Annotated in this window: 57 protein-coding genes (2 of these 57 running past the window's edge); 26 read left to right on the forward strand and 31 right to left on the reverse strand. The window is 57.7% G+C overall.

Annotation, left to right across the window (positions count from 1 at the left end):
* Positions 1-234, reverse strand: partial view of a xanthine dehydrogenase family protein molybdopterin-binding subunit gene (locus AC2FJC_RS18015; protein ID WP_496740537.1) — the 5' portion only. Its footprint begins 2,058 nt before the window's first position; 234 of the gene's 2,292 nt are visible here — the first part of the coding sequence; its start codon is at positions 232-234; its stop codon lies off the left edge, out of view.
* A gap of 108 nt (positions 235-342) precedes the next feature.
* Here AC2FJC_RS18015 and AC2FJC_RS18020 point away from each other — a divergent pair, with 108 nt between their 5' ends.
* The 4 genes from AC2FJC_RS18020 (at position 343) to AC2FJC_RS18035 (ending at position 5,565) form a co-directional block, all read left to right on the forward strand.
* Positions 343-660: a hypothetical protein gene (locus AC2FJC_RS18020; protein ID WP_496740539.1), complete on the forward strand. Its 318-nt coding sequence runs from the start codon at positions 343-345 to the stop codon at positions 658-660.
* 77 nt (positions 661-737) lie between these two features.
* Positions 738-3,893 (forward strand): valine--tRNA ligase, encoded by a 3,156-nt coding sequence (locus AC2FJC_RS18025; protein ID WP_496740541.1) that lies wholly within the window; start codon positions 738-740, stop codon positions 3,891-3,893.
* A 137-nt stretch (positions 3,894-4,030) separates the two neighbouring features.
* Complete coding sequence (locus AC2FJC_RS18030; protein WP_496740543.1) at positions 4,031-5,194, forward strand: benzoate/H(+) symporter BenE family transporter; 1,164 nt, start codon at positions 4,031-4,033, stop codon at positions 5,192-5,194.
* Between the two features lie 38 nt (positions 5,195-5,232).
* The gene (locus AC2FJC_RS18035) at positions 5,233-5,565 is read left to right on the forward strand and encodes a DnaJ family domain-containing protein (RefSeq protein ID WP_496740626.1); all 333 of its coding nucleotides are present in this window, start codon (positions 5,233-5,235) and stop codon (positions 5,563-5,565) included.
* On the opposite strand, the gene AC2FJC_RS18040 is transcribed toward AC2FJC_RS18035, so the two are convergent.
* The 3 genes from AC2FJC_RS18040 to AC2FJC_RS18050 all read right to left on the reverse strand — a co-directional run bounded on the left by AC2FJC_RS18040 (position 5,562) and on the right by AC2FJC_RS18050 (position 7,848).
* The gene (locus AC2FJC_RS18040; protein ID WP_496740545.1) at positions 5,562-5,933 is read right to left on the reverse strand and encodes a VOC family protein; all 372 of its coding nucleotides are present in this window, start codon (positions 5,931-5,933) and stop codon (positions 5,562-5,564) included. The two genes, AC2FJC_RS18035 and AC2FJC_RS18040, sit on opposite strands and share 4 nt — an antisense overlap.
* Complete coding sequence (locus AC2FJC_RS18045) at positions 5,930-6,712, reverse strand: crotonase/enoyl-CoA hydratase family protein (RefSeq protein WP_496740547.1); 783 nt, start codon at positions 6,710-6,712, stop codon at positions 5,930-5,932. Before AC2FJC_RS18045 ends, AC2FJC_RS18040 begins: the two co-directional genes overlap by 4 nt.
* Positions 6,713-6,777: 65 nt before the next feature.
* A complete protein-coding gene (locus AC2FJC_RS18050) occupies positions 6,778-7,848 on the reverse strand; it encodes an SMP-30/gluconolactonase/LRE family protein (protein ID WP_496740549.1) in 1,071 nt (356 codons plus the stop codon).
* Positions 7,849-7,943: 95 nt separating this feature from the next.
* Between AC2FJC_RS18050 and AC2FJC_RS18055 the strand changes: the two genes are divergently transcribed.
* Positions 7,944-9,044 carry a pyridoxal phosphate-dependent aminotransferase gene (locus AC2FJC_RS18055; RefSeq protein ID WP_496740551.1) on the forward strand — a complete coding sequence of 367 codons (1,101 nt, stop codon included), beginning with the start codon at positions 7,944-7,946 and terminating at the stop codon, positions 9,042-9,044.
* Here the strand turns inward: AC2FJC_RS18055 and AC2FJC_RS18060 are convergent.
* The 6 genes from AC2FJC_RS18060 to AC2FJC_RS18085 form a co-directional block, all read right to left on the reverse strand.
* Positions 9,041-10,237, reverse strand: coding sequence for a pyridoxal-phosphate-dependent aminotransferase family protein (locus AC2FJC_RS18060; protein ID WP_496740553.1), 1,197 nt, complete (start codon positions 10,235-10,237; stop codon positions 9,041-9,043). The genes AC2FJC_RS18055 and AC2FJC_RS18060 overlap by 4 nt on opposite strands.
* A gap of 51 nt (positions 10,238-10,288) precedes the next feature.
* A complete protein-coding gene (locus AC2FJC_RS18065; protein ID WP_113790523.1) occupies positions 10,289-10,921 on the reverse strand; it encodes a bifunctional 4-hydroxy-2-oxoglutarate aldolase/2-dehydro-3-deoxy-phosphogluconate aldolase in 633 nt (210 codons plus the stop codon).
* Between the two features lie 3 nt (positions 10,922-10,924).
* On the reverse strand, positions 10,925-12,730 hold the full coding sequence (gene edd / locus AC2FJC_RS18070) for a phosphogluconate dehydratase (RefSeq protein WP_496740555.1): 1,806 nt from the start codon (positions 12,728-12,730) through the stop codon (positions 10,925-10,927).
* A 2-nt stretch (positions 12,731-12,732) separates the two neighbouring features.
* Entirely contained in the window at positions 12,733-14,178 is a 1,446-nt protein-coding gene (gene zwf / locus AC2FJC_RS18075) for a glucose-6-phosphate dehydrogenase (RefSeq protein ID WP_496740557.1), read from the reverse strand.
* 117 nt (positions 14,179-14,295) lie between these two features.
* Positions 14,296-16,539: a phosphoenolpyruvate--protein phosphotransferase gene (gene ptsP, locus AC2FJC_RS18080; protein WP_496740559.1), complete on the reverse strand. Its 2,244-nt coding sequence runs from the start codon at positions 16,537-16,539 to the stop codon at positions 14,296-14,298.
* 46 nt (positions 16,540-16,585) lie between these two features.
* Entirely contained in the window at positions 16,586-17,824 is a 1,239-nt protein-coding gene (locus AC2FJC_RS18085) for an aspartate kinase (RefSeq protein ID WP_058272246.1), read from the reverse strand.
* 165 nt (positions 17,825-17,989) lie between these two features.
* On the opposite strand from AC2FJC_RS18085, the gene AC2FJC_RS18090 reads away from it, so the two are divergent.
* A complete protein-coding gene (locus AC2FJC_RS18090) occupies positions 17,990-18,343 on the forward strand; it encodes a hypothetical protein (protein ID WP_058272247.1) in 354 nt (117 codons plus the stop codon).
* Here AC2FJC_RS18090 and AC2FJC_RS18095 read toward each other — a convergent pair.
* The 5 genes from AC2FJC_RS18095 to AC2FJC_RS18115 form a co-directional block, all read right to left on the reverse strand.
* Complete coding sequence (locus tag AC2FJC_RS18095) at positions 18,337-18,975, reverse strand: SDR family NAD(P)-dependent oxidoreductase (RefSeq protein ID WP_496740561.1); 639 nt, start codon at positions 18,973-18,975, stop codon at positions 18,337-18,339. The genes AC2FJC_RS18090 and AC2FJC_RS18095 overlap by 7 nt on opposite strands.
* A gap of 3 nt (positions 18,976-18,978) precedes the next feature.
* Complete coding sequence (locus tag AC2FJC_RS18100; protein ID WP_108861745.1) at positions 18,979-19,422, reverse strand: DUF1178 family protein; 444 nt, start codon at positions 19,420-19,422, stop codon at positions 18,979-18,981.
* A gap of 71 nt (positions 19,423-19,493) precedes the next feature.
* Positions 19,494-19,958: an NUDIX hydrolase gene (locus AC2FJC_RS18105; RefSeq protein WP_496740563.1), complete on the reverse strand. Its 465-nt coding sequence runs from the start codon at positions 19,956-19,958 to the stop codon at positions 19,494-19,496.
* A gap of 124 nt (positions 19,959-20,082) precedes the next feature.
* Complete coding sequence (locus AC2FJC_RS18110) at positions 20,083-20,826, reverse strand: EcsC family protein (RefSeq protein ID WP_058272251.1); 744 nt, start codon at positions 20,824-20,826, stop codon at positions 20,083-20,085.
* A gap of 52 nt (positions 20,827-20,878) precedes the next feature.
* Complete coding sequence (locus AC2FJC_RS18115) at positions 20,879-21,373, reverse strand: GNAT family N-acetyltransferase (protein WP_496740565.1); 495 nt, start codon at positions 21,371-21,373, stop codon at positions 20,879-20,881.
* Between the two features lie 71 nt (positions 21,374-21,444).
* Here AC2FJC_RS18115 and AC2FJC_RS18120 point away from each other — a divergent pair, with 71 nt between their 5' ends.
* Positions 21,445-22,050: a flavin reductase family protein gene (locus tag AC2FJC_RS18120; protein ID WP_496740567.1), complete on the forward strand. Its 606-nt coding sequence runs from the start codon at positions 21,445-21,447 to the stop codon at positions 22,048-22,050.
* Positions 22,050-22,691 carry a CatB-related O-acetyltransferase gene (locus tag AC2FJC_RS18125; RefSeq protein WP_496740569.1) on the forward strand — a complete coding sequence of 214 codons (642 nt, stop codon included), beginning with the start codon at positions 22,050-22,052 and terminating at the stop codon, positions 22,689-22,691. The genes AC2FJC_RS18120 and AC2FJC_RS18125 overlap by 1 nt, the downstream gene beginning before the upstream one ends.
* 29 nt (positions 22,692-22,720) lie before the next feature.
* Here AC2FJC_RS18125 and AC2FJC_RS18130 read toward each other — a convergent pair whose 3' ends face one another.
* On the reverse strand, positions 22,721-24,355 hold the full coding sequence (locus AC2FJC_RS18130; protein ID WP_472724206.1) for a SulP family inorganic anion transporter: 1,635 nt from the start codon (positions 24,353-24,355) through the stop codon (positions 22,721-22,723).
* Between the two features lie 200 nt (positions 24,356-24,555).
* Between AC2FJC_RS18130 and AC2FJC_RS18135 the strand changes: the two genes are divergently transcribed.
* Entirely contained in the window at positions 24,556-25,428 is an 873-nt protein-coding gene (locus AC2FJC_RS18135; RefSeq protein WP_282120020.1) for an S-methyl-5'-thioadenosine phosphorylase, read from the forward strand.
* Between the two features lie 9 nt (positions 25,429-25,437).
* On the opposite strand, the gene AC2FJC_RS18140 is transcribed toward AC2FJC_RS18135, so the two are convergent.
* Positions 25,438-26,304, reverse strand: coding sequence for an alpha/beta hydrolase (locus AC2FJC_RS18140; RefSeq protein ID WP_496740571.1), 867 nt, complete (start codon positions 26,302-26,304; stop codon positions 25,438-25,440).
* A gap of 212 nt (positions 26,305-26,516) precedes the next feature.
* On the opposite strand from AC2FJC_RS18140, the gene AC2FJC_RS18145 reads away from it, so the two are divergent.
* Positions 26,517-27,533, forward strand: coding sequence for a DUF418 domain-containing protein (locus AC2FJC_RS18145; protein WP_496740573.1), 1,017 nt, complete (start codon positions 26,517-26,519; stop codon positions 27,531-27,533).
* Between the two features lie 52 nt (positions 27,534-27,585).
* Positions 27,586-28,215 (forward strand): LysE family translocator, encoded by a 630-nt coding sequence (locus AC2FJC_RS18150; RefSeq protein ID WP_282169121.1) that lies wholly within the window; start codon positions 27,586-27,588, stop codon positions 28,213-28,215.
* A 4-nt stretch (positions 28,216-28,219) separates the two neighbouring features.
* Here the strand turns inward: AC2FJC_RS18150 and AC2FJC_RS18155 are convergent, their stop codons facing one another.
* Positions 28,220-28,402, reverse strand: coding sequence for a hypothetical protein (locus AC2FJC_RS18155; RefSeq protein ID WP_496740575.1), 183 nt, complete (start codon positions 28,400-28,402; stop codon positions 28,220-28,222).
* A gap of 299 nt (positions 28,403-28,701) precedes the next feature.
* Between AC2FJC_RS18155 and AC2FJC_RS18160 the strand changes: the two genes are divergently transcribed.
* Both AC2FJC_RS18160 and AC2FJC_RS18165 read left to right on the forward strand, forming a co-directional pair.
* Complete coding sequence (locus AC2FJC_RS18160; protein WP_058272309.1) at positions 28,702-29,241, forward strand: adenine phosphoribosyltransferase; 540 nt, start codon at positions 28,702-28,704, stop codon at positions 29,239-29,241.
* A gap of 170 nt (positions 29,242-29,411) precedes the next feature.
* Complete coding sequence (locus tag AC2FJC_RS18165) at positions 29,412-29,894, forward strand: fasciclin domain-containing protein (protein WP_496740577.1); 483 nt, start codon at positions 29,412-29,414, stop codon at positions 29,892-29,894.
* 34 nt (positions 29,895-29,928) lie between these two features.
* Here AC2FJC_RS18165 and AC2FJC_RS18170 read toward each other — a convergent pair whose 3' ends face one another.
* From AC2FJC_RS18170 to coxB, 12 genes are all read right to left on the reverse strand, one after another.
* Positions 29,929-31,344 carry an FAD-binding oxidoreductase gene (locus AC2FJC_RS18170; RefSeq protein ID WP_496740579.1) on the reverse strand — a complete coding sequence of 472 codons (1,416 nt, stop codon included), beginning with the start codon at positions 31,342-31,344 and terminating at the stop codon, positions 29,929-29,931.
* A 38-nt stretch (positions 31,345-31,382) separates the two neighbouring features.
* Positions 31,383-32,201, reverse strand: a complete 819-nt coding sequence (locus AC2FJC_RS18175; protein ID WP_496740581.1) for an MBL fold metallo-hydrolase — start codon at positions 32,199-32,201, stop codon at positions 31,383-31,385.
* An 88-nt stretch (positions 32,202-32,289) separates the two neighbouring features.
* Positions 32,290-32,916 carry a hypothetical protein gene (locus tag AC2FJC_RS18180; protein WP_170561007.1) on the reverse strand — a complete coding sequence of 209 codons (627 nt, stop codon included), beginning with the start codon at positions 32,914-32,916 and terminating at the stop codon, positions 32,290-32,292.
* A 4-nt stretch (positions 32,917-32,920) separates the two neighbouring features.
* On the reverse strand, positions 32,921-33,505 hold the full coding sequence (locus AC2FJC_RS18185; protein ID WP_496707182.1) for a GNAT family N-acetyltransferase: 585 nt from the start codon (positions 33,503-33,505) through the stop codon (positions 32,921-32,923).
* The gene (locus tag AC2FJC_RS18190) at positions 33,505-34,767 is read right to left on the reverse strand and encodes a M16 family metallopeptidase (RefSeq protein WP_496740584.1); all 1,263 of its coding nucleotides are present in this window, start codon (positions 34,765-34,767) and stop codon (positions 33,505-33,507) included. Before AC2FJC_RS18190 ends, AC2FJC_RS18185 begins: the two co-directional genes overlap by 1 nt.
* Entirely contained in the window at positions 34,764-36,152 is a 1,389-nt protein-coding gene (gene thrC / locus AC2FJC_RS18195) for a threonine synthase (RefSeq protein ID WP_496740586.1), read from the reverse strand. Before thrC ends, AC2FJC_RS18190 begins: the two co-directional genes overlap by 4 nt.
* A complete protein-coding gene (locus AC2FJC_RS18200) occupies positions 36,149-36,826 on the reverse strand; it encodes an SURF1 family protein (protein WP_496740588.1) in 678 nt (225 codons plus the stop codon). Before AC2FJC_RS18200 ends, thrC begins: the two co-directional genes overlap by 4 nt.
* A gap of 170 nt (positions 36,827-36,996) precedes the next feature.
* Complete coding sequence (locus AC2FJC_RS18205) at positions 36,997-37,812, reverse strand: cytochrome c oxidase subunit 3 (RefSeq protein ID WP_058272267.1); 816 nt, start codon at positions 37,810-37,812, stop codon at positions 36,997-36,999.
* A 22-nt stretch (positions 37,813-37,834) separates the two neighbouring features.
* Positions 37,835-38,410, reverse strand: a complete 576-nt coding sequence (locus AC2FJC_RS18210; RefSeq protein ID WP_496740590.1) for a cytochrome c oxidase assembly protein — start codon at positions 38,408-38,410, stop codon at positions 37,835-37,837.
* Positions 38,410-38,571, reverse strand: coding sequence for a cytochrome c oxidase system small membrane protein (locus tag AC2FJC_RS18215; protein WP_170561014.1), 162 nt, complete (start codon positions 38,569-38,571; stop codon positions 38,410-38,412). The genes AC2FJC_RS18210 and AC2FJC_RS18215 overlap by 1 nt, the downstream gene beginning before the upstream one ends.
* Positions 38,568-39,524 (reverse strand): heme o synthase, encoded by a 957-nt coding sequence (gene cyoE / locus AC2FJC_RS18220; RefSeq protein ID WP_058272269.1) that lies wholly within the window; start codon positions 39,522-39,524, stop codon positions 38,568-38,570. Before cyoE ends, AC2FJC_RS18215 begins: the two co-directional genes overlap by 4 nt.
* A gap of 84 nt (positions 39,525-39,608) precedes the next feature.
* Complete coding sequence (gene coxB / locus AC2FJC_RS18225) at positions 39,609-40,520, reverse strand: cytochrome c oxidase subunit II (protein ID WP_496740592.1); 912 nt, start codon at positions 40,518-40,520, stop codon at positions 39,609-39,611.
* 176 nt (positions 40,521-40,696) lie between these two features.
* Between coxB and tldD the strand changes: the two genes are divergently transcribed.
* The 5 genes from tldD to AC2FJC_RS18250 all read left to right on the forward strand — a co-directional run bounded on the left by tldD (position 40,697) and on the right by AC2FJC_RS18250 (position 47,740).
* On the forward strand, positions 40,697-42,118 hold the full coding sequence (tldD, locus tag AC2FJC_RS18230) for a metalloprotease TldD (protein WP_496740594.1): 1,422 nt from the start codon (positions 40,697-40,699) through the stop codon (positions 42,116-42,118).
* Between the two features lie 240 nt (positions 42,119-42,358).
* The gene (dprA, locus tag AC2FJC_RS18235; protein ID WP_496740596.1) at positions 42,359-43,492 is read left to right on the forward strand and encodes a DNA-processing protein DprA; all 1,134 of its coding nucleotides are present in this window, start codon (positions 42,359-42,361) and stop codon (positions 43,490-43,492) included.
* Between the two features lie 174 nt (positions 43,493-43,666).
* Positions 43,667-46,306 (forward strand): type I DNA topoisomerase, encoded by a 2,640-nt coding sequence (gene topA, locus AC2FJC_RS18240; protein WP_496740598.1) that lies wholly within the window; start codon positions 43,667-43,669, stop codon positions 46,304-46,306.
* Between the two features lie 103 nt (positions 46,307-46,409).
* Positions 46,410-47,114, forward strand: a complete 705-nt coding sequence (locus AC2FJC_RS18245; RefSeq protein WP_496740600.1) for a CoA transferase subunit A — start codon at positions 46,410-46,412, stop codon at positions 47,112-47,114.
* The gene (locus tag AC2FJC_RS18250; RefSeq protein WP_058276937.1) at positions 47,114-47,740 is read left to right on the forward strand and encodes a CoA transferase subunit B; all 627 of its coding nucleotides are present in this window, start codon (positions 47,114-47,116) and stop codon (positions 47,738-47,740) included. The genes AC2FJC_RS18245 and AC2FJC_RS18250 overlap by 1 nt, the downstream gene beginning before the upstream one ends.
* A 43-nt stretch (positions 47,741-47,783) precedes the next feature.
* Here AC2FJC_RS18250 and AC2FJC_RS18255 read toward each other — a convergent pair whose 3' ends face one another.
* On the reverse strand, positions 47,784-48,644 hold the full coding sequence (locus AC2FJC_RS18255; RefSeq protein WP_496740602.1) for a lytic transglycosylase domain-containing protein: 861 nt from the start codon (positions 48,642-48,644) through the stop codon (positions 47,784-47,786).
* Between the two features lie 352 nt (positions 48,645-48,996).
* Between AC2FJC_RS18255 and AC2FJC_RS18260 the strand changes: the two genes are divergently transcribed.
* The 8 genes from AC2FJC_RS18260 to AC2FJC_RS18295 form a co-directional block, all read left to right on the forward strand.
* Positions 48,997-49,215 carry a Flp family type IVb pilin gene (locus AC2FJC_RS18260; protein WP_496725986.1) on the forward strand — a complete coding sequence of 73 codons (219 nt, stop codon included), beginning with the start codon at positions 48,997-48,999 and terminating at the stop codon, positions 49,213-49,215.
* 91 nt (positions 49,216-49,306) lie between these two features.
* Positions 49,307-49,522, forward strand: a complete 216-nt coding sequence (locus AC2FJC_RS18265) for a hypothetical protein (RefSeq protein WP_496725985.1) — start codon at positions 49,307-49,309, stop codon at positions 49,520-49,522.
* Positions 49,523-49,678: 156 nt separating this feature from the next.
* Entirely contained in the window at positions 49,679-50,554 is an 876-nt protein-coding gene (gene cpaB, locus AC2FJC_RS18270; RefSeq protein ID WP_496740604.1) for a Flp pilus assembly protein CpaB, read from the forward strand.
* Between the two features lie 191 nt (positions 50,555-50,745).
* Positions 50,746-52,152 carry a type II and III secretion system protein family protein gene (locus AC2FJC_RS18275; RefSeq protein WP_496725983.1) on the forward strand — a complete coding sequence of 469 codons (1,407 nt, stop codon included), beginning with the start codon at positions 50,746-50,748 and terminating at the stop codon, positions 52,150-52,152.
* Positions 52,153-52,169: 17 nt separating this feature from the next.
* A complete protein-coding gene (locus AC2FJC_RS18280; protein ID WP_496740606.1) occupies positions 52,170-52,793 on the forward strand; it encodes an OmpA family protein in 624 nt (207 codons plus the stop codon).
* 199 nt (positions 52,794-52,992) lie between these two features.
* Positions 52,993-54,228 (forward strand): CpaE/TadZ family protein, encoded by a 1,236-nt coding sequence (locus AC2FJC_RS18285; RefSeq protein WP_496725981.1) that lies wholly within the window; start codon positions 52,993-52,995, stop codon positions 54,226-54,228.
* A 24-nt stretch (positions 54,229-54,252) separates the two neighbouring features.
* On the forward strand, positions 54,253-55,698 hold the full coding sequence (locus AC2FJC_RS18290; protein WP_496740608.1) for a TadA family conjugal transfer-associated ATPase: 1,446 nt from the start codon (positions 54,253-54,255) through the stop codon (positions 55,696-55,698).
* Between the two features lie 12 nt (positions 55,699-55,710).
* Positions 55,711-56,555 carry the 5' portion of a type II secretion system F family protein gene (locus AC2FJC_RS18295; protein ID WP_496725979.1) on the forward strand. 124 nt of this gene lie beyond the right edge of the window, so only the first 845 of its 969 coding nucleotides appear in the window; it begins with the start codon at positions 55,711-55,713; its stop codon lies beyond the right edge, outside the window.

Consider the following 56,555-nt stretch of genomic DNA (forward strand, 5'->3'; position numbering starts at 1 on the left):
GTCGATCCCCGCCGCTGAAAGATCATCCAGCGTCATGACAAGGCGCACCCCTTCCGCCTCACGCGCGGCATCCAGATCCAGCGCCGTGATCCGACCATGGGCAACCGGGCTGCGAAAAAAGGCTGCGAACAGAGCATCTCCGGGTACATCATCGTCCATGTATCGTCCGTGCCCGGTCAGAAACCGCTGATCTTCTGTCCGTTTGACGGGCTGGCTTTTACCGAACTTTTCCATGCGATGATCCTCCTGCGTTGGCGACCGTAGCCCAGCCCAAGGGGATGTCCAGTCGAACAGGCAGCTTCCTCGTGTTTTGCCAGTCATTTTTCGGTTAACCTGCAGGCCATGACATGGGCACATGACAGCGTTTTTCCATTCACTGCCCTGCTGACCAGCGGCGGCGAAGCCACCCACGACGTATATGTCGGTGGCGACGCCCGCGCGGGCATGGCACGGAAGGGCCACGGCCTAGTCATGCGCTACGCCGATGACAAACTTGCCTCAGAAAGGCATATAGGCGCCCTGAAGGATGCTGTCGGTAATCATCTTGAGACGGTGGAATTTGACGGCAACGACCACTCATTGCTGACGCTGGATTTCCATGAACCGGCCTACCAGCGTGTTCAGGTCTACTTTCGCGCGCGCTTTGCCCGGGCTGAATAACATACAACCCTTCCCCTTCCCTTACGCATTCGCTATTGCAGGCGCTGACCCGAATTTGTTGACGCAGGACGCATCCTATGGCGATGGAAAAGACATTCAACGCGACCGAGGCCGAGGCCCGCATTTATGAGGCCTGGGAACAGGCCGGAGCCTTCAAGGCAGGCGCGAACAGATCGCGCGACGAAAGCTTTACCATCATGATCCCGCCGCCCAACGTGACGGGTGCGTTGCACGTGGGCCACGCCTTCAACAACACGCTGCAGGACATCCTGACACGCTGGCACCGGATGCGCGGCTTCGACACGCTGTGGCAGCCCGGTCAGGACCATGCCGGTATCGCCACGCAGATGCAGGTCGAAAAGATGTTGGCCGCCACCCAACAGCCCAGCCGAAACGAGCTGGGTCGCGAGGCTTTTCTGGACAAGGTCTGGGAATGGAAGGGCGAATACGGCGGCACGATCATCGAGCAGCTGAAACGTCTTGGCTCCTCCTGTGACTGGTCGCGCAACGCCTTCACCATGGCCGGTGCACCACGCGATCCGCGCACCGGGCATGAAAACTCGGCCAACTTCCACGACGCGGTCATCAAGGTCTTCGTCGACATGTATGAAAAGGGCCTGATCTATCGCGGCAAGCGTCTGGTCAACTGGGACCCACATTTCGAAACCGCGATCTCGGATCTGGAAGTCGAGAATATCGAAGTCACGGGTCACATGTGGCACTTCAAGTACCCTCTGGCTGGTGGTGAGACCTATACCTACGTCGAAAAGGACGAGGATGGGAACGTCATCCTCGAAGAGGAGCGCGATTACATCTCGATCGCCACGACCCGCCCCGAAACCATGCTTGGCGACGGCGCGGTGGCCGTTCATGCGTCGGATGAACGGTATGCACCAATCGTTGGGAAACTCTGCGAAATCCCGGTTGGTCCGAAAGAGCATCGCCGTCAGATTCCGATCATCACCGATGACTACCCCGATCCCAATTTCGGCTCGGGCGCGGTGAAGATCACAGGCGCGCATGACTTTAACGACAACATGGTCGCCAAGCGCGGCGGCATTCCGATGTACCGCCTGATGGATACCAAAGGCGCGATGCGGGCTGATGGTGCGCCCTACGCCGAAGAGGCTGGTAAAGCGCAGGAATATGCACGCGGGCGTGAGTTCACCGAGAACGAGATCGACGCGATTAACCTCGTTCCCGACCATCTACGAGGTCTCGACCGGTTCGAGGCGCGCGCGAAAGTGGTCGAAGAGATCAACGCTGACGGTCTGGCCGTGATGACCCGTGCGGATGATCCAGTTCTGGGCACCAAGCTGGGCGAAGATGACGACCCGTCTGCACTGGTGCCGCTGGTCGAGAGCAAGCCGATCATGCAGCCGTTTGGCGACCGATCCAAAGTGGTGATCGAGCCAATGTTCACCGATCAGTGGTTCGTGGATGCCGAAAAGATCGTCGGCCCCGCGCTGGATGCGGTTAAGGACGGCACGGTCAAGATCATCCCTGAGTCGGGCGAGAAGACCTATTACCACTGGCTGGAAAACATCGAGCCCTGGTGCATCTCGCGCCAGTTGTGGTGGGGGCACCAGATACCGGTTTGGTATGGTCTCGACCTGTCCGCAGAAGACTTCATCGATGACGAAGATGATGGTGACCTGGATCTGGTTGAACTGGGCCGGTTGCTGAATGAAGGTGGCATGCTGCACCGTGGCAATGTCATGGAATGCGCAACCAGCTTGGATGCAGTCACCGAGAAATTCATGGACGACAACGCCAACATTCCCAGCCCGCTGAGCCACGCAACTGTTGTTGAAGTTTCAGACAAACACGAGGCGATCCATCGGTTTGCTGAAAGTCTCGCTCAGTATGCGGTCGAACAAGACCCAACCAATCTGATCTATCCGGTCTGGCGCGACCCCGACGTCCTCGACACCTGGTTCTCCTCCGGCCTCTGGCCGATCGGCACGCTGGGATGGCCCGAACAGACCGAAGAGATGGAGCGCTATTTCCCGACTGATGTGCTCATCACCGGCGCAGATATCCTGTTCTTCTGGGTCGCCCGGATGATGATGATGCAACTGGCCGTGGTAAACGAGATACCGTTCCATACCGTCTACCTGCACCAGCTCGTTCGCGACGAGAAGGGCAAGAAGATGTCCAAGACCACCGGCAACGTCATCGACCCGCTGGAAATCGTCGACGAATTCGGCGCCGACGCGCTGCGCTTTACCAACGCTTCGATGGCGGCGATTGGCGGCGTGCTGAAACTGTCCCGCGAACGCATCACCGGCTACCGCAACTTCGGCACCAAACTGTGGAACGCCGTCCGCTTTGCCGAGATGAACGAGGTCTTCACCGACGTTGTGCCTCAACTGGATGTGGCCGACCTTAAGCCCAAAGCCGCCGTAAACCGCTGGATCATCGGCGAAACCGCCCGCGTGCGGGAAGAGGTCGACGCGGCGCTGGAAAGCTATCGTTTCAACGACGCGGCCAACGGGCTTTATGCCTTTGTCTGGGGTAAGGTTTGCGACTGGTACGTGGAGCTGTCCAAGCCACTGCTGCAAGGGGACGATGCCGAGGCGCAGGCCGAAACCCGCGCCACGATGCGTTGGGTTCTGGACCAATGCATGGTCCTGCTGCACCCGATCATGCCGTTCATCACCGAAGAGCTGTGGGGCTTGACCGGCGACCGCGCCAAAATGGCCGTCCACGCCGATTGGCCAACCTATTCTGCCGCCGACCTGATTGGCGCTGAAGCGGATCTTGAGATGAACTGGGTGATCTCGGTGATCGAAAACACCCGCTCGGCCCGTGCACAGATGCGCGTTCCAGCCGGCCTCTATGTGCCGATGCTGGTGACCGAGATCGACGCCAATGGCCAAGCCGCGTGGGACCGCAACGAGGCGCTAATTAAACGTCTGGCGCGGATCGACAGCCTGACCAAAGCGGATGAGCTGCCTAAAGGTACGATCTCGATTGCCGCCCCCGGCGCATCTTTCGGTCTACCGCTGGCGGATATCATCGATATCGGCGCGGAAAAGGAACGGCTGGAAAAAGCCAAGGGCAAGCTGGCCAAGGAATTGGGCGGTCTTCGCGGACGTCTGAACAACCCAAAATTCGTGGCTTCGGCCCCGGAAGAGGTTGTCGCGGAGGCCAAAGCCAACCTTGCCGCCCGCGAAGAAGAAGAGGCGAAACTGAATGAGGCCCTCGCCCGTTTGGCCGAAATCGCCTGATCTTCGTCTTTTCGCAAATACTCAAAATCTAACACCCGCCGCTCACCCGGCGGGTTTTTTTGTTCGCTGACGCATTTCACCTTGTTTCTATCCGCTTGCGATTGTTAGCAATCTCTGCAGACAACTCAGAGGAAGTCATGGCGCGCCCTTTCCCTCCTGTGCAGACAATTTCGACCGGGCTTGTGGTAGCGGTCGTAGGGTTTTTCAGCTCTTTCCCGATCGTGCTGCAGGGCCTTGTTTCAATGGGTGCTTCAGAAGCTGAGGCGGCATCCGGTTTGATGATGGCAGCAGTTGCAATGGGTGTGACGGCGATCGTGGTCAGCCTTTGGTACCGGCAGCCGATTAGCGTGGCATGGTCAACACCCGGTGCCGCCCTTCTGGCGGTTTCGGCGACCCCATTGGTCGGATTTTCTGATGCGGTTGGTGCATTTCTTTGCGCCGGAGCCCTGACGGTTGTTGCCGGAATGTGGCGTCCACTTGGACGGCTTGCGGCCGCAATCCCGACAACACTTGCACAGGCCATGCTGGGCGGGGTTTTGCTGCCCTTATGCATCATTCCGTTCAAGGCGGCAGTTGAGCTGCCCTGGCAAGCGCTGCCGGTCATTCTGACGTGGTTTATCGCCGGGCGGATCAATCGGTTGATCGCAGTTCCTGCCGCAGTGGTTGCCGCGGCAATCGTCGTTGTATTGAACGCCGGTGACGGTTCGGTCCGACCGGAGCATCTTGTCGCCGCCCCTGTCTGGACCATTCCGACATTCTCGATCGCATCGGCGATCGGGATTGGCATCCCCTTGTTCATCGTCACCATGGCTACGCAAAACATACCCGGCATCGCCGTCATGCGCAGCTTTGGGTATGCGCCAATTGCTGGCAAGTTGTTCTCAGCCGTCGGAGGAGCCAGTATTCTGTCTGCCCCCTTTGGCGCTCCGGCCACGTGCCTTGCCGCGATTACCGCTGCGATGTGTTCAAACGAAGACAGCTACCCGGACCCGAACCAGCGTTACTGGTCAGCGGTTATGGCAGGCCTGTTTTACTGCGTATTTGGCGTCTTTGCCGTGGCAATCACCGGGTTCGCGGCCCACGCGGACCCATTGCTCATGGGTACTCTGACCGGCATTGCCCTGATCGGTGTGATGGCAAATGCGACCTTTGCCGCATTAGAGGTTCCCGCCGAACGCGAAGCGGCGATTCTGACATTCGCCATCACCGCATCAGGAATCACCGTCTTCGGCCTGGGCGCTGCAGTCTGGGGTTTGGCCGCAGGTGGTATCGCCTATCTGGTTACCAACCGATCCAGATGACAGCTTCCCCCGCTGTGCTGGTCGGGTACTATGAACCTATGTTTGGATCACTCGGAAAACTGGTCGAACGCCAGATCAAAAAAGCGCAAGCCGAAGGTCAGCTAGAGGGGCTGGAGGGCGAAGGCCAGCCGCTGCCTGACCGTTCGTCCGAGGCTCAGACCGATCCGGCCGTCGCCGCCGGTCATCGGATCATGGCACAAGCAGGCGTTCTGCCCGAAGAGTTCAGCATCAAGAAAGAATTAGATGCCGCGCGTAAAACCTATGCGTCGCAGTCCAACGCTGACGTGCGTAAGGTGACTATGGCTAAGATCGCCGAGCTTGAGATGCGATACAATATGGCCCGTGATGCACGACGGGCTTTTATGCGTTAATTGCCGGGCGCAAATGCCCTGCTGGACACGGAAATCGAGTTTCCCGATGGATCCTTGGCATTTGCGAAACTGTAGCCGTCCGCCGAGTGGATCGGACCAAATTTCAGCCCCTGCTGCGCGGCTTGTCTGCAAAACTTGGCAACGTCCGCGACATCAAAAACAATTTTGACCGCTGCTTGCCCCTGCCAAGCGGCCTTGCTGGCCGGATGCAACAACAGGCGCAGCCCGTCCTCGTCCGGCACAAGCTCTACAATCCGGTCCCCTTCCAGTTGGCGGGCTGCATAACCAAAATGCGTCTCATAGAAATGTACCATCTTGTCGATGTCCTTGGCGTACAGGATCAATCGTGTGACAGGTGTCGAGATCATTTGAACTGTGGCTTGCGACCTTGCAAATTCGCCGCAATGACCTCCATCTGATCCGGCTTGCCGATCAGTTCCGCCTGCTCTGACGACTCTTCCAGCAGCACCTCTGTGCGGGGTTTGGCTTCCGCAACCTCGATCAGGCGCTTGGCCGCGCGGATGGCCGAAGGGCTTTGGCCCGCGATGTCCTCAGCCAAGGCCAATGCCTCGGTCAACGGGTCATCCGACAGCTTGGTAACCAGCCCCCAGTCCGCTGCCTGCGCGGCACCGATGGGGCGGGCCGAATAGGTCAACAGGCGTAAAACGTCCGACCGGGCCAGCTTTGGCAGCAGAACCATCCCGCCCATGTCGGGGATCAGACCCCACTTCATCTCCATCACGGCGAGTTTAGCCTCGGGATGTGCTATCCGGATGTCAGCGCCCAGCGCAAGTTGCAAACCGCCGCCATAAGCAACACCCTGAATGGCACAAATGACAGGAACGGGCACGCGTTGCCAAACCAGGGCAACTTCCTGCACCTCATTGGCGTCGTTGTGGCTGCGGGTCATCAACCATTCGGTCGGGTCCGTTTGCGCCATGCTCGCAAAGCTGGCCATGTCCAGACCCGCGCAAAAGCTTTTGCCTTCACCCGACAGCACCACCGCACGGGCATCCGAGGCAGCGACCTCCTGCCCCGCAGAAATGATGGCCTTTATCATCGCATCATCCAGCGCATTCATCTTGTCGCCGCGCGTCAGAGTTACGTGCGCGATGTGATTTTTGTATTCGACGGATACACGTGACATCTCAGGCCTCTCAATTCCGGTTAGGGGTACAATGCCCCGATGGATCAGGCAGTTCCACCTCAACGTTAGGGCAGATTTGACGCAGGCATGCGCCCGAACCAGGGCGAATCCAATGTCATGACGTAGAAATGTCCCCCAGCCACCTTGCCACCCGTGGTGATGCCCAACCGACCCCCGGGGTCTTGCAAGGTCTGCAGGATGTTCCCGTCGCCGTCAAACTGCACCATCATCCCGCGATGGGTCGGCGCAGGCCGCACCGTCGGCCCCAGTCGCCAGATCACCTTGCGCAGGAACGGGTATGGCATCAGTGCCTCGCTTGGCACGCGCGGGCTGGCAAAAGCCATCCAATAGGTGCCATCACCCTGTGCCTCGATGTTGTCGGGATAGCCTGGGAGATTGTCCATCAGGACCTCTTGCTGCCCGGCCTTCGGGCCGGTCAACCAAAGCTTGTGCACCCGGGCGCGCCCGGTTTCGGCGATCAGCAGAAAATCCTCACCCGGCGACAACGCGACGCCGTTCGTGTAGACAAAGCCTTCGGCCAGTTTCTCGGTCGTGCCATCGGGCGCGTGGCGGGCAACGTAACCTTTGTCCGATTGCTCCCAGATGGTCAGTACCGAAGTCGGTTTGGTCCCGCCCATCGTTTCGGGATCGAACCGATCGGACGAGTTTGAGAAATAGATCGTCCCGTCCTTCGCCACGTCCAATTGATTTGCATAGATCACCGGCGCGCCGTTTATCTCAGACACGACTGGCTGCAGCGTACCGGGGCCGGTCCAGCGCATGATGCCTCGGAAGCTGTCGGCGATGTAAAGCACCCCATCCGGACCGACCGTCAGGCCCAAGGGCCGACCGCCGAGGTCGTCAACTTTCACCGGGGCCTCGTCGTCTATTCGGTACAGAGCCCCGGACAAGCTGGTCGTGTACACGGACCCGTCGGGCATGATGGCAATGTCTTCGGGTCCTTTCTCACCGTCAGGCAACGAGATCAGCTCCAACTGGTCCAACGCATTGTTCTCCGCAAAGTCACCAGTGAAACCCGGTGCTTCGGGTGGGGTCCATGCCACCGGTTGAACCGGGACCGGCCAGAAAACCAGATAGGCGAGGCCGACAATCAACAGGCCCAAAACTATGCGCATGCGCGCTCCTCCCTTTAATCGTTACGCAAACAATGCGGAGCAGCATCCTGCAACGCAAGCTTGCCTGTCGTATGACCTTACGTTTATCTGCCCCCATGACAGAGCCACGCTATACCCCGCTTGCCCAATCCCTGCCTGCAACCGTGCCGTTTGTTGGCCCCGAAACGCAGGAACGCCAGCGTGGCGCGCCATTTGTGGCGCGGCTGGGCGCAAATGAAAGCGTGTTTGGACCTTCACCGCGCGCCATAGCGGCAATGGCAGAAACGGGGATCTGGATGTATGGCGATCCGGAAAACCACGATCTGCGCGTGGCATTGGCGGATCACCATGGAGTCGGGTCGGAAAACATCGTGGTTGGCGAAGGCATTGACGGACTGTTGTGTTACCTGGTGCGGCTACTGGTCGGATCCGGAGACGCGGTTGTCACCTCAGATGGGGCATACCCGACCTTCAACTACCATGTGGCAGGGTTCGGCGGAACGCTCCACAAAGTGCGGTATCGCGACGACCACGAGGACCCGGCGGCGCTGTTTGCCAAGGCACGTGAAGTGGATGCCACGCTGGTGTATCTGGCCAATCCTGACAACCCGATGGGTAGCTGGCATTCCGGAGCGGATATCGTGACGGCGCTAGGCGATCTGCCCAACGGGTGTTTGCTTGTATTGGACGAGGCCTATGTGGAATGTGCGCCTGATGGCACCGCCGCCCCTGTGGCAGCAGACGATCCGCGGGTGATCCGGATGCGAACATTTTCCAAGGTGTACGGCATGGCGGGCGCGCGGGTTGGCTATGCCATCGGCGCACCCGGCCTGATTTCAGCCTTCAACAAGGTGCGCAACCATTTCGGAATGAACCGAGCCGCGCAGGCCGGTGCGCTGGCCGCACTGAAGGATGCAGAGTGGCTAAATCATGTTCAGACCAAGATTACCGAAGCGCGTGACCGGATTGGCCATATTGCACGAGAGAATGGTTTAGCGCCCTTGCCCTCGGCCACCAACTTCGTTGCCATTGATTGCGGGAAGGATGGAGCCTTTGCCAAGGCGGTCCTGGACTCGCTGGTTGCGCAGGGCATTTTCGTGCGTATGCCCTTTGCCGCCCCGCAAAATCGCTGCATCCGCGTCAGCTGTGGCGAGGCAGCCGATCTGGATGCTTTTGCCACAGCATTGCCAAAAGCGCTTGCCGAGGCGCGGCGTTAGGTCTTCGACGCAAGCACCGCAGCTGCAGCTTCTAAGGCGCCTTTGCCGCGAGGGATATCCAGCGCGGCCATGGCTGTTTCCACACCGCCCAACGTAGCCATAACCATCTGGCCGTTGACGTAACCCATATGGCCAAGACGGAAGCATCCGTCCCAATCGTCCATCCCCAGACCAATGCCAAGGGTCAAGCCCAGTTGGCTTTCAGTGAACTTGCGCAATGGCGTGCCGCGTCCCTCGGTCAGTCGCAAGGCGGTGACAGCGTGGCTGCGATGTTGACGATCGGCAACATTTAGATGCAGCGCGCCACCTTGCGCCCAGGTTTCACATGCTTCCCAGATGGCCGTGGCTAGCCTCTCGTGCCGCGCCCAAACCTCCTCCATCCCCTCGGCATGGATCATGTCCAAGGCCGCGCGCAAACCGTAGAGGTGATGGGTTGGCGCGGTGCCATTAAAATACTGATAGAACAGCTCAGGGTTCGCCCGCGGCTGCCAGTCCCAATACCGCGAAACACGTGGCATCGCGGCGCGCTTGGCTTGTGCTTTGTCATTGAAAAACACAAACCCTGTTCCAGCGGGTGTCATCAGCCCCTTCTGACAGGCCGTAACTGTGACGTCGACGCCCCAGGTATCCATTTCGAACCGGTCACACCCCATCGAGGCAATGCAATCCGCCATCAAAAGCGCCGGGTGCCCCAGATCGTCCATCAAGGCGCGTAGTGCTGGAATGTCGTTCCGGATTGAGCTTGAGGTGTCTACATGAACGGCCAGAACCGCCTTGATCTTGTGGGCCTTGTCGCCACGCAACGCCTCGGCAATGCGGTCGAAGTCCCATGCCGAGGACGAGCCGAAGTCGATCAATTGAACCTTGGCGCCGATACCCTCGGCCATCTCGGCCCAGCCATGGGTAAATCGGCCAGATGCGGGGGCTAGAACCGTTTCACCGGGAGCGATGACGTTGGACAGCGCTGCCTCCCACGTCCCGTGGCCGTTAGAGATATAGATAGCAACGCTATGCTCGGTCCGCGCCACGCGGCACAGATCGCGGGTCAGCGCCGGCATCATCTCGATCAGCTCGCCTTCGTAGATATTCGGCGACGGGCGGTGCATGGCCTGCAAAACCGCATCCGGGATGACCGAAGGTCCTGGAATCGCCAGATACTCGCGCCCTTGCGCCAAGGAAATGGGGTCTGTCATGGGATCAACCTGTATGAATTGACGCCCACCCTAGCGCAGCTTTAAGCGGCGTCAATCCATCAGCTTGGAGGCCGCGCGCGCAAGGTTTTCGATACCGGCCCAATCCCCATCAATGACCATCTTTTTCGGCGCAACCCAGCTTCCGCCCGCGCAGACCACATTGGACAAGGACAGGTAATCCTTTGCATTTTCGGGGGACACGCCACCGGTCGGGCAAAACTTGATTTGCGGCAACGGTGCGCCAATCGCTTTCAACGCAGGTGCACCACCCGACGCCTCGGCCGGGAAGAACTTGAGCATGTCGTAGCCCTTTTCCAACAGACGCATCGCCTCACTGGCTGTGGCGGCGCCGGGCAACAAGGGCAGACCCTCGGCCTCGCAGGCCGCGATCAACTCGTCGGTGGCACCGGGCGAGACGCCAAATTGCGCGCCTGCTTCTTTCGCGGCGCGCACATCTTCTGGCGTGACCAAAGTTCCTGCACCGACGACGCCGCCCGGCACATCCGCCATCGCGCGGATCGCGTCTAGTGCAGCAGGGGTGCGCAGTGTAACCTCAAGCGCGGGAAGACCACCTGCGACAAGCGCCTCGGCCAGTGGGCGCGCCTGAGCCGCGTCATCGACGACAAGGACAGGAACAATGGGCGCAAGTGCGCAGATTTCACGCGTGCGTTGGGTTTTGGACATGGGTCAAACTCCGAAAATACTGGCGCCGGTGTCTGCTGATCCGACATTTTGGCGGAAGGTAGAGAAAAGGTCACGCCCCACGCCGTGTTGGTTGGCCGACAAATCAGCAGTGGCAGGGGCACGGTCCAGAACCCCGGGGGTCAGAATCTCCAACTCACCCTTCACCGCATCGACGCGCAAGATGTCGCCATCCTGCAGGTAAGCGATCGGCCCGCCATCCAGCGCCTCGGGGCAGACATGGATCGCCGCAGGGACTTTACCGGACGCGCCGGACATACGACCATCGGTTACAAGCGCCACCTTTTGCCCACGGCCCTGCAAGATCGACAGGATCGGTGTCAGCGAGTGAAGCTCGGGCATGCCATTTGCCTTGGGTCCCTGGAACCGGACAACAACGATGACGTCGCCAGTGAACTCTCCGGCCTTGAACGCGGCTTTCGCCTCATCCTGATCATGGAACACGCGTACAAGCGCTTCGACAACCTGATGTTCCGGGGCGACGGCCGAAACCTTCATCACGCCGGTGCCCAAATTGCCAGTCAGGCGCGACAACCCACCAGTGGGTTGGAATGGGTCTTTCGCCGGGCGGACGATTTTTTCGTTCAGGCTGTGGCCAGCCCCGTCTTCCCAAACCAACTCACCGTTCTTCAGCTTCGGTTCTTTGGCGTAATTCCGTAGACCCTGCCCCGCGACGGTTAGAGTGTCGGGGTGCAGAAGCCCATCTTCCAGTAGCGTTCCAATGCAGTACCCAAGACCACCCGCTGCGTGGAAGTGGTTCACGTCTGCCAGACCGTTCGGATAAACCCGCGCAACCAGAGGCACCACGGCGGAAATGTCAGAAAAATCCTGCCAATCCAGTACGATACCACCTGCGCGCGCCATTGCGATCAAATGGATCAGCAGGTTGGTCGACCCACCCGTGGCCATCAGACCCACGATGCCGTTCACAAACGCCCGCTCATCCAGTACCTGATAGACTGGTGTATAGTGGTTGCCCAGCGCACTCAGCGACAGGGCGCGGCGCGCGCCTTCCTCGGTCAGCGCATCCCGCAGAGGCGTGTTGGGATTCACAAAGCTGGAGCCCGGCAGGTGCAGGCCCATGAATTCCATCAACATCTGATTGGTGTTCGCGGTGCCATAAAAAGTACAAGTGCCCGGTCCGTGATACGCGGCCATTTCAGCGGCCATAAGCTCGTCACGGCCGATCTCTCCTGCGGCAAATTTCTGGCGAATCTTTGCTTTTTCATCGTTGGGCAAACCGCTGGTCATCGGTCCGGCTGGCAGGAACACAGCGGGCAGGTGGCCGAACGCCTGTGCGCCGATGATCAAACCGGGAACGATCTTGTCACAGACGCCCAGGAAAACGGCCGCATCGTAGGTGTTGTGGCTCAGCGCCACTCCGGTCGCCAGGGCAATCACGTCGCGGGAAAACAGAGACAACTCCATCCCCGCCTCGCCTTGGGTGACGCCGTCACACATGGCTGGCACGCCACCCGCAACTTGTGCAGTGCCACCTGCGGCTCGGATCGCATCGCGGATCAGGCCGGGATAACGCTCGAACGGCTGGTGGGCGGAAAGCATGTCGTTATAGGCGGTGACGATGCCCAGATTACCGGCCGTATCAGTGGCCATCGCTTGCTGATCCTCACCCGCACCGGCATAGGCATGGGCTTGACCGCTGCAAGACAAATGCGCGCGCGCCGGTCCCTTGGATCGGGCATGTTCCATACGCTCAATATGCGGGCCGCGCAGTCCGGCGCTGCGGTCGATGATGCGTTGAGTGACGTCGGTGATGACTGTATTAACCATGATTACCCTCCGATCTGACGCCAGCGGCGCCCATCGCGATGCATCAGCATCAGCGCTTCTTCTGGGCCGGAACTGCCCTGATCATATTTCGCGGGGCGATCTCCACGCTCTTCCCAACTGTGAATAATGGGATCAACCCAGGCCCAGGCGGCTTCGGCTTCGTCGCCGCGCATAAACAGGGTTTGGTCGCCACGAATGACATCCATGATCAGTCGTTCATAGGCGTCCGGCGATTGCGCCTCATCCCCAAGCGCCTCGGCAAAACTCATGTCCAGTGCAACATCTGACAGGCGGAACCCGCCCTGCCCCGGTTCTTTAATCGTTGTTCGCAGGGTAATACCTTCGTCCGGTTGCAGGCGGATCACCAGCACGTTGCCGTGCAGCGGGCCGACATTGGGGAAGATCGTATGCGGCGGATCCCGGAAAAACACCGCGATTTCGGATTCGCGAGCCCGCAGGCGTTTTCCAGTTCGCAAATAGAACGGCACACTGGCCCAGCGCCAGTTGCCGATATGAGCCTTAAGAGCGATGTAACTTTCTGTGCGGCTCGCGGGGTTGCCAACATGATCCAAATAACCGTCGCCACCTTTGCTCGAACGATATTGGCCGCGTGCGATGTCAGACGGCGCAACAGGCTCCAGCGCCTCGATCACCTTGACTTTCTCATCACGCACGGCGTTGGGCGAAAATTTGGACGGAGGTTCCATCGCAGTCAGGCACAATAGCTGAACCAGATGGTTCTGCACCATGTCCCGCATTGCACCGGACTGATCGTAATAGGCTCCGCGCCCTTCGACGCCAACAGTCTCGGCCACGGTGATTTGAACATGATCGACATGTGTCGCGTTCCAGAGAGGTTCGAACAGGGAATTGGCAAAGCGCAGCGCCATCAGGTTCTGCACCGTTTCCTTTCCCAAATAGTGGTCGATCCGATATATCTGATGCTCTTCAAAGCAGGCTCGCAGCCCGGAGTTCAGCGCCTTGGCCGAGGCGAGGTCGTGGCCAAAGGGTTTTTCGACCACGATACGGCTGTCGGGCGTCGCCATGCTATGATCGCTCAGCCGTTTTGCGATACCCGAGAAAAGGCTGGGGCCAACTGACAGGTAGAATGCGCGTACAACGTCAGGGCGCAAGGTATTGGCAAGTTCTTTCCAACCGGAGTCTCCCAGTGCGTCAACGGGAACATATTCAACATGGCTCAGAAACTGATCCAGAACTTCCTTTTTGAATGCAGGCGCAAATTCTTTCATCGAGGCGCGTATTTGGTCCCGGAACCCGTCGCTGTCCATGTCGGACCGCGCTGTGCCGATAATCTTTGCGTCTTCGGGCATCTGACCGACTTCGAACCGATGATAGAGCCCGGGTAAGATCTTGCGCTGCGCCAGATCACCGGTCGCGCCGAATAGCACCAGATCGAACGGGTCTACCGGGATTACGCGTGAAACCATCTATGGGCTCCTTCAAATCTGCTGGCATCACTCAGGCGCAGTTATCACTGGTCCTTGTGATGCAAGCATTGTTACCGCTAACATTCAGGCACTGAATAGGGAAGCGCAACTGGAAAATCAACCCTGATTCCGCAACCACTCCATTACCGAGGATCGAACCGATTGGTCTCCACGATGGCGGGCGTCAGCGATGATCTTACGCAGTGACTGCAGGTCAGCGCGCAACAACACGCTTTTGACCGGGCCAATCGACGCCGGGCGCATTGACAAGGTCCGAATACCCATGGCTGCCAGACAAAGTGCCTCAACCGGTCGCCCGGCATCCTCGCCACAGAAAGACAACGGCGTGTTCGAGATATTGCAGCGCTCGACAATTCGTTCGATGAAGGAGAGGAAACTGACATTCAGCGTGTCATAGCGTCGGCGAACCAGCTCGTTTTCGCGGTCGGCGGCAAAAAAGAACTGTTTCAGGTCGTTGCCCCCGATCGAGACGAAATCCACCTCGTCAAAGAACTTCTGCGGGGCAAAGGCGAGAGATGGCGTTTCCAGCATTGCGCCAACTTCGATCGATTCTGGCAGCACATGACCAAGACGCTTTTCGCGTTCGATGGTCTTGTTCACTTCCCAACGTGCCTCACGGTATTCTTCGGCCTGCGCCACAAACGGGAACATGATTGTCAAAGGCCGCCCATTGGCTGCACGCATCAACGCCTGCAACTGCATCCGCATCACGCCGCGTTTGTCCAGACCAACGCGAATAGCGCGCCAGCCCAAAGCCGGGTTCGGCTCTTCGACGTGCTTCATATAGGGCAGAACTTTATCCGACCCGATATCCAGTGTGCGGAAAACCACGCGCATGTCACCAGCAGCATCCATTACGCGCTGGTATTGTGTCACAAGCTCGGACCGCTTGGGCATCTGGTTGCGGATCAGGAACTGAAGCTCGGTGCGGAACAGGCCCACACCCTCGGCCCCCGAATTGCCCAGCGACGGCAGATCGGCCATCAGGCCCGCGTTCATAACCAAATTGATCCGCTCACCATCGCGCGTCACTGTCGGAGTATCGCGGATCGAGGCATAGCGTTCCTGCGCTTTGGCCTGCATGGCGATTTTATCGCGAAACGCGGAGACAACCGTATCTTCCGGGCGCAGTTGGACCATTCCCTGATCGCCATCGACCAGAATATGATCTCCGTTCAATGCCTCTGTGGTGATGTGCCCAACGTGAACCACCAGTGGAATTGCCAGGGCACGGGCCACAATCGTTGCGTGGCTACCGACTGAACCTTCTTCAAGAACGATCCCTTTCAACGAGCGACCATATTCCAACAGATCTCCAGGCCCGATATTTCGGGCAACCAGGATCGGATCGGGTGGCAGGTCGGCCCCGTTGGTACCCCCCTGCCCGGTCAAGATGCGCAGCAGCCGGTTGCTGAGGTCATCCAGATCTGCCAGCCGTTCACGCAGATAGGGGTCGGTGACCTGCCCCATCCGGGCGCGGGCTTGCGATTGTTCTTTCTCAACCGCCGCTTCGGCGCTAAGGCCCAAGGCAATGTCCTCTTCCATCCGGCGCATCCAACCCTTGGAATTGGCGAACATCCGGTATGCTTCCAGTACCTGCAATTGCTCCTTGTCACCGCCCTGCGAAATCTCAAGCATCTTGTCGACGCCCACGCGCAGCTCATCCACAGCCTCATTCAGACGTTCACGTTCGCGGTGGGGATCGTCGGCAATCGGGTTGGTGACGACAACACGGGGTTCATGCAGCCAGACATGCCCTTCGGCAGCTCCTTCCTGTGCCGGGCCTCCCTCAAATTGCACTGATTGCTGGTGCCGAGGTGAAAGGGCAGCGCCCTCGCCCACAAAGGCGCCAAGCTCAGTCATTTCGGCCAAGACCATGGCGACCACTTCCAGCGCGTAGACCTCGTCAGCGGAATACAAACGCGCGTCACGAGATTGAACGACCAATACGCCCAGCTTTTCACCCAAACGCTGGATCGGCACCCCAATAAAAGACGAGAATCTTTCTTCACCAGTTTCCGGCATATACCGAAACCCTTTGGTCGAAGGCGCGTCGGCGGTGTTCACGACCTTGCCGGATTGCGCGACATGACCCACGAGGCCTTCACCCAACCGCATACGCGTTTTGTGAACCGCCTCTGGAGACAACCCTTCGGTCGCGCAAAGCTCAAGAGTGTCGGAATCCCGGAACAGATAGATCGAGCACACCTCGGCCCGGATACTATCCGCGATCAGATGCGTGATCCGGTCAAGACGTTCCTGACCGGCGGCTTCGCTCGCCATCTCTTCGCGCAGCCGCCCCAGCAGCTTGCGGGATTCTGTTTCGGTGCCTTCCGCCATATCCCACCCAAATTACGGAATCAGGCGAGACCTTTGGCTGAAATGCTCAGGCCGCCTTGTCCAATTCAAAGGCATCATGCAGTGCCTGAACAGCAAGTTCCATGTATTTCCTGTCGACAAGGACGGAAATTTTAATCTCAGAGGTTGTAATGACCTTGATATTGATCCCCTCATCCGAGAGTATCTTGAACATCTTGGCCGCCACGCCCGACTGCGAGCGCATGCCGATCCCCACGACCGAGACCTTGCAGACATCCTGGTCCGCGACCAGTTCGGCATAGTTCAGCTCACCCGCATCCTTGATTGCCAGCAATGCCTGTTCGGCGCGCGCCACCTGATCGGTGGGGCAGGAAAAGGTCATGTCCGTGCGCCCCTCGTCCGAAATGTTCTGCACGATCATATCGACATTCACGCCCGCATCGCTGAGCGCGGTAAAGATAATCGACGCGATGCCCGGGCGGTCAGCCACCGAGACAACGGTCATCTTGGCTTCGTCGCGGGAATAGGCCACACCGGCCACAACATTGGATTCCATGATATCCTCCTCATCGCAGACCAGGGTACCGGCCTCGTCGGATTGTTCCTCAAAGCTTGAAAGAACGCGCAGTTTTACCTTGTAACGCATCGCCAGTTCGACAGAGCGGGTTTGCAGAACCTTTGCCCCTAACGAGGCCAATTCCAGCATTTCCTCGAACGAAATTCGGTCCAGCTTGCGTGCTTTTTCGCAGATGCGCGGGTCGGTGGTATAGACACCGTCAACGTCCGTGTAGATGTCGCACCGCTCGGCACCGAAGGCGGCGGCAAATGCCACGGCGGTGGTGTCCGACCCACCCCGGCCCAGGGTCGTGATACGGCCTTCGGGGCTGATGCCCTGGAACCCGGCGACAACGGCAACCTTCATGCCCTCACCAAACTTCTGGTTCAGGTTATCGGTCGGGATTTCTTCGATCCGGGCCTGGCTGTGGGCGCTGGTGGTCATCAGCGGAACCTGCCAGCCCTGCCAGCTCCGGGCCGGGACATCCATTTCCTGCAACGTCAACGCCATCAGGCCAGCGGTAATATTCTCACCCGAGGACACGACGGCATCATATTCCCGCGCATCGTACAACGGTGATGTTTCATCGACCCAGCCCACAAGCTCGTTTGTCTTGCCGGACATGGCCGAGACGATGACGATCACGTCATAGCCCTTCGCCACTTCGACGCCGATGCGCTTGGCTGCGCGGCGGATACGGTCAAGGTTGGCAACCGAAGTGCCGCCAAATTTCATCACGAGTAAGGGCATGGGGGCAAGTGTCTCCGCGCCTTGGATTTCTGGTCCCGTGCGTCTTATGCGAGGGGGGCCGCAAGGGCAAGAGTTCAAAACCAGTCGGATGGCCGCACCTGATCGCTTTACAACCGACCAAGAGGCTGTCAGCCTGCAACTCGCATTTATTCCCAGAGGTTCTCCATGATCCGCGCTGCCGCAGCCCTCGTCCTTTTATCCTCATCCGCCTTTGCACAGGTCTCAACGCTGGCTGCAACCGACGGCAAGAATGCACTGGGTACGGTGCCCTGTGCCAAAGGCGGTGCAGCGCTAAGCAGCTGCCACGCCGAACTGCGCCACCATGACGACGGGACCACGACCCTGGCAGTGGGGCTGGGCGGCGCCGAAGTGCGCAGCATCTATTTCACGGATGGTGTACCGACCTCTAGCAGCTCACCTGCCCGGATCAGCCATGAAACACGGGGCGATTTAACGGTGGTCTTCATCGATCCGGATGAAGTCTACGAAATCCCCACGGCAGCGTTGAAACGTCAATAATCGTGCGGCTGACCATCCCAGGTTTCAAAACACCCGGTAGTGGCGAGTGACAATGCCCCAAAGCGGTCAAGTAGCCCGTCGGCAGCCTGATCAACAGTGATCGCAGCCTGAGTGCCCCCCATATCCGTCTGCACCCAACCCGGATGATAGATGCCAACGGCGACTCCATCCGCGCGCAGATCAGTGGCCAGATTCCGCCCCAAATTCAGGGCTGCTGCTTTGGACGCGCGATAAATATAGCTGCCACCGGGCGCGCGTGTGTGCGACGCCATCTGCGACGACAGGATCACAACTTTGCCTTGCGCTGCCCGAAGATTGGGCAAAAGCGCCTGCACGGTTAGAAACACGCCCGTCACATTGGTCGCAAAACTCTGCGCCCACATGTCGGCAGGATAGCCGTCTATGCCGTGGCCTTTGTCCAGATAGACCCCGGCGTTGCAGATCAACAGATCAACCGGACGACCCGCAAGCCCTTCTGCCATAGAAGCCTGCTGCTTCGGGTCTGTCACATCCAGTACAAGTTGTGCACTGGTATCCCGCGCGGTTCCGGTTACGTCATGCCCCTGCGCGCGATAACGATCTGCCAGAGCTTGCCCAATTCCGCGATTAGCCCCGGTGATAACGATATGCATGGGTCAGTTCGTTTTACGGGTGGGTAGGAAAGGCAACGGCGAAACTGGCACGCCGTCTTCGATCAGCGCTTTGGCCTCATCGGGCTTGGCTTCGCCATAGATCGCGCGTTCGGGCGCATCGCCCAAATGGATCTTACGCGCCTCTTTGGCAAAATCCTTACCGACATAGTCCGAGTTTTCCTCGACCTTGCGACGCAGATCCGCCAGCACCTTCTCGATGTCTGGCGACGGGGTCGCGACATCCACCTGTTTGCTTTGTGGTTCAGTTGTCTGGGCATTGCGGGCCGGACGAACGCGAGGGGTCATGATAGCCTTATCTACTTGCGCGTCACCACACACAACGCAGGTCACCATACCTGCGGAGGCGAGTTTGTCGTAAGCGGCGGCCGATTGAAACCAACTGTCAAATGTATGGTCGCGGCTGCATTTCAGCGAATATTGAATCATGGTCCGTCCATTTTCCGGTAGGCAAATAGATACCGACAGACATGGCAAGATCAAGCCCTTCGCAAGGCGACTCAGTGTAGAATCGGGCCAAGACGGCGTAACAAAAGGGACAGTTCCCGCGATTTCACCAGAGAGGCCGCTTTTTTAGGCGAAACCCATTTTCGCTTTCGTTGGGCCCGTTCAGGAAATTCAGGCGCAATGGACGTAACACAGAGGGGAAAGACATCCACCAGACACAATACGGGGTTCGTACTGGAGCGGGGTTTCAAATATGAGAAACGACCCATGGGCTTGATTGCGCAATTGCCTTTAACCCCAGCCTCTTCCCAAGCTTCTCGTCTGGCGGTTTGCGATGGTGTCATATCCGCGATCAGCCAGCCCTTCGGTATGATCCAGCGCTTGGATTTGCGCGTTGTGATCAGCAAAACCCTGAGCTTTCCGTGTTTGATGCGATAGCAGAGCGCTGCCGATTGATGCTTAAGCCGCAGGTGCTGTTCGCTTCCCTGCAGACACGTCGGTTGCCTCGCACCGATCACGCCGCACCACCTTTCAAACTGCTTTCATCCTCAATCGCCGACCTTTGAGGTTCTTATACATTTAGCGGCCGGCTGGGGTCAGAATACCATATGGTGCGGTTTCTTCCAAGCATTTAGGCCGGTTTCAAACGCGGGCAGCCAGCTTCCGAACCAGATCTTCATGCGGGATATCGGCATCGATTGCCAGTCGTCGCAGCCCAAAGTGAACTCGGGCCACCTGCTGATAGTACCGGGTGTAGACGTAGTTCGTACCACCCCCTGCGATCGCACCCAGAACCGGTATCGATTGCGCCGCCAGCTTCTGGCCCAGTACAATGGACAGACGCGGCGCCACCGCTGAAATTAGCTTTTGCATCGCTGGGCCAGTCAACGTCAGGCGGACCGAAAAGAAGCCAAGATCTGCGCCATCGTCAAAAGACAGTGGTCCGGCTGCAGACAGGACCCGAACGCAATCAAATTTGACGCCTTCCTCGGACGGATCGAATCCTTCGCGGAACGCCGCACCCTGAATGGCACGCAATAGCATGGCCGTTGTTGCAGGCAATTCCATCAGGGCAGTCGACACGCCACCCATGCCACCGGCCGCCCCCATCGCCGTTGCGACAGCCGTGTTCACCCATGGCTTTTGATCCGGAACAGCCCGGCGAGACCCCTCGGCTGCATGCATCGCTAGCCAAAGCGCCTGTTCGGTGGCCCCTGTCAGCCCCTCCCGCACAGATACAGGAAGTTGTTCCAATAGCGATTCCGCCGACCCCCCCAAACTGTTCAACAGTTTAACACCGGGACCTCCGGCGGTTCTGTAATACTTGGCCAACCGATCCAATTCGGCATCGGTATCCAGCTTTTCGACTAGAAGCACGTCCTGCATATAAGCCCTCCTGACGTTAAACATCGGGGCTGAACGGCAGGGTTTCAATAGCTCAACGCGTCCAGCGGGTCACCTCGCCACGCACATTCAACCATTCACCGGGGCTCAATTCCGCGCCTAGGACCCGGTCTGGGTTTGTTGGCGGGGGCATTTCCACACCGGAAAGTCGTGTGAACCCGAAACGCGCATAATAAGGCGCATCGCCCACCAGCATCGCCCTTTGCCAGCCTATTTCGCGACCGGCCTCAAGCCCCTGATGGATCAGGAATCCCCCCAGACCTTCGCCTTGATGGGTCGGGTGCACCGCCACGGGGCCCAGCAACAAAGCGTCGTGATCGCCCACATGCACGGGCCAGAAACGGATCGCCCCGGCCAGAATGCCCTGCCCGTCGCGCGCAACAAGCGAAAGGCCCGTCACGGGTGGAACATCATCGCGCAGACGATACGAGGACAGCGCCTCACGCCCCGGCGCAAAGCACAGGTCGTAAAGTGCCTCGACCTCCCACCAATCATCCGGCTCCTCCGGCCTGATCACGAACTGCTGCACCCTGCCCTCTTTTCCTAGCTGGCAATCGCCCTAGCACTTCGGTACGCCTTGGGCAAACGCTTGGAGATCTTATGTTCTATCGCCCCGAAGACGGCCACGGCCTGCCGCACAATCCGTTCAACGCCATTATCACGCCACGACCGATCGGCTGGATTTCCACACGTGACACAGATGGGATCAACAATCTGGCTCCGTATTCGTTTTTCAACGGCGTTGCTTACACCCCGCCGCAGGTGATGTTTGCTTCAACCGGAACCAAACACGATCAGGACGGCACGAAAGACAGTCTTGCCAATATCAAGGCAACGCGGGTGTTTTGTGTAAACGTCGTGGCCCACGCACATCGCGACGCAATGAATGCCAGCTCAGCAGGCTTGCCGAAACATGTCGACGAATTTGGCCATGCAGGCCTGACACCCTTGGAATGCGAAACCATCCCATGCGCCCGGATCGATGGGGCTCCGGCAGCGCTGGAATGCAAGCTAACCCAGATCGTGTCCCTTCCGGGCGAGGCCAATCGGGTGGTGTTCGGAGAAGTAACCGGCGTACATCTGCGCGACGATTGCCTGAAAGACGGCATGTTCGACGTCACAACATTCCAACCGCTGGCAAGGCTTGGGTACCGGGACTATTCGGTGGTCACCGAGCTGTTCAGCCTTTCACGACCGGATGACTAATGCCGCTTCCTGACCCCTTACGCAGATACCCGATCACGCTCCCTGATGGCTCTGATCACAAGGGCACAGTTTTCCTGTCTGAAGCGATTGACCATCCTAGGTTTAAGGCCGGAGCTTTCAGCTATGCTTCGGACTTCGATGCGCCCAAGGATTGGGCGCATCGGCTTGCCCCGTACCTGTTTCCGTTTTCGCAAGAAAAGCTGGTGCTGGGGAAGTTCTGTCAGATCGCCCATGGCGTACGTTTCATCACATCATCGGCCAATCATTCAATGGATGGATTGACGTGCTTTCCGTTTCCAGTGTTTGACCCGGACGGAATGACCGGGTTTCAGCCGGACACGCGCGACACTCTCATCGGCCACGATGTCTGGATTGGCTATGGCGCAATGATCCTGCCCGGTGCGCAGATCGGTTCGGGGGCAATTATTGGTGCCGGGTCTGTTGTTCGCGGAAACGTACCGCCCTATGCGATCATCACCGGAAACCCTGCCGAAGTGCGGCGGTTCCGGTTCGAAAAGGACACCATCGACCGGCTTTTAGCATTGAACTGGTGGGATTGGCCCGCCGAGAAGATCGCCGAAGCCGAAGAGGCGCTTCTGTCTGGTAATATCGAAGAATTGGAACGGATTGCTCCAAAGTAAAAGGCGGCCGAAGTGGCCGCCTTTTGCAATCAATGCCCGCCCAGCACACCCGTGCGGACCGAGTAATCGACGGCCAGTTCGTAGTCCGGGTCATCGTCGCTATCGACCATAAGGTGGCCGGCCTTGTTCAGCAGTTTGTGGCAATCCCGGCTGAGGTGGCGCAGCATGACGCGTTTGCCCGCAGCCTCGTATTTTCCAGCGATGTTTTCGATGGCTTGCAGCGCGGATTGATCCACGACGCGGCTTTCGGCAAAGTCCACGATTACAGTGTCAGGGTCGTTCTGAATATCAAACAGTTCAATGAATCCGTCGGACGAACCAAAGAACAAAGGCCCCTGAATCTCATAGACTTTTGCGCCCTCTTCCGTGGCCGAGTCCCGCGTGACTGCGTGAATGCGTTTAGCATTGTTCCAGGCATAGGCCAACGCCGAGACAATCACACCGACAACCACGGCAACCGCAAGGTCTTCCATCACGGTCACAACAGTCACCAGAACAATGACGAACGCATCCATCAGGGGCACCTTGCGCATGATTTTGAACGAGTTCCATGCAAAGGTCCCGATCACCACCATGAACATCACACCAACCAGCGCGGCCAGCGGAATCTGCTCAATCAGCGGTGAGGCGAACAGGATGAACACCAGCAGGAACAGGGCCGCAGCAATCCCGGCGATGCGGGTGCGGCCGCCGGATTTTACGTTGATCATCGACTGACCGATCATCGCACAACCGCCCATGCCGCCGAAGAATCCAGTCGCTACATTGGACACACCCTGCGCAATGCATTCTTGCGAGGCCCCTCCGCGCTTGCCGGTGATTTCACCAACGAGGTTCAGGGTCAGCAGGGATTCAATCAAGCCGATGGCGGCCAGAATGACAGCGTAGGGCAAGATGATCTCAAAGGTTTCCCAGTTCAGCGGCACCATCGGGATGTGAAACGCCGGCAGGCCGCCCTCAATTGAGGCCAGATCACCAACGCGCGGCACATCAAGTCCGAACCCAATCACAAGCGCAGCCACAACAACAATCCCGGCCAATGGTGCGGGCACGATACGCGTGATACGCGGCATGACCCAGATCACGGCCATCGTCAGGGCAACCAGACCCAACATCGTGTAAAGCTGCAGGCCCGACAACCATTCACCACCGCTTAGACCGTGGCCGGTGTTTTCCATGGTGCCCGGAACCTTGAACTGCCCCATCTGGGCCAGAAAAATCACGATGGCCAGACCATTCACAAACCCCAGCATCACCGGATGCGGCACCAGTCGGATGAACCGACCCCAATGCATCGCGCCTGCAATGACCTGCAAAATACCCATCAGAACCACCGTGGCGAACAGGTATTCCACCCCGTGTTCAGCCACCAACGCCACCATCACAACAGCCAGAGCGCCGGTTGCGCCGGAGATCATGCCCGGCCGACCACCGATCAGCGCTGTAATCAAGCCCACCATGAACGCGGCATACAGTCCGACCAACGGGTGCACACCTGCGACAAAGGCAAACGCCACCGCCTCGGGGACCAGCGCCAACGCAACGGTCAGGCCCGACAACAGCTCAATCCGCAGGCGCGAGACCGTTAGCCCCTCATCCGGCATCCAGCGGAGATCGGGTTTGGCTATACGATTGGCAAAGCTTGCCAGCATGGCTCGGGGCATGAGACGTCCTGTGGGGTTGTTTGTTCGCGCGAAAGATGCCTTTTACCTGTCATACCTGACATTAGATACTGCACCCAGCGGGACCCTGATATGCGTAAACCGCATAGCTAGCAAGCAAGTTACACAAACCCTTGAAGCCACTTGCCAAACCCGCGGCTGCCACGCAGAACTCTTACAACAGTTTTTCACGGAGAGCAGCCATGACCCAGACCAAAATCGCGATCATCGGCGGATCAGGTATTTACGACATCGACGGTTTGGAAAAAGCGAAATGGGTTACGGTCGAAACCCCATGGGGTGATCCTTCGGACCAGATCCTGACCGGATCGCTGAATGGCGTTGAGATGGCCTTTCTTCCTCGTCACGGGCGCGGCCACGTGCATTCCCCTACTGAAGTGCCTTACCGCGCCAATATCGATGCGCTGAAGCGACTGGGCGTGACGGATGTGATCTCGGTGTCGGCCTGCGGGTCGTTCCGCGAGCACATGGCGCCGGGTGATTTCGTGATCGTCGATCAGTTCATCGACCGGACATTCGCGCGCGAGAAGAGCTTTTTTGGCACCGGCTGCGTGGCCCATGTCAGCGTTGCACACCCCACCTGCCCGCGCCTGTCGGACGCGTGTGAGACTGCCGGTCGAGCGGCAGGGATAACCATCCATCGCGGCGGCACCTATCTGGCGATGGAGGGGCCGCAATTCTCGACATTGGCGGAATCCAAGGTGTACCGCGAACACTGGGGCTGCGACGTAATCGGCATGACCAACATGCCCGAGGCCAAACTCGCCCGCGAGGCCGAGCTTTGCTATGCCTCGATCGCCATGGTCACCGATTACGATAGCTGGCACCCGGATCACGGCGAGGTGGACGTCACCGCCATCATCGCCACACTAACCGGCAATGCCGAGAAAGGCCGTGCGCTTGTCAAAGGTCTGCCCGATCTGCTGGGCGCTGACCGCGCGCCCTGCCCTCATGGCTGCGACCGGGCACTGGAATATGCCATCCTGACCGCACCGGAGAAACGTGATCCCACCGTGTTGGCAAAATTGGATGCTGTTGCTGGTCGGATTCTCTGACCGGCAACTTTAGTTGGCTGGCAAAGACTGTTGAACCTGATCCCACAATCCGTGCGACCAGAGGTCGTTGTGTGTGCCGTCCGGGATGACATAGATCTGCGCCGTCTCCCCGGCCATCGCGGCCAAAGCTTCGCCGTGATGCAGTGGAACCGTTTCATCCTCGGTCCCGTGGAAGATCAAAGTCGGAACGGTGACGTTCTCGATCAGATCACGGGTCGCGAACTGATCCTGCATCAGGGCATGCACCGGTAGCCAGGGATATCTTTCCGCCGCGACGTCCACCGTAGCCGTAAAGGGTGCCTCAAGCACCAGCAGCTGTGCATTTGGGCGCTGTTCAGCTACGGCAGTCGCAACGGCTGTTCCAAGACTTTGGCCGTGCAACACAACGTCCGCACCTTGGCGATCCAGCTGGTCATACATCTGGATGCCGTCGGAAATCAGCGCCGTCTCGGACGGTTCGCCCTCGCTGCCCGGATAGCCACGGTAGCTGGGGGCCAGCAGGCCGAAGCCGCTGTTGAGGATCTCTCTCATCCGGTCGGCCCGGTCGCCCAGATTGCCAGATTGGCCATGAAAAAACAAAACCGTCGGCGCGCCTTCTATCGCGGGTGGGGCGGTCCACGCGGTCAGCGTGACACCATCGGACATAGTGAGGGAAACGGTCTCAACATCGGCCAGGCCGATCGAATTGGGCGCAGACAACTCGCCATCTGGTTTGAACAACAGCGATTGCTGGTTCACATACATATACCCCACGATGCCCGCGTAGATCACCGCAAGGACTGGAACCAAAAGGATCAGCGCGCCCTTCACGTGGGCAAGCCGCGAGGGATTGGGTTCAGGTGTCGCGTTCGCGCGTGTTTGATCTGCTTGAACCATCGGCCTCTCCGAAGCGTTGCGTCCGGTCCAAGGTTGGTGGCCCGAGGAACCGTTTCAAGCCGCACGAAGCACACTTAATCCAATCTTAAAACTTGTTGCCGCATTGCACGGCCCCGGCTCTTTTTTGCCCGTCATCTTGAAAAATCGCCTGTACGGCACCGATCTGTGGTTCGCACGGCACCGTCAAAACGCTGGCGAAACAGAGGGATAGCATGAAGCGACTTGAGGCATTGGACGCAGCGCGATTTCTGGCGTTTTGCGGAATGGTTCTGGTGAATTTCCGCATTGCTGCTGAGGTCGCCCCTGGTAGTGCCTGGGCCTCGATTCTGATCGACTCGTTGGAAGGTCGCGCTGCCGCATTATTCGTCATTCTGGCCGGTATCGGAATTGGATTATCCTCTGTGTCAGCTTCGGTACTGCTGCGCCGGGCGGCGTTTCTGTTCGTGCTAGGCCTGGTCAATATGACTGTTTTTGACGCCGATATCCTGCATTTCTACGCCGCGTACTTCGTTGTTGGTGCAGCTTTCCTGACGGCCCCCGCAGGCGCGTTGTGGCTGGGTTCGGCTGGGGTGATGGCACTGTCCATCTTCGCCGTCATGATCTTTAACTATGACCTTGGCTGGGATTGGGACACGCTGACATACACTGACCTTTGGACCCTGCCTGGTTTCTTGCGCAACCTGCTCTTCAACGGATGGCACCCGATCTTTCCCTGGGCGGCGTTCCTTTTGATTGGAATGGCCATTGGTCGGGCCGATCTTCACACAATCTGCATCCAACACCGGTTGATCATGTGGGGGTTTGGAGCCGCAGTATTTGCGCTTTTCCCGCAGATGCTGATCGCGGACCCTGATTTGGCGACCTATTTGGGAACAGAGTCCATTCCTCCTGGGCCATTCTACATCATTGCCGGTACAGGGTCAGCTTGCGTGGTGATCGGATTACTTTTGAAGCTGTGGCCGAAGATCGAAAAGCTGCCCATTGGCCCTGTCCTGACCGCGCCCGGTCGGCAGAGCCTGACGCTCTATGTGGTGCACATCCTGATCGGCATGGGCATACTGGAGGAGGCCGGGTTGCTGAACGGGTCACTGAACGCCCCGCAGATCGCGGGTTACGCTGTTGCGTTCTGCGCCGCGTCCTCGATCTTTGCCCTATTGTGGTCCCGCAAATTCAAACGCGGTCCGCTTGAGGCGCTGATGCGTCTGACAACGCAACCACGCAGGGCTTGACCTTGCGCGCTGGTCCGGGCTTGCTGCGGGAAACGTATTCACAGGATTTCCGATGTCCCTTGACCTTTGGCTCGCCTTTGTCGCTGCATCTACCGCCTTACTATTGATCCCAGGCCCGACGGTCTTGCTGGTGCTCAGCTATGCCCTATCCAAGGGGCGCAGCGTGGCTGTCGCCTCGGCGACGGGTGTAGCTGTTGGAGATCTGGTGGCTATGACGGCCTCTCTTTTGGGGCTTGGTGCGCTGGTCCTGGCCTCGGCTGCCCTATTCACGGCCCTCAAATGGGTCGGTGCCGCCTATTTGGTCTGGCTGGGGATCAAACTGTTGCGCAGCGCGCCATCAGGCGGGCTTGAGACTGTGGACACCGGGCGCAATGTCACCGCACACAGCGTTTTTGGCCATGCTGCCGCCGTCACCGCGTTGAACCCGAAATCTATCGCGTTTTTTATCGCTTTCGTTCCTCAGTTTCTGCGCCCGGCTGACCCGCTCGGACCGCAATTTGCTATCCTGATCGCAACCTTTGTGGGGCTGGCATGGCTGAATTCGCTGGCATACGCCCTTTTGGCGGACCACCTGCGCCAGATGATCGGCCGTTCGGGCGTCGTCACCGCAATGACCCGGTTCGGAGGGCTGGCATTAATCGGGATGGGAGTGGCCACCGCTGTTCTGCGCCGCCCGGCCTGAGGGCTCAGCTCTCAGCGTGTTCCTTCATGAAACCGCGAATGAACCGCCGGATTTCTCGCGCGGCCGACGTGTCCAACTCTTTGCATAGCTGAACAAACTCGTCCCGTTCATCCTTGTCCAGCCGCAGGACCAACTGACTGTTTTTCTTAGTTGAAACCTTGCCGTCTTTCGTTCCCACGCGTCCCATTCCCATCAATATCCCAGGCCTGCAAGATAGGCTTTGTATATACGTCGCATATAGTTTGTAATTCACGAGCACCTAACAACAAAAGAAGGTTATGGCAACGAACCTTCATGTCGCTCAGGCGATTTTTTCAAAAGATCAAGGCAAGGGGCACAAACCATATCTGACGCGGCCGGTCGATGCACTGTATCGCGACCACCGTCAGTCGAAACGCCGCACGCCTGGGGCGGCAATCTTTCCTTGCATGACTCACACCAATGGGCCAAACAGCCCAGCGTGTTTTGACGCCAGAGGGGATGGCCATGTCCAGAAACAAGTCGGTCAAAGATTACATTCGGACCATCGTGGATTTCCCACATGAAGGGATCATGTTCCGGGACGTCACGACCCTGTTCGCGGATCCGCGCGGTTTCCGCATGGCGATCGATCAAATGCTGCACCCCTATGCCGGTGAGCGCATCGACAAGGTCGTTGGCCTCGAGGCGCGTGGCTTTATCCTAGGCGGCGCAATCGCGCACCAGCTAAGCGTCGGATTCGTGCCCATCCGCAAAAAGGGCAAGCTGCCGGGAACCACGATCAGTCAAGACTACAAGCTTGAATACGGCGAGGCGATTGTCGAAATCCACGACGACGCCATCCAACCGGGTGAAAAAATCCTCGTCGTCGATGATCTGCTGGCGACAGGTGGCACTGCTGCCGCGGGCATCAAACTGATCGAACGGTTGGGGGGCGAGATCGTCTCATGCTCGTTCATTATCGATCTGCCAGAGTTAGGCGGGCGCAAGGCATTGGAAGACATGGGGATGGATGTCCACGTCCTGTGCGAATTCGAAGGCCTTTGACGTCCCGTGCAATCACAAATTCGTGAGTGGAAACTTGGAACCGCGCTGGCTTAGCGCGGTTTTTTATTGGATCAACCCGAACTTATCGGCACAAACAGTGATCTCTTTTCAGTGATGCAGCGTACCCCGATTGATGCCACCAAGGGCATTCCAACCAGGGAAATCATACCATGTTTCGCAATCTCGCAATTGCCGGTGTCGCAAGCCTATTCGTCTCAACTGCGGCATATGCTGATGGCCATTCCAAAGATATCGTCGACACCGCCGTCGGCGCAGGCAGCTTTGAAACCCTCGTCGCCGCCGTTCAGGCCGCAGAACTGGTTGATACGCTGAAAGGCGAAGGTCCATTCACCGTTTTTGCTCCCACGGATGAGGCGTTTGCCGCCCTTCCCGAAGGCACAGTCGAAACCCTTCTGAAGCCCGAGAACAAGGATCAGCTGGTTGCAATCCTGACCTATCATGTGGTGCCGGGAAAAGTGATGTCAGGCGATCTGTCCGATGACATGACAGCCGCAACCGTACAGGGCGGAGAAGTCAAGATTGACCTTGATAACGGCGTAATGGTCAACGACGCGAACGTTGTTCAGGCAGACATCGAAACGTCGAACGGCGTCATCCACGTGATTGACAAAGTTATCCTGCCCGCATCGTGAACCCAGCGCGCGGCCTGTACTAAATGGGCCGCGCCTACGCCTTTAGAACGGCACCCGGATTCATGATTCCTTTTGGATCAAGGGCAGCTTTGATAGCACGCATCGCAGATAGCTTTACCGGATCGCCATAGCTCTCCAAATCATCCGTTTTCAAACGGCCTATGCCGTGCTCAGCGCTGATCGACCCACCGAACTCATGCACCAGATCATGCACCGCGCGCTTAACACTATGCCGCTGGGTATCATATTCCGCGCGGTTGTGCCCCTGCGGCGGAAACACGTTGTAGTGCAGATTGCCGTCGCCCAAATGTCCAAAGCAATTGATACGGAATGTCCCCAACGCATTGACCACCTCGGACCCACGCTGGATAAACGCGGGGATATCCGAAATCGGGACCGAGATATCATGGCTTGAGACCGAACCGATCAATCGGTTAGCTTCAGGGATCTGCTCACGCACCGCCCAAAGTTCCATTCGTTGCGCTTCGCTTTGAGCTATGACCGCATCATCTACTAGCCCGCGCGCTTCTGCAGCCTCGAACACCGCCATCAGCGCTTCTGACGCTGACACGCCGCCGGAAAGTCCCAACTCCACCAGCACCATCCATTCGGGCTGGTCGTCAAAGGGCTGACGGATATCGGGCAAAACCTCGGACAGGAATTGCAGGCCTTGCTTGTGGATCAGCTCAAAGGTGCTGACCCCCTCGCCCACCTGATCGCGTGCCAGCGCCAGCAATTCAATGGCAGCATCCGGAGAGGTTACCTGGAACATCGCAGTGCCGGTTTCGGTCGGGCGCGGGTACAGCTTCAACGACGCGGCTGTGATGATCCCCAGTGTACCTTCCGCCCCGATCAGCAGGTTGCGCAGATCATACCCAGTGTTGTCCTTGCGCAAACGGCTGAGGCCGTGCCAGATTTCACCATTCGGAAGAACTGCTTCCAACCCAAGACACAGATCGCGCGCATTCCCATAGCGCAATACATTGACCCCACCCGCATTCGTCGCAAGATTTCCTCCAATCCGGCAAGACCCTTGCGCCGCCAATGCCAACGGGAACAATCGATCAGCTTCTTCCGCAGCAGCCTGAACATCGGCCAGAATGGCACCGGCCTCGGCGATTAGAATGTTCTCGGTCGGATAAACCGCGCGGATGGCTGACATCCGCTCCAGTGAAACAAGCAACGGAGCCGGGCCGTCGGTCATCACCTGCCCGCCAACCAATCCGGTGCCGCCACCATAAGGCACGACGGGAACCAAAGCATCCGAGGCGAGCCGAACGAGCGTCGAAACCTGTTCTACCGACTTCGGCAGCGCCAGAACGCCGACACGGCCTGCGAACCTGCGGCGCGGCTCTTCCAGGTATCGTTCCTCGACAGGGTGCAGAATATCATCGCCCAGCGCAGTGCGGATTGATTGGGCAAAATTGTCATCGGCAGGGTTCAGTTTCATACCCTTTCCTTGCCCAAGCAACCGCGTTCCCACAAGCCCTATTCCAGCTCAATGAGGTATTGAGGCTCAAGCACAACAACAGCCGGGCGATCGGGCAACGTGCGCAAGGACACCGTGATCTCGGACACGCCTTTGCGCTCAACCGGAAAATCTTCGCGGATATCGACCAGGAACCTGTCCAGCGAAAAGCTGGAAAACCAGTGCATCGGAATAATGACCGAGCTTTTCAGCCGCTTCAAAACCGTGATCATTTCCGGCAACGGCATCGTCGTTCCGCCATCCACCGCGGCCATCACAACGTCCAAACGCCCAAGTGCAGCAAATTGTTCATCCGACGGCACATGATGCAGATGACCCAGATGGCCTATGCACAGCCCTTCAACTTCGAACACAAAGATCGAATTCCCGCGCTCTTCATAGCCGCCGTACGAGGATCGGATGTCGGTTGGTACATTGCGCACCAACATCTCTCCCAGATCAAGATAGTGTTCGATCCCCTGCCCGAACTCGCCCCACCCCGGCAATACATTCGGAATGGCCGGGTCCGGGTGGGCGGTCCAATGGGTGCTGTGGGCATGGTTCATTGTGACCACGTCCGGGATAAGATCGGCACTGCCGATAAAGCCGGTGAAGTCCGTCACCGCGTTTAACCCGCCCTGGGTCTGAATCAGAAAGGACGCGTGAGCAATATAGCTAATCCGAACCGAGAACTCCGGCACCGGATCCTGCCAGGCTGCTTTGTGAATATACTCAATCCCCGGTGCGGCATCCGCGATGGCAATGCAATGGCTCGGCCGCCGTTCCTGTGCCGAAGCCCCACCCGAGATCACCATCAATACCGCAACAACCCAGCGCATGTCCGGAGTGTAGCGCAGAACACAGGTAAGTCACGCCTGCAGATATCGCGTGGGTGAAATCACGGAATTGGCATTTTCTAGGAGCAGTTCAGAGAACGATGCACTTCCGCAGCTTGAAGGGACGTGAGACTTTCGCCACACGTAACGCTTGTGCCAACGGATCACTCACAAAAAACGCGTGGCGCATTTGTGTGTCTATCCAGATGTCAGGACCATCCAGGGCCGAAGCGCTGACCGCAATATCCTTGTCTTGCATTGCCCCAGGCGGCTGCCAGATAGCATAATTTGGGTATGGCTTTGTGATGCGCGGAGATTGTTCTGTCAGCACGGCGGTCTTTTGCGCACCGAAGTTCAAACAGAAGTACTCGCCTTCGACCGGTGTGGTGCGATCATGCTGGAACAGCCTGACAGGATAAAGGTTGCCTTCACCGAGATCAAACTGGCGCAGAACTGCCGCACAGGCAGTAGAAACGCTACAAGTCCCGCCGGCATTGAAAAGATCAGGCTGTTTCTTTTCCTTTTTGTCTTTGTATTCCGCATACATTTCCGTGGGGAAACGATCTGCCGCCAAGGGCTCCCCAACATTGTTCCGCTTCATAGCATCGACGGCAAGTTCGTTGTTTTCGAGATAGTTGTCTTGATCAAACCCCTTAATACTCGAAACGCTTACCATCGCCCCACTGATCCAAATCATTGGCTGTTTTGCCCGCGCCATTGACCTACCCCGCGTCGGTCTTCCCGCGCCGGTCCGACCGTAGGCTGGCGTACAGCACATGCGTCCGCCACCGCCCGTTGATCTGCAGGTACGACTGCGCCACGCCCTCGTATTTAAATCCCGAACTTTCCAGCAAGCCACGGGACGGTTTGTTCTCGGGCAGGCAAGCGGCCTCAATCCGGCTCAGGTCCAGTCGGGTAAAGGCGTGATGAACGATCGCACCAATGGCCTCGCGCATGTAACCCTGACGGGCAAAAGACTGGCCCGTCCAATATCCCAAGGTTCCTGCCTGCGCCGGGCCGCGACGGACATTGTCCAGCGTGATGGCCCCCAAAAGCACATCATCCGTGCGACGGAACAAAAACAGTGGGATCGCCGTCCCACCGGCCACGGAGCGCTGCGCCCAATAAACCCTGTTGGTAAAGGACTTGCGGCTCAGATGATCCTTGGCCCAGATCGGCTCCCACGGGGTCAGGTATTGCTGCGACGCGCGCCGTAGCGCCGCCCAGTCGTTAAAGTCGGAATGCGCGGGCGGGCGCAAGCTCAGGCGCTCGGTTTCAAGTTTCAGCTTGCGTCTGCCCAACAGCATCACGCCGCACGCCTCTCCTGCAATTGCGCCAGCGTCGGTGCGCCCGAGACAGGACCGTATAGCGCCAGCGCTGCGGGGGCCTGCACTGCCATCTGTTCGGCGAAGGCACGCACATCTTCGGTGCTGACAGCGTCGATCTTGGCCACGGCATCCTCAAGCGAGGGAACCCGGTCCCAGATCTGCACCAGACGCGCCAGACGTTCCGCCCGGTTCGACGGGCTTTCCAGCCCCATCAGCATACCGGCTTTCATCTGCGCGCGGGCGCGGGCAACCTCTTCGGCGCTCATGTCTTCGGCAGCGCGTTTCATCTCATCAATCGTTATGCTGGCCAGCTCTGCCACCTGATCCGCTGACGTTCCGGCGTAAATCGTCGTCGTGCCGGTATCGGCATAAGCTCCGGTCTGCGCAAAGATCGTGTAGCACAACCCGCGTGTTTCGCGCACTTCCTGGAACAGGCGAGAGGACATGCCTCCGCCAAGCGCCGTCGAATAAATCTGTGCGGTGTAGATCGCATCGTCGCGATAGCCAGGGCTTTCCAGCGCCAGCGCGAAATGCGCCTGCTCCAGCTCTTTCTCCTGCCGCGCTTCGCCGCCAGTGAAACGGGCGGTTTCCGGGATCAATCCCTTGCGCGGCTGCAGATGACCAAACATCTCCTCGGCGGCTTTCATAAGCGCGTCGTGATCGACGGCACCGGCGGCAGACAGGATCATCTGCTCGGGTCCATAGTGTTCAGCCACAAACCCGGACAGATCTTCGCGAGAAAACGCACTGACCCGTTCGGTCGGACCCAGAATGGTTCGACCCAGCGGTTGATCGTGGTAGCTCTGCTCTTGCAACCAGTCAAAGATCACATCGTCGGGCGTGTCATAGGCCTGACCGATTTCCTGTAGGATCACACCGCGTTCAACTTCGATCTCACGCGGGTCGAAGATCGGGTTCAGAACGATGTCACCGATAACATCCATCGCCAGCGCCACATCGCCTTTGAGAACACGCGCGTAATAAGCTGTCACTTCGCGCGACGTGTAGGCGTTGATATACCCGCCCACGTCCTCAATCGCCTCGGCGATTTGCAAAGCCGAACGGCGCTTGGTTCCCTTAAAAGCCATGTGCTCAAGGAAATGCGCGATACCGTTCTGCTCGATCCGCTCATGCCGCCCACCGGCGGATACCCAAATGCCGATGGCCGCAGATTGCAGCCCCGGCATTTGTTCACTGACGATACGAAATCCGTTCTTCAGTTGGTCTTGTCTGACAGTCACTCAGCAATATGCCTTTTGATATGATCCTCGAGGGCACCCAGATCATTTGCAATGCGGGTCACCCGTTCCGGACGTTCATATAGATCAGACATGCGGGATGGAAGAGGCGGATGCGTGCCGCTTGCCTTCTCGACCGCTGCCGGAAATTTTGCGGGGTGCGCGGTGGCCAGTGTGATCATCGGAACGTCGGCCGCGCGATGTGCTTCTGCAACTTTGATGCCCACGGCGGTATGCGGGCAAACCAGTTCCGCACTGTGGGTCAGAGTGGACTTGATTGTCGCCAGGGTCTCATCCTCAGATACACGGCCCGAGTCAAAGCTTTCGCGCAGCGCTTCCATTGCGCCCTGGCTGACGTTAAAGCCGCCGTTCTTCAATTCATCCATCAACTGCGCGACAGCGCCGCCATCTTCGCCATACGCATAGTACAGCGCGCGTTCAAAATTTGAGCTGACCTGAATATCCATCGACGGGCTGATCGAGGGGATGGTGTCGCCCTTGAAGTACCCCTCGCCCGACAGGCAACGGTGCAGAATGTCGTTCTGGTTGGTTGCGACAACCAGACGATCAATTGGCAGGCCCATGCGCTTGGCAAGGTAGCCCGCGAAGATGTCACCGAAATTGCCGGTCGGCACCGTAAAGCTGACCTTGCGATGCGGTGCGCCGAGGCTGACAGCAGCGGAAAAGTAGTAGACGATCTGCGCCAGAACACGGGCAAAGTTGATCGAATTCACGCCAGCCAGCTTCACGCCGTCGCGGAAGTCGAAATCGTTGAACATGTCCTTCAGCGCAGCCTGACAATCGTCAAAATCGCCGTCCACGGCCAACGCATGCACGTTGCTGTCCGCAGGTGTCGTCATCTGCCGACGCTGCACTTCCGAAACTCGGCCATGCGGGAACAGGATGAACACGTCCACGGCGTCGAGCCCCCGGAACGCTTCTATCGCAGCCGATCCGGTGTCACCGCTGGTCGCGCCCACGATGGTCACACGATCTCCGCGCCGCTTCAGCGCCACCTGGAACAGCTGACCGATCAGCTGCATGGCGAAGTCTTTGAAGGCCAAGGTCGGCCCGTGGAACAGCTCCAACAGGAAGTGGTTTTCGTTCAACTGCTTCAATGGCGCGCGGGCGTCATGGCCGAAGCCTTCGTAGGCGCGGCCGATGATCTCTTTGAACTCACTCTCACCGAAAGATCCGCTGACATAGGGCCACATCACCCGGAACGCGATTTCCTCAAAGGGCAGTCCGGCCAGTGCCGCGATCTCATCCTGCGTCATCACCGGGATCTCGGCAGGCAGGTACAGACCACCGTCACGAGCCAATCCGGTCAGCATCGCCTCTTCAAACGTCAGTTCGGGCGCCTGCCCGCGGGTCGAGATGTATTTCATGTCGCGTCACTCTCAGAAGGGGCGCGGCTGCGCCACAGAAAATATCCGGTCATCGCGGCCCAGACCAAAGCCAGGCCAAACCATGTTATTGCATATTGCAAGTGATCATTCGGGATACCCGTCACCGAAACAGGCAAGGGTGTGATGTTGGGGTCGGTTTGCGACCGCGCGATTAGCAGAACAGGCTCAGCCCCAAGTGCGGCGGCCAGGTTCGGTACATCGCGGGCAAACCATATATTGTCGTCAATATCCGGCTCAGGCGTGTAGCCGTCAATTTCGTCCGGCCAGTGCAGATTTCCAGTGATCTCCATCGGTCCATTCAGCCTTTGATCGTGCTTCGCGGTCACAGGAACAAAGCCCCGGTCCACAAGAATTGTCCGGTCATTTGTGCTAAAAGACTGGATGATGCGATAGCCCGCCCCAACCTGTTTGACCGAGACAAGAACGTGGATCTCGCCCGGCTCGACCTCGCCCGCAATTGTGACCGGCAGGTACTTATCAGCATCAGGCGACACAGTGTCAGGCAAATCAACCGGATCGGCTGAAATCCGATTTTCGATTTCGGCTAAAACGCCTTGTTTCCACGCCAACCGCTGCATTTGCCAGACACCCAGCGACACAAGGATCGCCAGACCGGCAATGCCAAAGATCATCAGAAAGAGAATGCGGCGCATGTCAGGACCAGGTTGTGTTGTTCGAAGGCTCTGCAAGAGCCGGCGTCTTGTTAAGGGCTGCAGCCGCAGAAAGGCAACCTTGCAATTGTATAGGGCGCAATCTTGCGCCCCGAATAGAGAAAAAGCCGCCCCAAAAGGGCGGCTTTTGCAATTTGTTCGCCCGTCTGGCGCTACATCAACGGCGCCTGGCCCCAGATGTATACTGCGAAGAACAGGAACAGCCAGACAACGTCAACGAAGTGCCAGTACCAGGCAGCCGCCTCAAACCCGACGTGTTTCTCAGGTGTGAAGTCACCCTTGAGCGCCCGGATTAAGCACACTGACAAGAAGATGGTACCGATAAGAACGTGGAAACCATGAAAGCCGGTTGCCATGAAGAAGTTCGAATAGAACTGATCACCGCCGAATTTCCAGCCTTCATGCGCCAGCAGCTCATAGTATTCAAAGGCCTGCAGACCTGTGAATGCGACGCCCAGAGCTATACCGATGGCCAACCCCTGCACCAGCGCCTTGCGGTCATTGCCATGCACCAGCGCGTGGTGCGCCCAGGTGATTGCGCAGCCCGACAGCAGCAGGACCAGAGTGTTGATCAGCGGCAGGTGGAACGGGTCAACCGCATGAATGTCAGGCTGGATATATTCGGTACCGGCATAGTCGTACATCGGGTACATGCGATGTTTGAAGAACGACCAGAACCAGGCAAAGAAGAACATCACCTCGGACATAACGAACAGGATGAAGCCATAGCGCAGGCCGATGCGGACAACCGGTGTGTGATCGCCCTGGCGGCTCTCGACCACAACCTCGGACCACCATGCGAACATGGTGTAAAGAACGGCCACCAGGCCGGCCCAGAACATCCACGAGGTAACCCCGTGCATCCACAGGACGGCTCCGAACAGCATCACAAAGCCGCCGATCGCGCCGATCAGAGGCCAGATCGACGGGGCCAGAATGTGATAATCATGGTTTTTTGCGTGTGCCATCAGCGTCCCTCACCTACAGGCGTTAGTTCGTTGTAATATCAGCCTGCGTCTCAAGGGCGGCAACGCCCTCGGGCAGGTCAATTTCGTAGAATGTATACGACAGCGTAATCGTATGAACATACTTAGCTTCAAGATCCTCGACCATTTCAGGGTCGACGAAAAAGGTGACCGGCATCTCAACACGTTCACCCGGTTGCAGCACCTGCTCTTCAAAGCAGAAACAGGCGATTTTCTGAAAGTACCCGCCGGCCGAATACGGTGTCACGTTGTAGGACGCCTGCCCGGCAATGGGGCGGTCGGTCGGGTTGTAGGCTTCGTAAAAGGCCAGCCCGGTTTCACCAATGCGCACTTCCATCTCGCGCACGACTGGCTTGAATTCCCATGCCATGTCTTTCGCCTTCGAAGCGTCAAAGCGGATGGTAACCTTGCGATCCAGAATATCCTCGGGCGCAGTCGCGGCCACACCGGTGGTGCCACCAAAACCGGTGACGCGGCAGAACCAATCGTAAAACGGGACTGATGCCCACGCCAGACTGCCCATTAGGACAACCACGCCAACTGTCTGCGCAACAGTTTTCTGCGTCCCTGACAGAGCCATCAGTTCTGTACCTCTTGCGTCGCCAAGCTGAAATCTGTTCCTGAAACCTTTACGACCGTCAGACCAAATATGATCACGATAAAGGCGGCCAGCGTCAGGCCGACCCCAAGGTTACGGCTGAACCGGCGTTGGTGAAGTTCGTGGCTCTTGCGCAGGCTCATGACCAACCTCCTAACCCATAGGGTTTCAGCAGTGCTTCGACCAAGATAGCACCGAAATGCAGGAACAGGTACAGCAACGACAGCTTGAAGAACGCGCGTTCGACCTTGAAATTGTCGGCCTCGGAATCATCCTCGTTGCGGCGCGAAATCTGCCAGGCACCGCGCAGGAACAGCGCGTTCAACACCACAGCGACGGTCAGGTAGATCGGACCGCCAATGCCCGAGAATGCGGTTCCAACAGCCAGCATGGCCAGCAGCCCGGTATATACCAGAATGTGCCAGCGCGTCGCGCGACGACCATGTGTGACGGTCAGCATCGGAACACCCGCATCGTCGTAATCCGAGCGCATGAACAGCGCCAGCGCCCAGAAATGCGGTGGGGTCCACATGAAGGTCAGGGCAAACATCAGCCACGGCTCGATGGACATAGACCCCGTTGCGGCAACCCAGCCGATGACCGGCGGAAATGCCCCTGCCGCGCCGCCGATCACGATGTTCTGCGGCGTCGAGCGTTTCAGCCACATCGTATAGACGACAACGTAGAAAAAGATCGTGAAAGCTAGGAAAGCGCCAGCAAACCAGTTGGTTGCCAGACCCAGCATAATAACGGACAGCCCCGACAGGGCCAGCCCGATTGCCATCGCCTCACCCTCCTGGACTTTGCCAGACGGGATCGGGCGGCCTTTGGTCCGCTTCATAACGCGGTCGATATCGGCGTCCCACCACATGTTCAAAGCACCGGATGCGCCGCCGCCAATGGCGATGAACAGGATGGCGCAGAAGCCCACGAATGGATGAACAGGGACCGGTGCCGCAAGAAGGCCGACCAAAGCGGTGAACACGACCAGCGACATCACGCGCGGCTTCAGCAAGGCAAAGAAATCGCCAAAGCTGGCCTCATCCGCGTGGGATTGGGCGCTTACTGTGCTGGCATTGATGCTTGCGTCGCTCATTTCCGGTCCTTCTGGGGCGAAAGCCGCGCGGATACCGCGCAGCCTGCATTACTTTTGGCGCGAGTTTTCAGCCCGCGCGGGTCATCACTTGGATGCAACCTGATAGGCTGCGGGCTGACCTGCATACTCTTCCAGTGCGCCTTGCAGCCACTGCTCATACGCCTCTTCGCTGACCACTTTGACGGTGATCGGCATGTAAGCGTGGTCCTTGCCGCACAGTTCGGAACACTGACCGAAATAGATGCCTTCCTTTTCGGCCTCGAACCACAGTTCGGCCAGACGTCCAGGAACACCGTCCTGTTTTACGCCGAAGGACGGGATGGTCCACGAATGGATCACGTCTGATGCGGTAACCTGCATCACAATGATCTTGCCAATCGGGACCACAACGGCGGTATCGGTAGCCAGCAGCCATTCGTCATCGCTGTAGCCCGCATCCGCCAGCTTGGCACGCATCGCGTCGTTCAGAACAAACGGGGTCACGTCCGCATCGGCCGGGCGTGCGCCTTCGTCCAATGTGGCCGGGTGGCCCAGCAGATAGCTGTCAAAGGCGAAATCGTGATCAACGTATTCGTAGGTCCAGTACCACTGGTTCCCAACGACTTTGATGGTGATGTCGCCTTCGGGGATTTCCTGCTGATTGAACAGAACTGGTAGCGAGAAGGCACCGATGAAGACCAGAATCAGGATCGGGCCAAGGGTCCAGGCAATCTCAACCGGGGTGTAGTGCGAGAATCGCGCCGGTTCAGGGTTGTTACGCGAATTGTACCGAATGATGCAGTAGATCAGCAAACCCGCAACAAACAGGCAGATCGCGGTGATGATCACCAGAATCATATCATCCAGCCGCTGAATTCCCGAGGCCAGGCTGGTCGCCGCGGGCTGGAACCCAAGGCCGCCATCAACCGGCTTACCAATAATCTCAAGCTCCTGAGCCATTGCGGGAAGGCTGGAGAGGGCTGTCATCAACCCCGAAAGCATCAAAGCATTCTTCATTTTCTGTCCTGATCGTCTGATCTTTGCTTCTCTGGCGAAAAGGTGTGAATCAGTCGCACCTCTCCCGTTGTCTTTGGCCGCGTTAAAAACCATATTCCGTCGGGTAGATAAAGCAAAATGCTTGCGTCAAACAGACGCTATTTTTGATCTGGATCAAACTCGGAAGGTCCCAACAGATGTCCAACGACCCGTTTCGCCCTTTTGATAGCGCTATTCCGCAGGACGATGCACTTGCCGTTTTGCAATCTGCCACCGTTGGGGCGGAAGACGGAGAGCTGTTTGTCGAGCGGCGGAAATCCGAGGCTTTGGTCTTTGATGACGGGCGCTTGAAGACAGCATCTTATGACGCATCCGAAGGGTTTGGCCTGCGGGCCGTACAGGGCGAGGTTGCCGGGTATGCGCATTCCACCGACGTCTCAATTCCGGCGCTGAAGCGGGCAGCCGAGACCGCGCGCCTGGCGGTTGGCGACGGCGGCGGCACGCTCGCCGACGGTCCCCGTCCCACCAATACCCGCCTTTATACGGACGAAGACCCGATTGAATCCGCTGATTTCCCGGTCAAGATCGAAACGCTGCGCGAGATCGACGCCTATGCCCGTGACATGGATCCCCGCGTCGTGCAGGTCAGTGCGACAATCGCCGCAGCCGTGCAAGAGGTCGAGATTTTGCGCCCGGACGGCGTACTGATGCGAGACGTGCGGCCAATGACCCGCCTCAATATCTCGGTCATCGTCGAACAGAACGGTCGCCGCGAAAGTGGCTCGGCCGGGGGTGGCGGGCGCGTCGGGCTAGACGGCCTGATCGATCCGTCGGATTGGCAGGACAAAGCGCGCGAGGCGTTGCGGATCGCCTTGGTCAATCTCGACGCGATCCCGGCCCCTGCCGGCGTGATGGAGGTCGCGCTTGGCCCCGGTTGGCCAGGCATCCTTTTGCACGAGGCAATCGGACACGGTTTGGAGGGGGATTTTAACCGCAAGGGAAGCTCGGCCTTTGCCGGTTTGATGGGACAGCAGATCGCATCCAAAGGCGTGACCGTTGTTGATGACGGCACAATCCCGGATCGTCGCGGCTCGATCTCTTTGGATGACGAAGGCACACCCAGTTCAAGGACAGTTTTGATCGAAGATGGCGTCCTGACCGGCTATATGCAGGATCGCCAAAACGCGCGCCTGATGGGCGTGGCCCCCACCGGAAACGGGCGGCGGCAAAGCTATGCGCACAAACCCATGCCGCGGATGACGAACACTGTGATGCTGGGTGGTGAGGCTGATCCGGCCTCTTTGGTTGCGGACATCCAGGACGGAATCTGGGCGGTTGGTTTCGGCGGCGGTCAGGTGGATATCACCAACGGCAAATTCGTGTTCTCGTGCACCGAGGCGTACCGCGTTGAAAACGGTAAGATCGGGGCACCCGTCAAAGGCGCGACCCTGATCGGCGACGGTCCATCCGCCCTTAAACGCATTCGGGGGTTGGGCAACGACATGGCGCTGGATCCGGGCATGGGAACCTGTGGCAAAGACGGCCAGTGGGTACCGGTCGGCGTTGGCCAGCCTACCGTTCTGATGGATGGCCTGACAGTCGGCGGATCGGCCGCATAGCCGGGAATCGCTTGGCGGGAAATCGAGAGCGCAGGGTTAACGCTGCGCTTTCAACCCGCCGGCGCCTTAACATCCTGTCAGGCGCCCGCGTTGAAGGCCGTTGTGTTTATTTCATACATTTCAACGCGCTAAATAACTCTAAGTGATAAACGCCGAAAATTATCCGGATAATTTGAAGAGATTCACAAGCTGTTAACCCCAGCAATCGTAAACCAGTTCTGCAATCAGGCGGAGCATCGGATGACCGAAGAGCAGCATTCTTCCTATCACCCCACACTCCCACCCACCACGGAAGAGGATCGGTTTTCCTGGCTTCGTCTGTTGCGCTCTCGCAAGGTTGGTCCGGCGACGTTTCGTCGGTTGCTGCGGGAACATGGCTCGGCGCAGAATGCGCTGGCCGCGCTGCCGGAGATGGCACGCGCTGCCGGAATTGATGGGTACGAAGTTTGCCCCCCCGGCGTGATTGAGGCGGAACTCAAGGCCGCAAAAGCCGCGAACGCGCACCTTTTGTGCCTTGGCTCCGCCGATTATCCAGATGCCTTGAACGATCTATCCGACGCCCCGCCAATGCTTTGGGCGATTGGAGATAGCTCTCTGCTGCAGCGCCGGTCGATTGCACTGGTCGGTGCGCGGAATTGTTCGTCCCTGGGGGCGCGGATGGCGCGGGGGCTTGCCACAGATCTCGGCAAGCAAGGCTATGTCGTTGTGTCCGGCCTGGCACGCGGTATTGATACAGCGGCCCATATGGCCGCGCTTGAAACGGGCACCGTCGCTGTGATGGCGGGCGGCGTGGATGTCGTCTATCCCACCGAAAACACTGTTTTGGCGGAAAAGATTGGCCAAACCGGGTTGCGTGTCTCTGAACAGCCTATGGGCGTCACACCGCAGGCCCGGCACTTCCCGCGCAGAAACAGGATTATCTCAGGTCTGGCGCAGGCGGTTGTTGTCGTCGAAGCTGCCGCAAAATCCGGCAGTCTGATTACTGCGCGGGACGCCTTGGATCAGGGGCGCGAGGTTCTGGCCGTACCCGGGCACCCTTTCGATGCACGCGCTGCCGGGTGCAACATGCTGATCCGGGACGGCGCGATATTGGTGCGAGCCGCCGAAGACGTCATTGAGGCGCTACCGAAACGGGCACCTACCAGTCAGGTCGAGGGGCCCGCCGTGCCCGACGTTGTAGCCAAACCGGTGATCGCAGGTACCGCACTGCATCGTGAAATCCTGTCGCGATTGGGCCCCTCGCCGATTGCCGAAGATCAGTTGATCCGCGACATTGCCGCAACGGCCGGAGAAATCGGACCCGCATTGATTGATCTGGAACTCGAGGGACAGATCCAGCGCCAGCCCGGCGGCCTCCTGTCGCTGTCAGCATAACCTTCATCGCTGAGGCCTGGTTTCTGCCCAAGTCCTTTTTATGCACAGGTTACGTGGTTGAAATTACCACATAATTCCTGTGTTCAAAGGAACGCATTGACAATTCGCCCTTGCCCTCCACATCTTGCACGATCATAGAAGGCGCCAATTCCGTCGAGCGAGGTTTTCCCTTAAATGCCTGTAGTTGTTGTAGAATCCCCAGCCAAGGCCAAAACAATTAACAAATATCTTGGCCCCGACTACACGGTGCTAGCCTCGTATGGCCATGTCCGGGACCTGCCGCCCAAGGACGGATCCGTCGATACCGAGCATGAATTTGAGATGAAATGGGAGGTTGGCAACGACAGCCGCAAACATGTCAAAGCCATCGCCGATGCGCTGAAAGAAGACAACGCTCTGATTCTCGCGACTGACCCTGATCGTGAGGGTGAGGCCATCAGTTGGCACCTTCAAGAAGCCCTGACCAAGCGCCGCTCGATCAAGAAAGACACGCCTGTCAGCCGCGTGACCTTCAACGCGATCACCAAGGATGCGGTGACCGAGGCGATGCAGAACCCGCGTCAGGTCGACATGCCGTTGGTCGAGGCCTATCTGGCCCGCCGCGCGCTGGATTATCTGGTGGGTTTCAACTTGTCCCCGGTTCTGTGGCGCAAATTGCCCGGCGCCAAGTCTGCCGGTCGCGTTCAGTCAGTCTGTCTGCGCCTGATCGTCGAACGCGAGATGGAGATCGAAGCGTTCAAACCAGTCGAATATTGGTCTGTGAAGGCAGTGTTCGAAACACCGCGCGGCCAGACTTACGAGGCGCGCCTGGTCACGCTGGCCGGTAAAAAACTGGACAAACATGATCTGGCCAACGCCACGCAGGCCGAACTGGCGGTGCAGGCCATCACCAGCCGCGCGCTGAGCGTTACTTCGGTCGAGGCCAAGCCTGCCGCGCGTAACCCCAGTGCACCCTTCATGACCTCTACCTTGCAGCAGGAAGCAAGCCGCAAGTTCGGAATGGGCGCGCGTCACGCGATGCAGGTTGCTCAACGCCTCTACGAGGCGGGCTACATCACATATATGCGGACCGATGGCATCGACATGGCGCCCGAGGCCGTGGCGGCCACCCGCGATACCATCGCAGACCGTTACGGTGCAGAATACGTGCCGGACAGCCCGCGTATCTATAAAAACAAGGCCAAGAACGCCCAGGAAGCGCACGAATGTATCCGCCCGACGGATATGTCCCGCGATACCAAGGCCCTAAAGGTCACAGATGAGGATCAGCGCAAACTTTATGACCTGATCTGGAAACGTACCATTGCCTGCCAGATGGCTGCGGCCCGGCTGGAGCGCACTACGGTCGAGATTGGCAGCGATGACGGCCAGGTCGGCCTGCGCGCCACCGGTCAGGTTGTTCTGTTCGACGGGTTCATGCGCGTTTATGAAGAAGGCCGCGACGACGTGGCCGATGATGATGAAAAGCGCCTGCCGCAAATCATGCAGGGCGATCCAGCTCGGTTTGCCAAAACATCCCTGCGCGATCAGTTCACCAAAGCGACCAGCGAAGGCACTGAAAAGGCCGCGAAAGAGGCCATTCTGTCCGAGAACGAATCTGTACTTGCCCTGCAGCACCACACGCAACCGCCGCCGCGCTACACCGAGGCTACGCTGGTCAAGCGGATGGAAGAGCTGGGGATCGGGCGACCGTCGACCTATGCCTCGATCGTGACCACGATTCAGGACCGGGAATATGTGCGCAAAGACAAGAACCGGCTGATCCCAGAGGAGAAGGGCCGGATCGTTACGATCTTCCTGCTGAACTTCTTCCGGCAGTACGTGGGGTATGAGTTCACCGCCAATCTGGAAGAACAATTGGACGACGTCAGCGCCGGTGGGCGTGACTACAAGGAGTTGCTGAGCAAGTTCTGGCGCGATTTCTCGGCTGCTATCGGCGAGACGTCCGAATTGCGGATCTCCGAGGTTCTGGACAAACTCGACGAAGCCCTGGCGCCGCAGCTTTATCCGCCGCGTGAAGACGGCTCGGACCCGCGTGTCTGTCCGAAATGTGGAATGGGTCAGTTGCACCTGAAGACGTCGCGCACCGGCGGGTTCGTTGGGTGTGGAAACTATCCTGAATGCACCTATACCCGCCCCATCGCCGGCGAAGGCGCTGAAGGCGAGGAACGTCTTCTGGGCGAAGATGCAGGGGATGATATCTGGCTGAAATCCGGCCGCTTTGGCCCCTATGTTCAGCGCGGCGAACCGACGCCCGAGAACAAAAAACCACCGCGCGCCTCACTACCGCGTGGCTGGAGCAAGGATGACATGGATCTGGACAAGGCGCTGACGCTGTTGTCCCTGCCCCGCCAGATTGGCGAACACCCAGAGGGTGGCATGATCAGCTCGAATTTTGGGCGGTTTGGTCCCTATCTGATGCATCAGTTGGCCGATGAGGCCAAGCCGGTCTACGCCAATCTCAAAGACCCCAACGACGTGTTCGAGATCGGCATGAACCGAGCGGTCGAGATGCTGGCCGAAAAGCGCGCCAACCCCGGACGGGGCCGTCGCGCAGCGGCCAAAGCGTTGAAGGAATTGGGCGAGCATCCCGATGGCGGAGCGATGCAGGTGCTGGATGGGCGCTATGGGCCATACGTGAAATGGGAAAAGGTCAACGCGACCATTCCCAAAGACATCAAGCCCGAGGACGTGACACAGGAAATGGCCATCGAACTGGTCAACGAACGCGCAGCCAAAAAGGGCACCAAGAAAAAAGCGGCCCCCAAGAAGAAAGCTGCGGCCAAAAAAACAACCAAAAAGGCCGCCACCTGACAGGGGGTTAGGTAGAAATACCACCTACCCCTTGGTTTCATTGACTTCCCCGTGACGTGGCGGCACAACCTGCGCCATCACCATGTCATTGGGGGAGTTTTCCATGAAGAAAGTCTATGCCAATGCCACCGAAGCACTCGATGGAGTGATTTCGGACGGCATGATGATCGCGGCGGGCGGTTTCGGCCTGTGCGGTATTCCCGAATTGCTGCTTGAGGCGATCAAGAACTCGGGCGCTCAAGATCTGACGTTTGCCTCGAACAACGCAGGCGTTGACGATTTCGGTATCGGCATCCTGCTGCAGACCAAGCAGGTCAAAAAGATGATCAGTTCTTACGTCGGTGAAAACGCCGAGTTCATGCGTCAGTACCTAGCAGGAGAGCTGGAGCTGGAATTCAACCCGCAAGGAACCCTTGCCGAACGCATGCGCGCTGGTGGTGCAGGCATTCCCGGCTTCTATACCAAGACCGGTGTGGGCACCGTGATCGCCGATGGTAAAGAGCACAAAGACTTCAACGGCGAGACGTACATTCTGGAAGAAGGCATCTTTGCCGATCTGGCCATCGTCAAAGCCTGGAAGGCCGATGACACCGGCAACCTGATCTTCCGCAAAACGGCGCGCAACTTTAACGTCCCTGCAGCGACCTGTGGCAAGATCTGCATTGCCGAAGTCGAAGAGATCGTTCCCCGCGGCTCGCTGGACCCGGACGCGATCCACCTGCCCGGCATCTACGTGAATCGCATCATTCAGGGTCAGCATGAAAAGCGCATCGAACAACGCACCACCCGTAAGAAGGAGGAAGCATAATGCCCTGGGATCGTAATCAGATGGCCGCACGTGCGGCGCAAGAGCTGGAAGACGGCATGTATGTAAACCTCGGCATCGGCATTCCGACGCTGGTGGCAAACTACGTGGGCGACAAGGACATCACCCTGCAATCCGAGAACGGTATGCTAGGCATGGGCCCCTTCCCCTTTGAAGGCGAAGAAGACCCGGATCTGATCAACGCTGGCAAGCAGACGATCACTGAACTGTCCCGTACTGCCTATTTCGACAGTGCCACATCGTTTGCCATGATCCGCGGCGGCAAGATTGCGGCTGCCGTTCTGGGCGCGATGGAAGTCGATGAAGAAGGCGATCTGGCCAACTGGATGATTCCGGGCGTGCTGGTAAAGGGCATGGGCGGCGCGATGGACCTGGTTGCAGGTGTTCGTCGCGTGATCGTCGTGATGGATCACACCAACAAGCACGGTAAGTCCAAGCTGCTGAAGAAGTGCACCCTGCCACTGACCGGCAAGAAGGTGGTGAACCGCATTATCACCAACCTTGGCGTTCTGGACGTGGTTGATGGCGGCCTGAAGATCATTGAGATCGCCGAAGGCGTGACCGAGGACGAAATCCGCGCCGCGACCGAGGCCAACATCGTCAACTGATTCCCATCAATGAAAAGGCCCACCAGATCCAGGTGGGCCGTTTTCAATTCAGCGATTGGAATACACACCCATCCGTAATCAGTTGGGGCGGTGTCGAACACAACGCCCGCGCCACCTGAAACGCTGCAAGAACCTTGGGTACGTAATCACGGGTCTCTGCGTACGGCGGGACGCCCTCGTGCTTACGAACGGCCCCTTCCCCGGCGTTATACCCCGCAAGGACAAGGATCGGGTCGTTACCGAATTCTTCCATCAGCCAGTTCAGGTACTTCACACCGCCCGCGATGTTTTGCGACGGCTGGGTACTGTCCTGAACTCCAAACCGTTTGGCGGTTGCAGGCATCAATTGCATCAACCCCTGTGCCCCGGCCGAGCTTACAGCGTCAGTGCGCCCAGCGGACTCAACGGAAATGACCGCCAGAACCAATGCCGGTGAGACATTTGTTCCAACGGTCGAGCGCAGAATATCCACGCGGCGCTGTTGGGCGATGTTTTGCAGGGTCTGTAAACGGGGTGCCGCGACATTGATCGCAGCCAGCGCATTCATGGCATCGTGCAGTCGTCCGGACCCGGCCTCGGCCAAGGACGGCGACACCCTTTCCCAGAAAGCCTTGTACGAACCAACCGGTTTTTTGCTCGCACCGGGAAGAGTTGGCGGTACGACACGCGTGCGCGCGATGATTTCAGGTTCGACCAATTCTACCCCCGTACTAGGGGCAGACGGGGTCTTCGCATGCTCATCGGGCGTGATCTGAACCGTGACGCGCGGTAGTGTGCCGGGCTTGGGGGCCTTGATCCGTTTGTAGACACCTCTTGGTTCAACCTCGTTTGCCACGACTGGCACAGGGCCAGACAGCATCAACGCCGTCAAACCAGCGCAAGTCATTGCGAGCCGGAGATTCATTTGCCTGCCTCATGTTTTTCTTTTGGTTGATTTGAACCTCGAATCTGCCCGTAAAGCCAGAAAAACAACGTGAAATGGGGCAAATTCGCCTCATTTGCCGCAAATTTGCATCTGGCCGTCTAGACAACCTTTGCGTAGTGAAGTTTTTTATTGTTTTTTTTCAATTACTTACCAAAATAACTACCAAAAAGTTAAACTTCATCAAAAAAAAATGGTGTTTGGCCCAATTCCTGCCACGCATAGCGGTCAATCATAGTGCCATACCGAGACGATCGGGAGCGGACTGAGAGAGGAAGCTCTGATAGACGCCGAGGTTTAATAGACTTTTTAGATCCTTTAGGAGGGACGTAACATGATCAAGTTCATCAAGAACTTCCGCAAAGACGAAGACGGCGCCGTAACAGTAGACTGGGTCGTTCTGACCGCAGCAATCGTTGGCCTGGCATCGGTCGCCTATACCCAAATCGGTACCGGCACTCAGGCTGTTTCGAACAAAGTAGGTGCGACTCTGTCCGACGCGGCGACCAAAACCGCTTCATCGATCCCTGTCACTCCGCCGACCACGCCTTAATCTAAGCGCTTAGTCTTTGTGACTATTTTTCTCGGGGCTGGGTTGTTTGACTCGGCCCCGTAATTTTTCATGGCCCAGCATTGGAAACGATATGTTCAAAAGAACGATCCTATTCTGCAAACGTGAAGACGGGGCCGTGACGGTTGACTGGGTGGTTTTGACAGCCGCAATCGTGGGAATTGCCGCCGGTGTTTTCGTTGTTTTTCATCAACCAGTCCGAGACCTGGATGCCAGATCAGGTGCAGCCCTGAGTGGGATCGATGTCGCTGACGAAATTTCCGTGCGTTTCGACGCACCGGATTCGTGAACTCGCAATTGCTTAAATGTCCAAAAAAAATTATTGGACGCGAAAATTTTCAAATATTGTCCCCCTTTTCGACACAATCTCCCTTTAGATCAGTGTTGATCTTCGTCGTAAATCTTTGACGAACTAACTAAATCGAATAACTAAGAGGGGACGCGAATGCGGCTAGTATTTGGACTTGTCCTGATTGTTGGGGTCGCTTTGGCCGGTGGGGCTGTCTACTTGGCAAGGGACTACATCAGTCAAACCCAAGCGGAACTTGAACGGGAAAGATTGGCGACTCAAAACGCGCTCGCAAATGTTAAGAGCATTCCAACAGTCCCTGTCACGGTCGTTAACCGGGCCATGAAGTATGGGGAGCGTCTTGCGCCGGAAGATGTACGCATCGTGCAGTGGCCTGAGGACGCGATTCCCGAAGGGACTTTTTCGGATATGGCCGTTTTGTTTCCCACGGATGGGAGGGGCGAGCGGTTTATCCTTCGTACAATCGAAAAAGACGAAGCCCTTTTGGAAGTCAAAGTTACCCAACCCGGTGAGTCGGCCGGCCTTACGTCTCGTCTTGAGAAAGGCATGCGCGCCTTCGCAATCAGTGTAGATGTTGCATCTGGTGTATCTGGCTTTTTACGCCCAGGCGATAACGTCGACGTTTACTGGACCGGATCCCTAAGAGGTACTGGCGGCGAGGGAGAGATCACACGTCTAATCCAGACCAACATCGAACTTATCGCAATTGATCAGACCGCAGGATCGGACGTGACCGGCACAACTATTGCCAGGACGGTTACTGTCGCTATTACCCCGGAACAGGTCGCCGCTCTCGCCCAGGCACAGAACACCGGGCGGTTGTCACTGGCGCTGGTCGGTGCACAAGATGAGACTATTGCGACTGCGATTGAAGTGGACCAAAGAAAACTCTTGGGAATCGAAGAAGCAGCGCCCGCACCCGTCAAAGTCGAGAAACAGATTTGCACGGTTAAGGCGCGTCGTGGCGGCGAAATCGTCGATACCGGAATAATAACGCCCTGCACAAACTAGCGCGAAATCAAAACGTTAAAGCCACAAGCCGCGCCATCAGCGCGGCTTGTTTCGTTTCGAATGTTGCGCATTACCCACATAAGGAAAATTCCAGAAACCATTGATTATTGCAATAAAATCGTAATTCGCGCAGTGTTACCGCACATAAGGCATTAGACCTAAAACGAGGCGTGATCGGAGAGGCAGGTCACATGAAAATAAAATCTTGGTTCAACGCAACCCTTCTGGGGTTGGCGTTAGTTATCAGTTCGGCCAGCACTGCTGTCCAGGCTGAAACACTTCGCGTGGTTAAGAACGGTACGGCGGAAACGCTGGACGTTCCGATGAACCGCGCAATCGTCGTTGAAAGCGAAACACCTTTTGCGGAACTCAGCATTGCCAACGCAGGCATCGCTGACATTTCGTCGCTTTCTGATCGTACCATCTATGTTTTGGGTAAGGCACCTGGCCTGACCACGCTGACTTTGTTCGATGGGGCTGGCAACCTGCTGGCCAATGTTCGGGTCCGTGTTTCGCCGGATGTGTCTGAATTCAAAGAGAGATTGCGGCAGATTCTACCGGGTGAGCCAATCGAAGTGCGCACTGCCAACGACGGCATCGTTCTTTCTGGCACGATTTCCAGCTCGGCCAAATTGGCCCGTGCCCTGGAGCTTGCAGAACGTTACGCGCCCGAGCGGGTTTCGAACCTGATGTCTGTTGGCGGCGTTCAACAGGTTATGCTGAAAGTTCGCTTTGCCGAAATGAATCGGTCGGTTGCGAAAAGTCTGACTGCATCGTTGGGCTTTGGCGGCGGTGACGCTACGGGCGGCTTCAACACCCTGAACAGTGCAGGCGCTTTGGCGAACGCCCTCGCCGACAGAATTCCCTTCCAGCAGACAAATACAGGTGCCATCCTGTTTGGCTTTGGTGCCGGTTCAACGCAGGTACGCTTGTTGTTGGAGGCGCTCGAAACCAAAGGGCTCGCCCGTACTCTTGCAGAGCCCAACCTGTCAGCCCTGTCAGGTCAGGAAGCTGAATTCCTGGCGGGTGGCCAAGTCCCGATTCCTGTTCCTGCGGATGACGGCAACATTGCAATCGAATATCGGAACTTCGGTGTGCAAGTTCTCTTTACCCCTCGCGTGGTGGATGGTGATCTGATTAACCTTGAGTTAGGAACATCGGTCTCAACTATTGACCCGAACTCCAACTTCTCAATTGCAGGCAACAACGTGCCTACCTTTATCTCGCGTCAAACAAAGACGACAGTTGAATTGCGAGACGGAGAGAGCTTTGCGATTGCAGGGTTGATTCAGGACAACTTCGCAGACCTGAACAGCCAAATCCCATGGGTCGGCGACATTCCTGTACTGGGTTCTTTGTTCCGCAGCGCGGAATACCAGCGTCAGCAATCTGAACTGGTTATCATCGTCACAGCCCATCTGGTATCACCCACCCGTGGTGAAGCCTTGGCCCTTCCGACAGACCGCGTCAAACCGCCTAGCGAGTTTGACCTGTTCTTGAACGGAAGAACGGCGCGAACCACACGCGTTGGTTCGGGTGCTGCGTCTGAAGTCGCCAAACAGGACTTTGGCAGCTCATACGGCTACATCCTGGAATGATTGAGAGGATAGGACCAATGCAAAAGTGGATCATAACACTGGGTCTGTCGGTCGCCGTTGCCGCGTGTACACGTGAAGCGGGGTACGAAGCTGACCAAGGCGCCTTTGGCAACGCAACTCTAAACAACGTTCAGGTCATGAACGGTGAGCTGACATACGCACAAATCCTGGGCCAGCGGTTTGCCGCAGAAGTGCCAACGCAGATCAATTTTGCGTTTAACAGTTCTCAGCTGGACGCTCAGGCGCAGCGGATCTTGTTGCGGCAAGCGGCATGGATCAAGCAGTTCCCCGAAGCACGGTTCCGCGTTTACGGCCATACCGATGCCGTTGGCTCAACCGGGTATAACCAGTCGCTTGGGCAACGTCGTGCAAACGCAGCCGTTGCATTCCTGACGCAGCAAGGGATCTCGCGGTCGCGTTTGGAAGCTGTCGTTTCCTTCGGGAAAACGCGGCCTCTGATCGACACTCCGAACCGAGATCGCCGCAACAGGCGCACGGTCACCGAAGTGTCGGGCTTTTTGGATCGCAATCCGCTGGTTCTGGATGGCAAATACGCCGAAATCGTGTACCGCGAATACGTCGAAAGCGCCACGAGGGAAAGCTACATCCAGCGCGATGATGCTGGCGGCAGTGATGAATAATCCATAAGAAATGGGCGGCATCGTCGCCCATTTCCCTACAATTGGTTCTTTTGCGCCAAAATCTTGCCTAAGTTCCAAGCCATCTTTTCAACAATTAGGTGAAGTGCGGCCCGAATTGGCCGCGGCCGGGCAACAGCGAACTGAACCGAACCAGACATGTTCGGGCAGTGAGCAGGCCCAGACGACGAGGATTGTGTGAATGACAAGCGCCAAAACGCATGATGACGGAACTGCCATTCTGGCCTGCACGATCAGCCGTGACGTCCAAAATTTTGATCTTCTGATCGAGGACATGGAAACCATTCTGGGCGAACGTTGGGGCGACCTTGGCTTTGCCGAAGCCCTGGCTTTTTTCAGCCAACCTGAGGCGGAAAGCCTTGAATTCGTTGCGCTTGCCATTGACGGAGAAGATGAGGACAACCTTTCTCTGATGGGCGAGATCATCTCGCAGGCCAAAGAGAAAAAGATCAAGATCGTACTGATCGCCGAAGACGTCACACCTGCATCTCTGCACCAACTACTTCGCAAGGGCGCGGACGAGTTTGTCCCCTACCCTCTTCCCGAGGGAGAGCTGCAGGAAGCCATCGAGCGCATGAACAAACCTGAGCCGGTAGCAGCGACTGCGGTTGCGACAGCTCCTGCCGCTCACGGTGATTCGAAAGAAGGCGCGCTGTTTGTGGTCCATGGGCTGGCAGGCGGTGTGGGATCAACGACTATGGCGGTCAATCTCGCCTGGGAGCTGGCAACTGCGTCAGACAAAGAGGCACCTTCTGTGTGCGTCATCGATCTGGATCTGCAATACGGCAGCGTGTCGACCTATCTGGACCTTCCCCGACGCGAAACCATATTTGAGATGCTGTCGGACACAAACTCGATGGACGACGATGTCTTCTCGCAGGCCCTACAAACCTATGAGGAAAAGCTTGAGGTCCTGACTGCACCGTCCGATATGGTTCCGTTGGACCTGATCACACCCGAAGACATCGAACGCGTCATCGAAATAGCCCGCAGGAAATTCGACTACGTGGTTGTCGATATGCCGACAACCCTTGTTCATTGGTCGGAAACGGTTCTTCAGGCTGCACATGTGTACTTTGCCATGATCGAGCTGGATATGCGATCCGCTCAGAACGCGCTGCGGTTGAAACGCGCCCTTCAGGCCGAGGAACTGCCGTTCAACAAGCTCCGGTTTGCTCTGAACCGAGCCCCGAAATTCACTGACCTGAATGGCAAAGGCCGGGTCAAGCGAATGGGCGAAAGCCTGGGCATTTCAATTGACCTGCAATTGCCAGATGGTGGCAAACCCGTCATGCAAAGCGGTGATCACGGATTGCCGCTGGCCAAATCCGCCGCCAAAAACCCGCTGCGTCGGGAAATCGCAAAACTTGCAAAATCGCTTCACAGTTTGGGCAGCAGCAGCGCCGAGGCCGCGTAACCGTATTTCAGAGGGGTAGTCGCCGTGTTTTCAAGATACAAGAAGCAGCCAGCAGCGCAGCCGGTCGAGGCTGCTCCAACGCCTGAGGCTGCGGCACAAACGCCTGCTCCGAAAAAAGCATCCACTGAAAACGCCGTCGCCCGTCGCCCAATCCAAAAAAAGGCCGCTGAACCGGTCGCTTCGGACCGGGATCGCAAGCGCAAAGAGCGCCTGGGTGAAATCAAGATCGAGATGCACCGGGAACTGCTGGAAAACCTGAATCTTGCGGCACTTGAAAAGGCCGGAGAATCTGAACTTCGGGCAGAAATCAGCGCTATCTCGAGCGAAATTCTTGAATCTCGTGATATCGTTCTGAATCGCGAAGACCGGTCGCAGTTAAACAAGGAACTGTACGACGAAGTCACTGGTCTGGGCCCCCTTGAGACGCTGCTTCAAGACGACAGCGTCAACGACATCTTGGTAAACGGCCCTCAGCAGATTTTTGTCGAGCGGCACGGCAAGCTAGAAATCAGCGACGTCACGTTCAAGGACGAAAAGCACCTGATGCGGATCATCGACAAGATCGTATCCGCCGTGGGTCGTCGGGTCGATGAATCCAACCCTTATGTCGACGCCCGCCTAGCTGACGGGTCGCGTTTCAACGCAATGGTGCCACCTATCGCCGTTGACGGGTCGCTTGTTTCCATTCGTAAGTTCAAAAAAGACAAGCTGGCCATCGACGATCTGGTCAATTTCGGCGCATTTACCGAAGAAATGGCCGCCTATTTGCAGGCAGCTGTTTCAACGCGTCTGAATATCATCGTCTCGGGCGGTACAGGCTCGGGCAAAACGACGACGCTGAATGCCTTGTCCAGCTTTATTGATGACGCCGAACGCATCCTGACCATCGAGGATACGGCGGAACTTCAGCTGCAGCAGACCCATGTGGGACGGATGGAAAGCCGCCCCCCTAACGTCGAAGGCAAAGGCGAAGTAAGCCCGCGCGATTGTTTGAAAAACGCCCTTCGTATGCGTCCCGACCGCATCATCGTTGGCGAGACGCGTGGCGCCGAGGTGATCGACATGCTGCAGGCCATGAACACGGGCCACGACGGTTCAATGACCACGATCCACGCCAACTCGGCCCGAGACGGGATTTCGCGTCTCGAAAACATGATCGCAATGGCCGGGATCGAGATGCCGATCAAAGCGGTCCGCAGCCAAGTCTCATCAGCTGTGAACCTGATTGTGCAGGCCAGCCGCTTGCAGGACGGCTCGCGTCGGATGACCTCAATCACTGAGATTACGGGGATGGAAGGTGACGTGATTTCTATGCAGGAAATATTCAAGTTCCAACGCGTTGGTCTGACGCCAGACAACAAGATCATTGGCCATTTTACCGCGACCGGTGTTCGCAGCCACTATTCCGAACGCTTCCGTCTGTGGGGCTTTGACCTGCCTCCATCCATCTACGAACCTACGACCGTCTAAGGAGATCCGGATATGCAACTGCCCGTAGAGGCTCTTATCTATGTTGTGATCTTCGTAGGAGTTCTTCTCCTGGTCGAGGGCATCTATCTTGTGGCATTTGGCAAGTCCATCAGCCTGAACAGCCGCGTGAACCGGCGTCTGGATATGCTTGAGAAAGGCGTCGGACGCGAGCAGGTCCTGGAACAGCTGCGCAAGGAAATGCAGCAGCATATGAAGACCCAGAGCATCCCGCTCTATTCGCTGTTGGCCGACAAGGCGCAAAAGGCCGCAATCGCCTTTTCGCCACGCCAGTTGGTTATGATCATGGTGCTGGTTTCAGGCTTTGCTTATGTTGGGTTAAGTATCGGGACGGCCACGGATACCGTATTGCGGATTGCGCTTTCGATTGGGATCGGTGTCGGGGGTGTCTATGCTTGGGTGAACCACAAAGCCTCGAAACGTATGGGCCTGATGGAGGAACAACTGCCCGACGCCGTTGAGCTGATGGTTCGTTCTCTTCGCGTTGGTAACCCATTTGTCTCGACAATTCAGATTGTTGCGAGCGAAGTACAGGATCCGCTTGGAACGGAATTTGGTATCATCGCTGACGAATGCGCCTATGGCCGTGACGTGGGTGAAGCCCTAAAGGACATGGCAGAACGTCTGGGGATGCAAGATTTGCGCTTTTTGTCTGTTGCTGTCGGAATCCAACAACAGGCAGGTGGTAACCTAGCGGAAATTTTGGCGGGCTTGGCCCAAGTTATCCGTGCTCGGTTTCGCCTGTTCCGGCGCGTTAAGGCGATCACTGCCGAAGCAAAATGGTCCGGCAAGTTTCTGTCTGGCTTCCCCCTTTTCTGCCTGTTGTTCATTCTGGTGAA

This window comes from Ruegeria sp. CDSB117, assembly GCF_059611005.1.

Coding starts and splice junctions, on each gene's coding strand:
- AC2FJC_RS18020 (WP_496740539.1), top strand. CDS start 343: ATGACATGGGCACATGACAGCGTTTTTCCATTCACTGCCCTGCTGACC.
- AC2FJC_RS18025 (WP_496740541.1), top strand. CDS start 738: ATGGCGATGGAAAAGACATTCAACGCGACCGAGGCCGAGGCCCGCATT.
- AC2FJC_RS18030 (WP_496740543.1), top strand. CDS start 4,031: ATGGCGCGCCCTTTCCCTCCTGTGCAGACAATTTCGACCGGGCTTGTG.
- AC2FJC_RS18035 (WP_496740626.1), top strand. CDS start 5,233: ATGTTTGGATCACTCGGAAAACTGGTCGAACGCCAGATCAAAAAAGCG.
- AC2FJC_RS18040 (WP_496740545.1), bottom strand. CDS start 5,933: ATGATCTCGACACCTGTCACACGATTGATCCTGTACGCCAAGGACATC.
- AC2FJC_RS18045 (WP_496740547.1), bottom strand. CDS start 6,712: ATGTCACGTGTATCCGTCGAATACAAAAATCACATCGCGCACGTAACT.
- AC2FJC_RS18050 (WP_496740549.1), bottom strand. CDS start 7,848: ATGCGCATAGTTTTGGGCCTGTTGATTGTCGGCCTCGCCTATCTGGTT.
- AC2FJC_RS18055 (WP_496740551.1), top strand. CDS start 7,944: ATGACAGAGCCACGCTATACCCCGCTTGCCCAATCCCTGCCTGCAACC.
- AC2FJC_RS18060 (WP_496740553.1), bottom strand. CDS start 10,237: ATGACAGACCCCATTTCCTTGGCGCAAGGGCGCGAGTATCTGGCGATT.
- AC2FJC_RS18065 (WP_113790523.1), bottom strand. CDS start 10,921: ATGTCCAAAACCCAACGCACGCGTGAAATCTGCGCACTTGCGCCCATT.
- edd (WP_496740555.1), bottom strand. CDS start 12,730: ATGGTTAATACAGTCATCACCGACGTCACTCAACGCATCATCGACCGC.
- zwf (WP_496740557.1), bottom strand. CDS start 14,178: ATGGTTTCACGCGTAATCCCGGTAGACCCGTTCGATCTGGTGCTATTC.
- ptsP (WP_496740559.1), bottom strand. CDS start 16,539: ATGGCGGAAGGCACCGAAACAGAATCCCGCAAGCTGCTGGGGCGGCTG.
- AC2FJC_RS18085 (WP_058272246.1), bottom strand. CDS start 17,824: ATGCCCTTACTCGTGATGAAATTTGGCGGCACTTCGGTTGCCAACCTT.
- AC2FJC_RS18090 (WP_058272247.1), top strand. CDS start 17,990: ATGATCCGCGCTGCCGCAGCCCTCGTCCTTTTATCCTCATCCGCCTTT.
- AC2FJC_RS18095 (WP_496740561.1), bottom strand. CDS start 18,975: ATGCATATCGTTATCACCGGGGCTAATCGCGGAATTGGGCAAGCTCTG.
- AC2FJC_RS18100 (WP_108861745.1), bottom strand. CDS start 19,422: ATGATTCAATATTCGCTGAAATGCAGCCGCGACCATACATTTGACAGT.
- AC2FJC_RS18110 (WP_058272251.1), bottom strand. CDS start 20,826: ATGCAGGACGTGCTTCTAGTCGAAAAGCTGGATACCGATGCCGAATTG.
- AC2FJC_RS18120 (WP_496740567.1), top strand. CDS start 21,445: ATGTTCTATCGCCCCGAAGACGGCCACGGCCTGCCGCACAATCCGTTC.
- AC2FJC_RS18125 (WP_496740569.1), top strand. CDS start 22,050: ATGCCGCTTCCTGACCCCTTACGCAGATACCCGATCACGCTCCCTGAT.
- AC2FJC_RS18130 (WP_472724206.1), bottom strand. CDS start 24,355: ATGCCCCGAGCCATGCTGGCAAGCTTTGCCAATCGTATAGCCAAACCC.
- AC2FJC_RS18135 (WP_282120020.1), top strand. CDS start 24,556: ATGACCCAGACCAAAATCGCGATCATCGGCGGATCAGGTATTTACGAC.
- AC2FJC_RS18140 (WP_496740571.1), bottom strand. CDS start 26,304: ATGGTTCAAGCAGATCAAACACGCGCGAACGCGACACCTGAACCCAAT.
- AC2FJC_RS18145 (WP_496740573.1), top strand. CDS start 26,517: ATGAAGCGACTTGAGGCATTGGACGCAGCGCGATTTCTGGCGTTTTGC.
- AC2FJC_RS18150 (WP_282169121.1), top strand. CDS start 27,586: ATGTCCCTTGACCTTTGGCTCGCCTTTGTCGCTGCATCTACCGCCTTA.
- AC2FJC_RS18155 (WP_496740575.1), bottom strand. CDS start 28,402: ATGGGACGCGTGGGAACGAAAGACGGCAAGGTTTCAACTAAGAAAAAC.
- AC2FJC_RS18160 (WP_058272309.1), top strand. CDS start 28,702: ATGTCCAGAAACAAGTCGGTCAAAGATTACATTCGGACCATCGTGGAT.
- AC2FJC_RS18165 (WP_496740577.1), top strand. CDS start 29,412: ATGTTTCGCAATCTCGCAATTGCCGGTGTCGCAAGCCTATTCGTCTCA.
- AC2FJC_RS18170 (WP_496740579.1), bottom strand. CDS start 31,344: ATGAAACTGAACCCTGCCGATGACAATTTTGCCCAATCAATCCGCACT.
- AC2FJC_RS18175 (WP_496740581.1), bottom strand. CDS start 32,201: ATGCGCTGGGTTGTTGCGGTATTGATGGTGATCTCGGGTGGGGCTTCG.
- AC2FJC_RS18180 (WP_170561007.1), bottom strand. CDS start 32,916: ATGGCGCGGGCAAAACAGCCAATGATTTGGATCAGTGGGGCGATGGTA.
- AC2FJC_RS18185 (WP_496707182.1), bottom strand. CDS start 33,505: ATGCTGTTGGGCAGACGCAAGCTGAAACTTGAAACCGAGCGCCTGAGC.
- thrC (WP_496740586.1), bottom strand. CDS start 36,152: ATGAAATACATCTCGACCCGCGGGCAGGCGCCCGAACTGACGTTTGAA.
- AC2FJC_RS18200 (WP_496740588.1), bottom strand. CDS start 36,826: ATGCGCCGCATTCTCTTTCTGATGATCTTTGGCATTGCCGGTCTGGCG.
- AC2FJC_RS18205 (WP_058272267.1), bottom strand. CDS start 37,812: ATGGCACACGCAAAAAACCATGATTATCACATTCTGGCCCCGTCGATC.
- AC2FJC_RS18210 (WP_496740590.1), bottom strand. CDS start 38,410: ATGGCTCTGTCAGGGACGCAGAAAACTGTTGCGCAGACAGTTGGCGTG.
- AC2FJC_RS18215 (WP_170561014.1), bottom strand. CDS start 38,571: ATGAGCCTGCGCAAGAGCCACGAACTTCACCAACGCCGGTTCAGCCGT.
- cyoE (WP_058272269.1), bottom strand. CDS start 39,524: ATGAGCGACGCAAGCATCAATGCCAGCACAGTAAGCGCCCAATCCCAC.
- coxB (WP_496740592.1), bottom strand. CDS start 40,520: ATGAAGAATGCTTTGATGCTTTCGGGGTTGATGACAGCCCTCTCCAGC.
- tldD (WP_496740594.1), top strand. CDS start 40,697: ATGTCCAACGACCCGTTTCGCCCTTTTGATAGCGCTATTCCGCAGGAC.
- dprA (WP_496740596.1), top strand. CDS start 42,359: ATGACCGAAGAGCAGCATTCTTCCTATCACCCCACACTCCCACCCACC.
- topA (WP_496740598.1), top strand. CDS start 43,667: ATGCCTGTAGTTGTTGTAGAATCCCCAGCCAAGGCCAAAACAATTAAC.
- AC2FJC_RS18245 (WP_496740600.1), top strand. CDS start 46,410: ATGAAGAAAGTCTATGCCAATGCCACCGAAGCACTCGATGGAGTGATT.
- AC2FJC_RS18250 (WP_058276937.1), top strand. CDS start 47,114: ATGCCCTGGGATCGTAATCAGATGGCCGCACGTGCGGCGCAAGAGCTG.
- AC2FJC_RS18255 (WP_496740602.1), bottom strand. CDS start 48,644: ATGAATCTCCGGCTCGCAATGACTTGCGCTGGTTTGACGGCGTTGATG.
- AC2FJC_RS18260 (WP_496725986.1), top strand. CDS start 48,997: ATGATCAAGTTCATCAAGAACTTCCGCAAAGACGAAGACGGCGCCGTA.
- AC2FJC_RS18265 (WP_496725985.1), top strand. CDS start 49,307: ATGTTCAAAAGAACGATCCTATTCTGCAAACGTGAAGACGGGGCCGTG.
- cpaB (WP_496740604.1), top strand. CDS start 49,679: ATGCGGCTAGTATTTGGACTTGTCCTGATTGTTGGGGTCGCTTTGGCC.
- AC2FJC_RS18275 (WP_496725983.1), top strand. CDS start 50,746: ATGAAAATAAAATCTTGGTTCAACGCAACCCTTCTGGGGTTGGCGTTA.
- AC2FJC_RS18280 (WP_496740606.1), top strand. CDS start 52,170: ATGCAAAAGTGGATCATAACACTGGGTCTGTCGGTCGCCGTTGCCGCG.
- AC2FJC_RS18285 (WP_496725981.1), top strand. CDS start 52,993: ATGACAAGCGCCAAAACGCATGATGACGGAACTGCCATTCTGGCCTGC.